The organism is Campylobacterota bacterium (assembly GCA_040752835.1).
Classification (GTDB): Bacteria; Campylobacterota; Campylobacteria; order Campylobacterales; family Sulfurimonadaceae; genus Sulfuricurvum.
Genome location: JBFMGG010000001.1, coordinates 1 through 47405, shown reverse-complemented (window position 1 = coordinate 47405; position 47405 = coordinate 1). Strand labels below are relative to the sequence as shown.

Genomic DNA, 47405 nt, shown 5'->3' with positions numbered 1-47405 from the left:
CTCATGTTATGTCCTTATTGTGAATTATTAAATTATACTCTTTTTATATAAAAATATCAACCATATAATAAAGATAGTGCATATTAAACTTAATCAATATCTACCACTTATTTAGGAGACCCAAAAATACAAAGAGGTACTTGAACTCGAAAATGAACTTCACCGCCTTGACTCCGAAGAGTTTCCCAAAACGAACGCGCTGATTACCCAAAGCGCGATCGGCCTGGAACAGCAGTATCTTAAAGAGGGGAAATGTTCCGAGGCGATGGCGATCCAGAAAATGTACAAAACGAAACTGCAACCGCAATGGGACGGTCTTTTGTTCGACTGCGCCGTCAAAACGACCCAGTATGCCGTCGCCAAAAAAATCGCCGAGCCGCACCTCAAAAGCAAATCGCTCGCCGAACGCCAAACCTGGCTTTTACGCATGGCCAAGACCCAGTTTGGCCTCGGGGAATACAAGCAGGCGCTCAAGGCCGGAAGCGAACTCGTCAAGCTCCTCGAAGCCGAGCCGAATCCGGCACTGAACGAGGTCTATCGGATACTCTACGACGCTTCGCAGCGGCTCGGGAATGCCGAGGGGATGATCCGTCATATCAAAGCGGTCGAAACGGCGTTTCCCAACGATTTCAAGGACATCGAGCGTTACACGCAGATGGTGAGCCTGGGGCTCAAACAAAAGAACGAAGCGCTGCTCCAGACGTATGCGCGCAAGGTGATGGCGCTCCAAAACCGGACCAAAACGTACACCCAAACCCCCTACATCGAGTTTACGCTGGCACAGTCGCTCCAAAACGTCGAGAAAGATGCCGAAGCGCTGCAGGTGCTCAAGACGTTGAACGCCCGAAAACTGAATGCCGAGAAGCGTTCGCGCCAGCAATATCTCATCGGGGCGATCGCCCAGAAACTCGGTCGCGGAGCCGAAGCGCGCGCGGCGTTCAATGCGAGCATCAAAGCCGATAAAAATTCGGCATGGGGAAAACTGGCCAAAGACGCGCTGGCCCTGTTATAAAATACCCGCGGGAAGAAGTTCGGACAGAGGCTTCAGCCTTTCAAAAATGCTTGTGCGGCACCGTAAAGCGTTTCCGCGCTTCCGCTGGCATGGAGCGTGAACTGGTGGGCGTTGAAGGTCTGCTGCCGCTTGGCCAGCTGGGCCGTATGGGTTGTTATCCGTTCGCGCAGTTCGTTTAAATCGGACTCGCCGTCGAGGTATTCGAGCACTTCGATGATACCGATCGCTTTCATACTGTTGGGGCTTCTGCCGTAGAGGCGTTCAAGCTCGGCCACCTCGTCGACGAGACCGGCCCGGATCATCTTCTCTGTCCGAAGCGCAATTCTCTCCCGTAAGACGTTTCGATCGATTCGCAGCTCAAATACCGGGCACCCGGTGAGAACCGGACGCGGCGGGTGCAGGGCGAACCACTCCGAAGGGGGAAGGCCGGTTTGGAGGTGAATCAACACCATCTTTTCGGTCCGATACGCATCGGCGGGGGCGATTTTTGCCATCGAATCGGGATCGATACGCTGCATCATGGCGTACGCTCCCTCCTGGTCACTTAGGAGTTCTTTTGCCCTGTTCAGCGTTTCGGGGGTAAAAGAGGGAAGCTCGGAGAGTCCCTCAATCATACTTTTAAGATAAAAGCTGCTGCCGCCGACGATAACAAGGTGTTTTTCCTCGCGCTGAGCATACTCGCGTGCACGGGCGTATTCGTCGATAAAGGTTATAACGTTCGCGTTATGATCCGGTGCAAGGCGGTCTATTCCGAAATGGGGAACGCGAGAGAGCTCGGATGGGGAAGGCTTGGCCGAAGCGATGTCGATTTCGCGGTAGATGCTTAACGAATCGATGGAGAGGATGATGGCATTGTATTCTTCCGCGAGGGAAAGTGCGAGGTCACTTTTGCCGGATGCGGTAGAACCGATGATTGCGAGTTGTTTCATGACGAAATTATACCCGATGGCGCAGAAGAAGAGATCGCCTCCTCTCAAAGAGAATTTACGATAAAATAAATCCCATAGTTACCGAAGAAAAGGCAATACGTGAAGCGACTGGCGAAAAAACTGCAGGATTTCAACGAACTGGTGATGTTTCAGCACACCGTTTTTTCGCTTCCGTTCATCTTTATCGCGATGATCGTTGCGGCGGAGGGGTGGTTCGGATCCTCACTGCTCCTCCTCGGCGCGTTGGCCGCGATCAGTGCGCGCAACGCGGCGATGGGGTTCAACCGTTACGTCGACCGTGTTTACGACGCACACAATCCTCGTACGGCCGGGCGTCCGAGTGTCGACGGCCGGCTCAAACCCGCTTCCATCGCAATCTTTACGGCGGTGAATGCGGTTGCCTTTATGGCGGTTGCCTATTTTATCAACGACCTGGCATTCGCGCTGAGCGGTCCGATCCTTCTGGTACTGCTGAGTTATTCGTATTTCAAACGCTTCAGCGCGCTGGCCCATATCGTTTTGGGGATATCGCTCGGACTGGCTCCCATTGCGGGGGCGGTCGCGGTGCTGGGGAGTGTTCCGGTATGGTCGGTATGGCTGAGCGTCGGGGTCGTTTTCTGGGTTGCGGGATTCGATCTGCTCTACTCGCTGCAGGATATGGAATTCGACCGCGAACGGGGACTGCACTCCATCCCCTCGAAATTCGGCAGTGCCGCCACGCTCAAAATTTCGGCCCTGTTTCACATTCTCGCCGTCGTGTTCTGGGCGTTTTTCGTCCAGGAAGCGGCGCTGGGGTATTTTGCGATCGCGGCGGTCCTGTTTTCGGCCGCAATGCTGGGCTACGAACACTACCTCGTGCGGCGTGATTTTACCCAGATCGACCGCGCGTTTTTTACGGTCAACGGGTATTTGGGGTTCGTATTTATCGGACTGATCATCTTGGATAAGGTTGCAGCATGAACGACGTACGTTTGATAGAAGCTCCGCTGGAGATTGTTTTTGACAAAGTTTCGGCCAATGAAGGTGAATTCGAAAGGGAATACGCGCGTCTGAGCGAGACCGACGACGATGCCATCGGTCAATGGCTCCGAACCGCAAAAGCCAAAGGAGAGACAAGCGAGAGCGATCCGGTCGTTATTCACCTGCTGGTCGAGCTGTACCGCAAAATGGACCGGCTCGAACACCTGATCCTGAACAACGTGCCGCAACGCCTAGCGCTCTCGGTCAACGCGGCGATTTCCCAAATCGGGTTCGAGCATTTCGAACTGCTCGAACCCCTGCTTGAGCCGGGTGAAATCTACTACGGTCGGCTGGAACTTCCGGTCCATCCCAAAAGGGAGACCGCTCTTTATTTCGAAGCGCTGACCCCTTCTCTGGCACGGATCAGCCGGATCCATCCCAGAGACGAGAGTGAATGGGGAGCATACATGATGGCACGCGAACGGGCGATGATCCGCCACCTGAAAGGGCACGAATGAGTTACGGGATCGAGATCGCGCTGATTGCCCTTGCCGTCATGGTCGTAGGGCTGATCTATTACGTCGTGACCAAAGAGGGGGAAACGGCGTCACAGATTCGTGCCGTCGCCAAAGCGGTCGAGGAGTTGCACCGCGAACTTTTTATGATAGACAAACGTCTCAAGCAGGAGCTTGAGATCATCGCATCGTTGCAAGAGAGCGTTCCGCGGTCGCAGGATTCGCTGCATGCCGAAGTAGGGCGTGAAGTGAATGAAATATCCGTACCGATCATGGAATCGCTGGGCGCGATCGAGGGGACCCTTTCCGCATACAAAGAAAAGACCGAAACCCGCCTGCGTTATCTCGAAGAGCGGATCCGGAACCTGTCGCTTCCCACCTCCATCAGCGGCCTGGATGACGAGAAAGTAATCAGCCGCTACAATGAAGGGATGGAAGTCGATGCGATCGCCAAAGAGTTGCGATTGTCGAAAGCCGAAGTCGAATTTGTGCTGAAAATCAACCAACTCAGATAGTTATAAGGTTTGTCAGCTATAATTTCGGTCTCTTTTAAATGCGTCCGTAGCTCAGCTGGATAGAGCACCGGTTTGCGGTACCGGCGGTCAGGGATTCGAATTCCTTCGGGCGCACCACTTACAAACACCGTAATACAATCAAAACACTTCTCCGTTTAACAATCAGTCCGATTATTTTTTAGCATGGTTTCGAGTCATCGGCCCTGGCGCAATTTTAGCCAAGAATACTGCATCAAGCGGTTTAAATCAGTCCGCGCAGTTTCCCCCATGCGAGGCCAAGATACTCGTGAAATGCCGACTCGGAACGCTGGAGCCCTTCGGCTGAAGGGAATTCCCATACGTCATTGCGCTTTTTGACCTGGAAATCGGTCGGAGCGGGGAGCACGTTGACCCCCGCTTTGCTAAAAAGGGCCACGGCTCTTGGCATATGCGATGCGGAGGTGACCAGAACCAGCGGTTGGCCGCCCACGATCGATTTCGCCGCCATAGCCTCTTCGGCAGTATCTTTGGGCGTTTCGAGAAGAACGATGTCGCTGGAAGGCACCCCCAGAACCATTGCCATTTCGGCGTTTTTCCGGGCGTTGGAGACGGCATCGGTATAGCCGAATCCGCTGAAGATCAGTTTCATTCCCGGCCGGCTTTTGTAGAGGGCCACCCCTTCGTTGATGCGGACCAGCGATGCGGTACCCAGTTGCGAGGAGAGGGGAATGTCCGGGTTGCTCACGTGACCGCTTCCGAGCACATGAATATAACGCACGCCTTCAAGCGCCGTGGGGTTCAGCCGGGGGTGACGCTCTTCAAGAGGGGCAATCAACAGGGACGAAAAGGGGGCGTAGGAGAGGAGGGTTATCCAGACGAGGGAGGCAAGGATGACCCTCTTGGACCACTTGAGGTATCCGCGATGCCACAGGAAAAGCCCGATCCCGAACAGGACCAAAAAGAGGGGAAAGGGCATCAGCAGCGAGCCGAGGGCTTTTTTCAGAAAAAACATTTAGGCTTTGGCTTTGCGCGCCGCAATCTCGCTCAAAAAAGTTTCCAGATCGTATTTGCTGCGGTACTGGGGGGTAAGGATATGGATCAGGATGTCCCCCAGATCGACCGCGATCCAGTCGCCGCTCTCATCGACTCCGAGAAACTGTTCGTCGGGTTTGAGCCCTTTTTTGAGGTAGTCAAGCAGCGCGAAGGTATGGCGCTCATTCAGAGACGATGCGATCACGACGTAATCGGCGAAATAATCGCCTCCCCGCAGATCGAAGACTTCGATCGCCTCGGCTTTGTTTTGGTCCAGAATCTGGCTGATTTTTTCAATTCTTGCGTTCATTGCGTTCCTTGTAGTAGGTGATAATTTCATTTTCGATATCGGGTGAAAGGCCCAGCGGGGCGAAACGGGTCCGAAAATCGGTTGAGCTGACCGGTACGTCGACGCGTAGCTCGATCATGTTTTCGGGGACGGGTATACCCCCCCGTGAAGCGACGACCCATCGTACCGAAGCGTCGAGTTCTTCGAAACAGTGCCATTGGCGCAGCGATTCAAGATTGTCCGCGCCGATGATAAGGTAGAGCTCATCGCACGACGGGGCGAAATGACGGACCGTTTCGATCGTGTAAACGCTCCGTTTCTGGGCAATCTCGAAATCGCTGATTTCGACTTTGGAACAACCCCCGAAAATCTCGCGCAGCCAACGCAGCCGTCTTTCGCCATCGGCACGTACGGAGGGCTTAAAGGGATTACGTTCGGCCGGAACGATGATAAGTTTGTCCACCGGAAGGGTTTTAAGCGCTTCGGTGACGACACCCACATGACCGGCGTGCGGCGGATCGAAACTTCCGCCGTAAAGTGCAAGCTTCATGAACCCCGTCTTTTTTAATCCAAATTATAACCGAATTTTGGTAAAATCACCCCCTATTAAGAGCTTAGGATAAGGTGATGGCACTGAAGATTGCTATTAACGGCTTCGGCCGGATCGGCCGATCGGTCACCCGCGTCATCGCCGGGCGCGAGGATGTTGAACTTGTCGCCATCAACGATATGGCGTCGATCGAAATGATGCTGTACCTGCTGCAAAACGATTCGGTACACGGACCGTTTCACGCCGACGCGGCCATCGCCGACGCGGATCATCTGCTCGTCGGCGGCAAGCGGGTCAGGATTTTCGGGGAAAAAGATCCCGAACAACTTGATTTCGCCGCACTGGGGGCAGAGGTCGTACTCGAATGCAGCGGATTGTTCCTGACGGGGGCATCGACGCGCCATCATCTGGGCAAAGGGGTGAAGAAGGTGATCCTTTCGGCCCCGACGCAAGACGATGCGATTCCCACCTACGTGCTGGGGGTGAACGAGCATCTCTACCGGGGAGAGGCGATCATTTCGAACGCGTCGTGTACGACGAATTGTCTGGGGCCGATCGCCAAAATCCTCGAAGAGACGTTCGGGATCGAAAAAGGGTTGATGACGACGATCCATGCCTACACCAACGGGCAGGCGATCATCGACAGCGCGCACGGAACCGACATGCGCCGTTCGCGTGCGGCGGGGGTGAACATGGTTCCGACCACGACGGGTGCGGCCAAAGCCATCAGCCTCGTACTCCCGAGCCTTGAAGGGAAGCTCCACGGTCAAAGCGTCCGGGTTCCGACTCCGGACGTTTCGATGGTCGACTTGAACGTTTTGGTCCAAGGCCAAACGACGAAAGAAGAGCTCGGAGCCCTGTTCAAATCGTATGCTCTTAATCAGCTCAAAGGGATTTTGGAAGTCGACGAACGCTATCGCGTCTCCCAGGATTTTGTGGGGTCTTCGTTCAGTGCCACAGTGGCGGAGGACCTGATTCAGGTCATCGACGGAAATCTGGTCAAAATCATGGCATGGTACGATAACGAATGGGGATATTCCAACCGCCTTGTCGAGATGGCGTTGTTTATCAGTAAAAACTAAATTCATCAATCTTACAGTAAGAAGGAAATGTATGCAGCTGCTCAGCATCAAAGAGTGTGACATCAAAGGCAAAAAAGTATTTATCCGGTGTGATTTCAACGTTCCGATGGACGATTACGGCAACATCACGGACGATCGTCGTATCCGCTCGGCGCTTGCAACCGTGAACTACTGCCTGGATCAGGGGTGTGCGATCATCCTCGGTTCCCACTTCGGCCGCCCGAAAGGGGAACCTGACGAAAAATATTCTCTGGCCCCGATCGCCAGACGTTTGCATCAACTTCTTAAAATCGACATCAAAATGGCGGCCGACGTGGTCGGGGAGAGTGCGATGAAACTTGCCTCCGAACTTCAAAACGGCGAAGTGTTGTTGCTGGAAAACCTCCGTTTCGAAAAAGGGGAGACGAAGAACGATCCCGAACTCAGCCGCGCGATGGCCTCGATGGCGGAAGTGTACATCAATGACGCGTTCGGGGTGAGCCACCGTGCACACGCTTCCGTTGAAGGGATCACGCAGTATTTCGATGCCCAGCACAAAGCCGCCGGTTTCCTGCTGCAAAAAGAGATCCAGTTTTTCGGCACGCTGCTCGACCGTCCGGTACGTCCGTTCGCCGCGATCGTCGGCGGCAGTAAAGTCTCCGGTAAGCTCGAGGCGCTGATCAACCTGCTGCCCAAAGTCGACAAAATGCTGATCGGCGGCGGGATGGCGTTTACGTTTCTCAAAGCGCTCGGGCACGACGTCGGAAATTCGCTGGTCGAAGACGATCTGATCCCCGAAGCACTGAAAATCATGGAAGAAGCGAAAAAGCTCGGCGTTAAATTCTATCTCCCCGTCGACGTGGTGGCGGCCGAAAAATTCGCACCCGACGCGATGAGCCGCCTGGTGAGCATCCAGGAGATTCCATCGGGATGGATGGGACTGGACATCGGGCCGGCGACGGTACGGCTGTACCGCCAGGTCCTAGCCGACGTCCAAACCATCCTGTGGAACGGGCCGATGGGCGTATACGAGATGGATCGTTTTGCGCGCGGATCGAACAAAATCGCCCATTTCGTCGCGGATTCGTACGCGACAACGGTTGTAGGCGGCGGTGATACCGCCGATTTGGTCCAGCGCGTGGGTTTGGACGAGGAGATCACGTTTATTTCTACGGGCGGCGGGGCTTCGCTGGAATTGTTGGAAGGTAAAATCCTTCCCGGTGTCAAACCGCTGATGAAATAAGACCTCAGGTGCAGAAAGGTGCGCGGGTTTTGTCCTGTGTGAGTATTCCGAAGGAAGCGAGGAAAAGAAAATGATAGTGTGTGCCAACTTTAAAGCGAACAAAACGCGTCAGGAGACGCATGCCTACATGGCCGTCGTCGAATCGTTCGTCAGTGCGAACGATATTTCCGATACCGTGATCGTGTTCCCGCCCTTTACCGCATTGGGACACGAACAGCGCAATATCCTCATCGGGGCGCAAAACGGTTATCCGGCACGTAACGGAGCGTTTACGGGAGAAATCGCCCTCGAACAGCTCGAAGAGTTCGGCATTGAAACGATTTTGATCGGGCACAGCGAACGGCGTCACGTGTTGGGCGAAAGCCAGGAATTCATCGCCGAAAAATTCCGCTTTTTCGCTGAAAAAGGGTTTGCGATCGTCTACTGCGTCGGCGAGCCGCTCGAAGTACGGGAAGAAGGGAATGAAGCCCTGATGGCCTACATCGAAAAACAGTTCGAGGGGATCGATTTGGATTATGCGGATCTCGTGATCGCGTATGAACCGGTATGGGCGATCGGAACGGGACTTACCCCCTCGTTGCGCGACATTGAGCTCATCCACGGCGCGCTGCGGGCCAAAACCTCCGCCCCGCTGCTTTACGGCGGAAGCGTCAAAGTCGACAACGCCCGCGACATCATGGCGCTGGAGAACGTCGACGGGGTGCTTGTCGGTTCGGCGGCACTCAGTGCGAACGATTTCTGCGAAATGATCGCTCAGGCCGCGGAGCTTGGTGCCCAGGGGCGCTGAGGGTTCAATTCATTACAATACAAAAGGAGACTTATCATCAATGTTAATGCAAGGTAAAAAAGGGCTGATCGTCGGATTGGCGAACGATAAATCGATTGCGTACGGCATCGCCGAAGCGCTTCACGCGCAAGGCGCCAAAATGGCGTTCACCTATCTGAACGAAGCTCTCCAGAAACGGGTAGAACCCATCGCCGCATCTTTCGATAACTCTCCGGTGTATAAACTGGATGTTTCCGACGAAACCGACATGGCAACCATCGCCGATAAAATCGCCGCCGATTTCGGACAGATCGATTTCCTCGTCCACTCGGTCGCGTTTGCCCCCAAAGAGGCACTGAGCGAAGGGTTCATGAAAACCTCGAAAGAAGCGTTTCAGATTGCGATGGACATTTCGGTCTATTCGCTCATCGACCTGACAAATCGCCTTGAAGGGGTACTGGCACCGGGTGCCTCGGTGATTACCCTCAGCTATCTCGGCGGACCGAAATACGTTCCGAACTACAACGTTATGGGCGTAGCGAAAGCGGCCCTTGAAGCGACGGTTCGTTACATGGCCGTTGAACTTGGGGCGAAAGGCCAGCGGGTCAATGCGATCAGTGCCGGCCCGATCCGTACGCTGGCCGCCAGCGGCATCGGCGATTTCAAACAGATCCTCAACTGGAACGAGGCGAATGCCCCGCTTCGCAAAAACGTCACGATTGAAGAGGTCGGTAATTCCGCCATGTACCTCCTGAGCGATCTTGCTTCGGGTGTAACGGGCGAAGTACATTATGTTGATGCCGGATACAATATCATGGGGATGGCTGCGGTGGAGAAAAACGCCGAAGGCAAAACCGTTTTCATCTGGGACGAGCAAAAATAATCGGATTTATTTGATCCTTCGGCCGGGGATTTTGCCCGTCCGGATCCAAAATCGTATAGCCGCAGTTTATCTTACGGATAAGAAAAAGCGGCTAATTGTTACGAAACGTTACTTTCCTACAACCGGAAGAGTATTCACCATTTCCGTATGAGAAGGCTCTTTGGGTTTCCCCTCGTTCATCTTCGCTTTGTTGTCGTGGTAGACTTTCCACTTGTCCGCATATTTTTGGAGCGTAAACGGAGTAGTATCCTCCGGTTCGGGTTCGGGTTCGGCGGGAGCGGTGGTCGTGGTGACCTGACCGTCCGGCGTTTTGGTCGTCGTTACGACCTGTTTGGAATCCTTGGTGACCGTCTTGACCGTCCCGTCCGATGCCGTGGAAGTGGTGGTGACGGGCGCAGACTGCGTCATCGGAGTCCACTCTTCTTTCAGCCATGCGTCCAGCGAACGCTGCATGACGCCCGGTTCGGCTGCCGCCGTGGAACTTGGAGAGACGGCTTGAAGGGTGGGATTTTTGGAAGGGGAAACTCCTTCGCGATTGGCACAACCGACAAGGGTGAGGGCGCATGCCGCGGCGGTGATGACGAAAGATGCTTTCATTTTCGTTTTCCTTTGAATTATTTGATAATTTGATACTAAATACATACTATACCATAAACCCTCCGATAAACGCTTCGACGATGAAAAAAATTATTGTGACATTTTTGTCACATTCCCTAAAATAGGGATTTATAGGCGGTAAACAAAAAGTAAATGAAATTTTTTTTTCACAGCTATGTTTAAGATTGGCAGAGTTACAATTAATCCCGACGAAACAAAAACATAAGGTCAAACTTAACTTAAGGAGAATCAATGAAGTTAGTTAAAATGTCTCTTGCCGCGGCAGTAATGCTGGGTGCAAGCGCGTTCGCTATCGATAACGTAAAGGTGAGCGGTGACGCGAAACTTTTCTACGGAACGGATAATAAGACTCAAGCCGCAGGTGTCAGTGATGATCTGTTCGATCAGGCCAACAGCTATGCGGATACCGCGCTTCGTTTGAGCGTAACGGCGGATCTGACGAAAAACGTCTCTATGGGTGCGACGGCGTATGCCATCAGCACGCTGGGGCTTGAAAACAACCTCGTTGCAAACACTTGGACGGGTGGACACGATGCATCTGTTGAGGACAACTCATGGATGGGCGAACTCTGGCTGGCCGGAACAATGGGGAAAACAACCCTCAAAGTCGGTCGCATGGAACTCGACACTCCGATGGCTTTCTCTGAAAAATGGTCGATCGTTCCCAATACGTTCGATGCGGCGGTCGTGATCAATCAGGATATCCCCGATACGACACTGGTCGGTGCGTGGGTTGGCAAAAGTAATGGTGCCGATGCATTGCATACAGGTAATGCCGATGCAGACAGAGATGGTCTGCTTGTTAACGCAGGAAAATTTACAACATTCATGAAGCAGGGCGCATATGCAGCTGGTTTTGTGAACAACTCATTCAAACCGCTTGTTGCACAGGCATGGTACTATGACATCGGTATGGTAGCGGATGCGTACTGGCTACAAGCCGATATCGACTGCCAGTTGGTTAAAGGGGTTAAAATCGGTGCTCAGTATGCGAACATCGATCCCAAAGAAAACGGTGTGTTGGGAAGTGGCGCTGAAACTTCATCAGCGTATGCATTCAAACTTGCATATCAAGGGATCGAAGGGTTGAACGTTTCGGCAGCTTATTCTAAAGCGGATGAAAAAGGTGCAATCCAGATTCAAAACGTTGCAACTGGTAGAGATGCGTCAACTTCTGCAAATTCAGGACAGTCAAAACTCTATACGGAAGCATGGTGGAACTACGGTTACGTAGGTTCAAAAGATGCGGAAGCTCTTAACCTGACGGCTGAGTACGATATGAAAGACATCGCAAAATTCGGTGTTTACTACACAACCGTCAGCAACGATATCGCGGCCAGCACGCACGAAATGGATGAAGTAGCCGTTACCGCTACAAAATCTTTCGGTGCTCTGGATACAACATTGGCGTACATTTCAACAAATGCCGATGATGCCAACAGCGGGAAACAATACGATACCGTACAGGCTTACCTGACACTCAAATTCTAAGCGCCATTCGACGCTTCACCCCCTCGGGGGTGAGATTCTCTCCCTTTTTTTCTTCTTTCTTCCGCTATAATCATTGCATGAAATATCTTTTCCGTTCTCTTGCCTATACCGTACTGATGCTGCTGCTGATTTCACTTATCTCGTTCGGAGCGATCCATATGGCGCCGAACAGTTTTGTGGGAGGGGAACTCAATCCCAACATGACCCAGGAGACGATTGCCCAGCTTAAAGCGGTGTACGGGTTGGACAAACCGCTGTGGAAGCAGTATGCCGATTGGGTTTACAACCTTTCAAGGCTCAATTTCGGCGTTTCGTTCGTAAGCGGGGAAGAGGTGAGCGAAGTCGTAGCGCAAAGGCTGCCTGTGACGCTGTGGATAAATCTCGCCGCAATGGCACTGACTTTTATCGTTTCATTGTGGCTGGGGATCAAAGCGGCAATGAATTACGGCAATGCGAAAGACACCGCACTGATTCAATTCTCTCTCGTCAGCTTCGCGATGCCCTCGTATTATCTGGCACTGGTTTTGATGCTGGTCTTGGGATTTACACTGGAATGGTTTCCGCTGAGCGGGCTTCATTCCCTCGAACCGCCCGAGGGGATCGGATACTACCTCGATATGGCATGGCACCTGACGCTTCCGGTTTCGGTCATGGTCTTTGTCGGGGTGGGCAGCCTGACGCTCTATGTCCGCTCGCTCGTCGTCGAAATTCTCAAAAGCGATTATATCTATTTTGCCCGAGCGCGCGGAATCGACGAAAGAAGGATCGTCCGCTACTACATTCTTCCCAATCTCCTACCGCCGATCGTGACGATGCTGGGGCTTTCCGTCCCCGGGCTTATCGGCGGATCGGTCATACTGGAGTCGATTTTCGGGATCGAGGGGATGGGACAGCTTTTTTATCTCTCGGCAATGAGCCGGGATTATCCGGTGATTATGGGGATTTTGATGATGAGCGCGTTTTTGACGCTGATAGGGAACCAGATCGCCGATGCGATCTTGCTCAAATTAAATCCGTTTGTGAAAAGAGGATGACGCTTTTCTTTTTCGTGAGAAAAGCGGAAGAAATTTTTAATTGCCGAACAGCGCTTCGAGAGAGCTGATCCCCTCTTTTTTCTCTTCGGCCGCTTTTTCGCCTGCGGCTGTTCCGCCCTGTTCGTTCAGTTCGATCGTGTATCCCGTCAGCATCGATGCGAGGCGGATGTTGATCCCGCTTTTTCCGATCGCTTTGGATTTTTGGTCGCTGGGGAGGGTGACGATGGCCTTTTTCTCCCCCTCTTCGGTCTCTTCGATGGCGACTGCCGAGATAATCGCCGGGCTCATGGCGCGGGAGATGAACAGCTCGGGCTGGGGAGTGTACTCGACGCAGTCGATGTTTTCACCGCAAAGTTCTTCGCTCACCGCATTGATCCGTACACCCCGTACGCCGACGGTCGCCCCGATCGGATCGATTTGAGGGCGGTTGGTGTAAAGGGCGATTTTGGCCCGTTCACCGGGGATACGGGCACATTTTTCGATCACGACGATGCCGTCTTTGATCTCGGGGACTTCGAGGGCGAGAAGCTCTTCGAGGAATTTCGGCGAAGTGCGCGAGAGTTCCATCGAGATTCCGTTGATTTTGTCGACATGGACCCGACGCACGATCGCGCTGACCATATCGCCTACCTTGAATTTTTCACCTTTGATCCGGTTTTTCATCGGGAGAACGGCGCGGATCTCGTCGATTTCGATCGTCGTGTTCTGCTGTTCGTCGACGCGGGTAACGCGCCCGGAGACGATCTGGTTGATTTTGCTTTTGTATTTGTCGTACAACTCGTTTTCGACGAGGCGCTGGATGTGGAACTCGATTTCGCGGTGCAGTGTCGCGAACGCGCTGCGTCCGTAGCTTTCGATGTCATGCTCCATCTGAAGCTGATCGCCGATTTCGGCATCTTCGTCGATTTCGAGGGCGTTCGAAAGGCTCATGTACGCCCCCGCTTCCTCCCCCTCAAGTTCCGGGGCATCGTCCGGGACGACGGTAATGATCTGGCGGAGTTTGACCTGCTTGGTCCGTTCATCAATGTCGGCTTCGAATGCAAACGTCGGGTTGATGATCCGTTTGGCCGTTTGGATGAACGAAGTTTTGATCGCCTCTTTGACGTTTTCGCGGCTGAGCCCTTTTTCGTTGGCGATCGAATCGATAATGTCTAAAATATTTTCCATAGAAATATCCTTTTTCGGTAGTCGAAACTCATAAAAAAATCGGTTTGGTTTGGGAAAGCTTTTTTATGAAGGAAAAGTATTATACATAATTTTCTCTTAATACGATATTTATCGAAACACCGATATAATCCCGATAATATCAAGAACTCTATCCAAAGAAGGGAATCACCGCATGGAACTTAAAATTGCCCGCAGCGAACACGACGCAAAACCCAAAAAAATCGACCTCAAAAAAATCACCGAGATGGTGGAAAAAAGCAATTCGGTTATCCTTTATTTCGACCGTGAGAACTCGCACAAAGACCTTTTGTCGCTTCAAGACCATTTCGAAGGCGAAGGGAAAAGTTTTTACATGCGCGAGGTGCGTTACGGTCTTTCGACAAACGAATACATGTACGAGGTCCACATCCTCTAATGTCTAAAAAACTCTTTATCGAGACGCTCGGATGCGCGATGAACGTACGCGATTCGGAGCATATGATCGCCGAACTCAATGCACGCGAAGGGTATGAACTCACCGACAACGCGCGGGACGCCGATCTGATCCTCATCAACACCTGCTCCGTTCGCGAAAAGCCCGTGCACAAGCTTTTTTCCGAACTGGGCGGATTCAACAAGATCAAAAAAGAAGGGGCCAAAATCGGCGTATGCGGCTGCACCGCGTCCCACTTGGGCAAAGAGATCATTAAAAAAGCCCCTTACGTCAATTTTGTCCTCGGCGCGCGCAACGTCTCCAAAATCGGCGAGGTGATCCACCGCGAGAAGGCAGTCGAGATCGACATCGATTTCGACGAATCGCAGTTCGCGTTCAAGGATTTCCGCTCAAGCCCTTACAAAGCCTACATCAACATTTCGATCGGCTGCGACAAGCAGTGTACGTTTTGCATCGTTCCCAAAACGCGCGGAGACGAGATTTCCATACCGTCCGACCTGATCGTTGCCGAAGCGCGCAAGGCCGCGGAATCGGGAGCAAAAGAAGTTTTTTTGCTCGGGCAGAACGTCAACAATTACGGCAGACGCTTTTCGGGAGAACACGAGAAGATCAATTTCACCGAGCTGCTCCGCCGCGTCAGCGCGGTCGAAGGGATCGAGAGAATCCGCTTCACGTCGCCCCATCCGCTTCACATGGACGATGAGTTTATCGAGGAGTTCGCCCGCAATCCGAAGATCTGCAAATCGATGCACATGCCGCTTCAGAGCGGTTCGACCGAGGTCCTCAAAGCGATGAAGCGCGGGTACGGCAAAGAATGGTTCTTGAACCGCGCCGCCAAACTCCGGGCCATGGTTCCCGACGTCAGCATCAGCACCGATATCATCGTCGCGTTTCCCGGCGAGAGCGATGCGGATTTCGACGAGACGCTCGACGTCATGCGGCAGGTCCGTTTCGAGCAGATTTTCAGCTTCAAATACTCTCCGCGCCCCCTTACGGAAGCGGAGGGAATGACCAATACCGTCGATCCCGAAACCGGTTCGGAACGCCTCAGCCGTCTGCAGGCGTATCAGGACACGATTCTTGATGAGATTACCGCCGGTTATCTCGGAAAAGAGTTCGACGTCTATTTCGAAGAGCTCCGGAGTGAGGGCTACGTCGCCGGGCGGACGGACAACAATATCGTTGTCAAGGTCAAAGGCTCCGAGGAGTGGCTGGGCAGGATCGCCCGCGTCAGAATTACGGAGGTTTCCCGTCTCGTCCAATACGGAGAGATCGTTGCGTAAAAAAATCGTACGCACGCTCGCGTTGTGGCTGATCCCACCCATCGGGGCGTTGCTGATACGTTTGATTTATGCGACGAGCAAAAAACGGTTTCATCTCCCATCGCTCGTCCCTTCCGAGCCTGTCATTTTCGCGTTCTGGCACGGCGATTTGCTGCTTCAGCCCTATCTCTATTACCGTTTCCGCAAAGTCCCCAAAGCCAACGTTCTGATTTCGGACCATTTCGACGGGCAGATTATCGCGCGGATCATGCGTTATTTCCGTCTGGGGACGATCCACGGTTCGACGACACGCGGCGGTGCGAAAGTGCTGATTCAGGGGATGAAATCGCTCTCCGAAGGGTACGACATCGGCATTACCCCCGACGGACCCAAGGGCCCCCGCCATGAAATGAGCGACGGCGCAGTCGTCATGGCCCAGAAGCGTAACGCCAAAGTCATCGTTTTCCAGTGCGTTCCCTCCTCGTACTGGCAGCTGGGAAGCTGGGACCGTTTTACGATTCCCAAACCGTTCGGGACGCTCGATTTTTATGCTTCCGAGCCGATCGATCTGGCGGGAATGGAGTTCGAAGCGGCCAAAGCGCTGGTCCGGGAAAAACTGATGGAACGCGCTTTTTAGGTTTGTCTTTATGGAAAGACTCTATCGTTCCAAAGAAGAGTTTTTGCAATACCTGGATGCGATGCGCGGGTACTCGGCATTGACGATACGCAGCTACGACGATGCCCTCGACGAGATGCTCGAATACGCCGAGATCGGTTTCGGATCCGATTCTCTGACGATCAACCTGATGCCCTTGCGTGTCAGGATCGCGCCTTTAAAGCCCAAAACCATTTCCGCGAAGCTCAGTGCGGTGCGCAGTTTCGTCAAATACCTCCGGAGCCGGGGATTTAGCGTCGAAATGAGCGGAGATGAAAGCGTGCGGGTTCCCAAAACGCTTCCGAAGCCCGTAGCGCACGAACATATCCACAGCGCGATCGAAGATGCCGAACCGGCCGCAGGGCTGGCTATTTTACTGCTCTATTCGATGGGACTGCGAATATCCGAACTCTGCGGGCTGAAAATCGGCGATGTAACGCCGCAGTGGTGCAGGGTCCGGGGTAAAGGCGCGAAAGAGCGCGACATTCCGGTTCCCGCAGCGGCATGGGAAGCCCTGGAGCGTTACCGTGTCTCCTTTGCGCCCAAAGAGTATGTTTTTGAGGCCGAGGGTAGAAAATTAAGCGAAAATAGTCTAAGATATATGATTACCAAGCGATTTGCCGAGATAGGAATTAAGGTGACTCCTCATCAACTCCGTCATGCTTATGCCACGGAACTGCTAAACAACGGCGCGCGGATTGCCGATGTTAGCGAACTATTAGGCCACGCGAGTATGGCGACGACGCAGATATACACTAAACTGGGGAATGCTTTGAAAATGGATCACTACCTCAAATCGCACCCGTTATGCCAGCACCGTGAGGACAGCGAGTGATCGGCTGGCTTTACCAAAAAATTTTCATCACCATCATCCCCTACGGCGAAAAATACGAAGTCGGCGTCGCTTTTTACAAAAAGAAAAAACGCCTTTCGCGCGAGACCAGACGCTACGAAGGGGTTTTGGCCATCGAGGAAATGGCCCGCTACATCCGCAGGATTGTCGAAGAATCGCCGCTGCATTACGTCGCGCTTCTCAATCCCGACCCGAATCAGGGGGCGTTGGAAGGGTGCACGATCCACGAGATCAACGACAGCGAAGAGATGAGCGGAACAAAGACCATCTGCCGTAATCAAAAATGGATGCTCTACGCTTCGGCCCGGGAACTGGAACTACTGAAAAAGAAGTATGCGGCGATCGGGCTGGATTTCGTTTTTTCCCCTTTTTCGGTCATCGAGCGTTTTTTCGCCGATAAAACAGGCGGAAAGCTCGGACTTTTCGTACTGGCTCAAAAAGAGTCGATGAGCATCGCTTTTTTCGAAGACGGGAAGCTCGAATATGCTCACCACTATCCGCTGCATGCGGAAGAAGGCTCGATCGGAATCGACGAAGGGAGCGGCATTGGGATCGGTTTTTCGGTCGGGGTCGAAGAAGAAGAGCCCAGCCGCGGGATCAATCTCGATCAGATCGAATCCCTCGACGACCTGGAAATCATTGACGAGCTCGATGACCTGAGCGACATCGAGGACCTCGACACGCTGGAAGAGATTGCCGAATTCAGCGAAGAGGAACCGGTGTTCGAGGAAAAACTTCCTTCGCTGACGCCAAGCGGCGATGTCAAAGAAGAGGGCGAACGTTTCAGCGACGACTTCTACCGTTTTGAACTGATCGAAAAGACTCTGGCGCGTTTCTACGCCGGGGAACACTGCCGAAACCGCTTTGTCGAAACGGTCTGGATAGCCGACGGATACGGAAACGGGAACGAGCTCAAGCGTTACCTTGAGGAGGAGCTGTTTTTAAACGTCATGGTCCGTAAAATCGACCTCGGCGAAGAGGTGCTTTCACTCTCGCTGGAAGAGGTATCGCAGTGAAACACAGTTTTATCGCGCCCCGTCCCAAAAAGATCGTCAGCACCGAGTTGAAGCTCGTCTTGTTTTTCTTCGCGATCACCATTGCAATGCTCTCGGGCACCTACTCTTTCCTGGGATACAAAACGTACGATTTCGTCCGCGAACACAAAGAGGTCGCGGTCAAAGAGAAAGCGCTGGAACGTTCCATTGCGCGGATGGACGAGCGGATCCGGCTGATCGAAGCGGAAGTCAAAATGGCCGAACAGATTACAACCGACAACACCGTGATGAAAGAGAGTATCCGCAATCTTTTCGATTTGGTTCCGGATGGCATTACCCTCTCCCGGGCCGATCTGGAAGCCAGATCGCTGATCCTGTACGGGACAACGCCGAACAAAGAGACCTACCAGTACATGCTCGAAGCCCCTTTGCGCTCGATTTTTCACCGTACCTACACGAGTTTTTACCCGATTGAAAACGGATGGTACCGTTTCGTATCGACCAACCATCTAGACGATGAACAAAGCGAGGAGCTGCAATGAACCGGCAGACCGTTACCCTTTTGGTGCTATCCCTCGTATTAATGGTCGGCGTCGTCGGATTTTCGTTCGCGCTGCTTATCCCCAAAGGAAAAGAGTACCGCACGCTGCGCCTGGAAAGCAAAAAAGAGTTTCAGGAGCTCGATTTTGCGCAACAGCGCCACGACCAGATCGAAAGCAGGCTGAAAGAGCTGGAGACCCAAAACGCCCGGATGATCAAGGCGTTTAATACCCCGTTTGATCCGATGCGGTTTGAAAAACAGTACGGCAAGGAGTTCAGCGATCTGTATCTGACCGAGGTAACGTCGTTTGAAAGCAACGGCACGTTCCGGACCTACGAAGTCAACGCGACTTCCAAAATCACGTCGCCGCAGAGCTTTTACCATTTTCTTGAAAACGTCAACAAAAGCGAATGGATCATCAAGGTCAATTTCCCGATTCATTTCGAACGTGACGGCGACAAAATCCGTTCATCGTTCACGATGCGCGTTTACAACAACGAATCGAAGCAAAAAGAGAAAGAGGGTGAGAAAGAAGGAAAACCTCTTCATTAAGAAGAGGTGTAAGGCGCTTATTTGAGCGCTTTGGCTTTTTCGTGCGCGGCGCGGACGGCCTCCATGCAGCCGTTGCGCACCCCGCCTGATTCAAGGGCGCCGTAACCGGCTGCCGTGGTGCCGCCGGGGCTCATCACGCCGTCTTTGAGAATCGCGGGATGGGTTGTCTGCAACAGTCCGGCAAACCCGCTGAACAAACCTTTGACCAGGGTTGCCGCGTCATCGCGTCTGAGCCCTTCGCGTACCGCTCCGTCCGCAAGCGCTTCGGCGATGAGGGCCAGATAGGCGGGACCGCTTCCCGCCAGTGCCGTTGCAATGTCCAGCTCTTTTTCGCTTGAGAGCCACAGCGCGGAACCGATGGTACCGAAAAGGGCCAGTGCCTCGTCCCGGGTTTCGGGGTCTCCGACCAGCGATGTCATCGAGAGGGCGACTTCGGCGGCAAGATTGGGCATGGCGCGGCAATAGTTCCGTGCGCAGATCGCGCTAAGAGCGGCTAGGGGGGTGCCGGCAAGGACCGAATAGACGGTTCGTGCCGTCCCCTTGAGATACGGGGCGATTTCGGCGAGATTGGCCGGTTTGACGCACAGAATAACGGTTTTTTCCTCAATGAGGGCATCGGCGTAAAGCGTTTTTTGTACGGGACGGCCAAGCGCTTTTTCGAACTGCTCCAGCGCGTCCGAACTTCGTCCGACCACTTCAAGGGCATAGATGCCGCACAGCCCTTTGGCGAGGGCAAGGGCCATTTTCCCGTTGCCGACGAGGGTAAGCGATTTAACCATTTTCGGAACCTTTGAGGTAGGTTTTGATCGGTTCGGCAATACTGAAGTCGTTGCGGTTGTCGATGATGATTTGCGCCATGGTCTGATTGTCGGTATTGAAAATAATCGGGGCGACGAAATTGACGGTCGAATTTTCGATCGGGGACTGGATGATCATGATATTGTAGATCAGCAGGTTGCTTTCGGGATTGATCTCCATCAGTGCCTGCAAAGACGAGGGGATGTCAAAGGAGTATTCGCGTAAAACGAAGGGGTTCACGAGCGTAAACGACGGGCCTTCACCCACGCTTTCAAGGCGCATGAAAATATCGTCGATTTTTTTCAGCTCCATTTGCTTGACCGATTCGAACCCGAGTAGCGGGAGTTTTAACGCAAACTGCATGAATACCTCTTTTGAACAGAATAGACCGATTCTAACATATCAAGCTAAAAAGTTTCGACAGATTGCGGGACCGTTTAATCTCTTTTTGGTAAAATGGTTTGAAAATTGAAATAGACAGGTTTAAAATGCTGAGAAGTTCGCTGATGGCAGTAGCACTGCTGGTTTTGTTGACCGGGTGCGGCAAAGATATCGAAGAGTACAATAAGCCGGCCGAATACTGGTACGAAAAAATGGTTAATGCCGTCGGTGACGCGAACCTTGAAAAGGCGGACAGCTATTTCAGTTCGCTTCAAAGCGAGCACATCAGCTCGCCGTTTCTTTCCGAGGCGACGATGATCATGGCCCAGGCGCACATGGCGCAGGAAGAATACCTGTTGGCGGAACATTTCCTGAACGAGTACATTCGCCGTTACGCAACTCCCGAAGGGCGCGAATACGCCGAATTTTTGAAAATCAAGGCAAAATTCCTGGCCCTTCCCAACCCCGGCCGCGATCAGGGGCTGATCGACGAAACGCTCAAAGGGGTGGAAACGTTCAAAACGTCTTACCCTTCTTCGGCTTATCTTCCGCTGGTCAATACCATGGAAACCCAGCTCCAGCTTGCCCGGGGCGATCTGAACGAAAAGATCGCCCAGCTTTACGACCGCCTGGGCAAACCCAAAGGGGCGGAGTTTTACCGCGCGATCGCTCCCGTGACGTGGGTAAAATCCGAGGAGATCGTCCATGCCGACATCCCCTGGTACCGTGAAATGTTCGAAGGCGACGGCAGCAGCAGCTGGTACGACTTTCTCATACCGCAAACGCGCAGCGTCGTATCGATGGACATCAACGAGAGTAAATAAGTACGTTTAAGGACAGTTTTCCGATGCAACTCAGCAATTACAGCTCTTTTCCGACCGTCCTTCCCGTCATCGCGGAGGATGAACTTTTTTTATACCCTTTTATGATCTCCCCGCTTTTCTTGAGCGATGAAAAAAACATCGCCGCCGCGGCCGAAGCGATCGAGAGCAATTCGCTCGTCATCGTCTGCCCCGTCAAACCCGAACACGAAGGGGAACGCGAAAGCGACTCGATTTACGACGCGGGCGTCATCGGATCGATCATGCGTAAAGTCGTTCTTCCCGACGGACGGATCAAGGTCCTGTTCCAGGGACTGGCACGCGGTCATGTGATGGACCTGATCCCCGGAGACCATCTGCGGGCCCATGTCGATCTGATCCAGTCGACGAGCGTGAACGAACTGAAAATGGACGCGATTCTCGAAGTGCTCCGCGAAAAGGTGCGTGCCCTTTCGCAGGTGAGCAACTATTTCCCGCCCGATTTGCTCCGCACGATCGAGGAGAACCACGAGTACAACCGGATCGTCGATCTGATCTGCAGCTCGATCAAAATCAAAAAAGAGAACGCCTATAAGCTGTTTATCGAACGCGATCCCGAAAAGCGGTTTTTGATGCTGATCGACGAACTGATCGAAGAGACCGAAGCCAACAAACTTCAAAAAGAGATCCGTTCGAAAGTTCACACGCGTATCGAGAAAGTGAACAAAGAGTATTTTCTCAAAGAGCAGCTCAAACAGATCCAAAAAGAGCTCGGAACCGATACCCATCGGGACGAAGAGATCGAAGAATTTCGCAAAAAGCTCGAAGTCAAAAAAGATAAAATGCACGCGGACGCGTACAAAGAGATCAACAAGCAGCTGGAACGTTTTGCCCGTATGCATCCGGATAGCGCCGACGCAGGGGTGATCCAGACGTACCTCGAATGGGTTCTTGAAATCCCCTTCGGCGAGCAGGCGAAAAAAGCGCTGAACATCCGTGACGTTGAAAACCAGCTCAACAAAGACCATTTTTCGCTCAAAAAACCCAAAGAGCGTATCCTGGAGTATTTTTCGGTTAAAGAGCTTCTTGAGCTCCGCGGGCAGGGGGAGAAAGAGGGGCGCGGCGCGATTTTGTGTTTTGCCGGTCCTCCGGGAGTGGGGAAAACATCGCTGGCCAATTCAATCGCCGAGGCACTGAAGCGTCCGCTCGTGCGGATTGCCCTCGGAGGGCTCGAAGACGTCAATGAACTGCGCGGACACCGCCGAACCTACATCGGTGCGATGCCGGGACGGATCGTACAGGGGGTGATCGAAGCCAAAAAGATGAATCCCGTCATCGTCCTCGATGAGATCGACAAAGTGGCCAAGTCCCATCGCGGAGACCCGACGGCGGTGCTGTTGGAGATTCTCGACCCCGAGCAAAATACCCATTTTCGGGATTATTACCTCAATTTCAATCTCGACCTCTCCAAAGCGATTTTCATCGCGACCGCCAATGACGTCGGTCAGATTCCGGGGCCGCTGCGGGACCGGATGGAGTTTATTTCGGTCAGTTCGTATACGCCGCAGGAGAAGTTCCAGATCGCCAAACAGTATCTGATTCCGCAGGAACTGAAAAAACACGGTCTCAAACCGGCGGAACTGTCGATTTCGAAAACGGCGCTGCAAGAGGTGATCGAAAAATACACCCGGGAAGCGGGAGTGCGGAACCTTCGCCGCCGCGTGGCCGACATCGTACGCAAAGCGGCCAAAAAGATCCTGGAAGAGCCCTCCACGCAAAAGGTGAACGTCAGCCTCAAAAACATCAAGGAGTTTTTGGACAAAACGGTGTTTGAGATCGACCGTACCGACCACGTCGACCGCATCGGCGTCGTCAACGGTCTGGCCTGGACCGCGGTCGGCGGAGACGTCCTCAAAATCGAGGCCATCCGGATCAACGGCAAAGGGAACCTTCAGCTTACCGGAAGTTTGGGGGATGTGATGAAAGAATCGGCGCGAATCGCCCTTTCGGTTGTGAAGACGCTCATTGACGACGGAAAAATCGGGGTCGATCACTCGATCATTCCGCTGACCTCTGCCGAACGCGAAAGCGATACGGTGCCCGATGCGAGCGAAGTCTATAAACGTCTTGATCTCCATATCCACGTTCCCGACGGGGCAACTCCCAAAGACGGACCGAGTGCGGGGATTGCCATGAGCACCGTCATCGCGTCGATTCTGACGAACAAAAAAGTACGGGCCGATATCGCGATGACCGGAGAGGTGTCGCTGACGGGGAACGTATTGCCGATCGGCGGCTTGAAAGAAAAACTCATCGCGGCGCATCGCGCGGGGATGAAGCTCGCCCTGATCCCGCAGAAAAACTACGATCGCGACATGAGCGACATTCCCGACGAAGTGAAAGCGTCGCTCGAGATCGTCGGCGTCAGTCGGATTGAAGAGGTGCTGGAGCGCCTTTTAACCGACGCATAGTCTCCCACGCGGCGGTTTCGCCGTACAGGTAGCCGCGAAGTTTCGGCTCGATCCCAAGTGAGCGGCATTCCTCTTTGAATCCTTTGTCCAGGACTACCCCCCGACAGTAGGGTGCGATAAAGGTGTATGAATCGTCCGTACATACGACGTAACGCCTTCCGATCACGTTGACTCTCCGTTTTTTCAGATTCTCTTTTTCCCCGGTTTTCATGACGTATCCGAGCGATTTGAGGCATGCATCGATCCCCGATACCAAAGAACGGGTGTGCAGCGGGGTTGAAGCGTACAAAAGGAGTCCGCTCCTCTCGAACGTCATCGGTTCGATCAGATCGTTCGTGTCCTCTTCGAGGTAGCGGAAACTACGGCGGATTGCATCGCGGTATTCGCGCATGAGCGGAGCGCTGAAGCGGTGGCGGAAAACGTTTCGGGTATAGCGCTCATCGGCGTTGCTCTCATCAAGGCAATGGGGGATGTTGCGCTCTTGCAGATAAGACTCGATGCTTGCCCGGTCCCATTCAAGCAGGGGGCGGATGAACTGAAGCTCTCCACGCCGTTCGCGGGAACGGATGCCCAGGAGTTCGGGCAGCCCAGCTCCCCGGCACAGCTGCATCATAAGCCATTCCAGACGGTCGTTGAGCTGATGGGCGGTGAGGAGATACCGATAACCGTGTTTGTCCGCCAGATGGGTAAAAAAACGGTAACGTTCTTCGCGCGCTCGGTGTTCGAAATTGGTCCCTTCCAAAGGGCAGGAGAGAGTATAACAGTGTTTGTTATGGCGTTTGGCCAGAGCGATGGCATTTTGCTCTTCGGCATCGCTGGCGGGACGGGTATGGTAGTTGACGTGGGCGATATCGAAATCGATTCCCGAGTCGATCAGCAGGTGAAACAGGGCGGTTGAATCGACGCCGCCGCTAAAGGCAAGGAGGGATTTCCCCTCTTTGAGGAGGTCGAGGTGGAGCAGATCACGCATGACCCGTCACGGTCGCGAGCGGGTTGCGCCCCGCGATCTCCGTGATGCGTGCACGGTAGATGACGCCAAAAGCGAGTTCCCCGTCGATTTCGCGGTCGTTCACGTAAATTTCGCCGTCGACGTCCGGTGCCCAGATCAATGCGCGGGCGCTGAGAAGGTATTCGTGTTCGTCACTCTCCCCGTCGATGACGAGGAGGATTTCCTCTCCTGCGAGTTTTGCAAGACTGGCTTCTTCGACTGCGGAAGCAACCGCCCCCAGTTTTTTGGCCCGGGCGTTGATCGTTTTGGAAGGAATTTTTTCGCTCATCGCGTACGCGCCCGTCCCTTCTTCGTCCGAGTAGCTGAAAACGTTGATCCGGTCAAATCCGAAGGTCTGCGCAAATTTCGCCATCTCCTCGAACATCGCTTCGGACTCGCCGGGGTGGCCGACGATGAAGCTGGTACGGACGAAGGAACCCGGGAGCGCTTTCATCGCCTTGAGCAGTTCGAGGGTTTTTTCTTTGCCGAAGCCGCGTTTCATGATGCGCAGCATCTCATCGTTGATGTGCTGGATCGGCATATCGAAATAGTTGTGAAATACCTTGGAATCGCCGATGGTTTTGATGAGCTTCAGCGTCGTCGTGGAAGGGTAAAGATACAGAATCCGCGCACTTTTGACGCCCTCGATGAGCTCGATCCGTTTGATCAGGTGGATCAGCCCGTCGCTGATGTTCTGGTCGCGGAGGTAGGAACTCGAATCCTGCGATACGAAGCTGAAATCGTAGTATCCCTTCGCCACGAGGTTTTCCACCTCTTTGGCGATGCTCTCCAGGTCGCGGGAATGGAGTTTCCCTTTGAAGGAGGGGATGGCGCAGAAGCTGCATTGCTGGTTGCACCCCTCGCTGAGTTTCACGTAGGCATGGTAGGTCGATCCGGTGACCACCCGCTCGGCTCCGTCGATCAGATAGACTTCGGGGGTGAAGCGGCTTTGCTTCGCGGCAAGGAGCTCGTCAATTTTGTCGTAGTCCCCGACGCCGGTAAAGATGTCCACTTCGCTGAGTTCTTTGGAAAGCTCCTCTTTGTAGCGCTCGCTCAAACACCCCGCCATGACGAGAAGGGAGTCTTTCTTCCGCCCCGCGTCGAGGTTGAAGATCGTATTGAGCGATTCTTGTTTGGCGGCGTCGATGAATCCGCAGGTATTGACGATGATGACGTCGGCTTCACCGCTCTCGTCGGTCATTTCAAAATCCTTCAAACGCCCCAGCATCACTTCGGTGTCGACGAGGTTTTTGGTGCAGCCCAGAGAGACGATGTGAAGTTTTTTGGACATAAAGGACCTTTGCAATAATGAAATGTCTTATTATATCCAAGCGCAGATTTGGATACACTTTCAGAATGCGTATAGTTATGATTATTTTAGCGTTGATTCCCCTGCTGGCGATGGGGGCCGTATTGGTCGACGGGATGGGTACGGAGTGGTTCAAGCCTATCCGCAGCGGGATCGAAGCGACGTTCGGGATCGTTTTTCCTTCCCCGCAGAACCGGCTGTATTACCTCTCCGGGATGGCCGGTGCGAGTGCGCTGTGGATTCTGATCGCGGCGTTCTGGGTCAATCCGCTCCGTACTTACGTGCGGTTTGACCTGGTCGAGTTTAAAAAACTCCTCGGGGCATCGGCGATCGGGTACGCCTTGTTGCACTTTGCGCTGTTTCTCGCCGCGTACGATTTTGCGGCAGGGCGGATTGCCGGGCTGTTCGGAACGCAGATGGCGCTGAGTGCGGGGTTGGCCGCGTTGCTCGTGATCGCGGTGGTTCCCCATGTGCGGGCATGGTACAAACTGCTTTACATCGGCGTCGTACTGGTGATCGTTCATCTGCTGCTGGTAGAGCGTGAATTGACGACGCCCCATATCGCGGCCGTAACACTGCTCAGTCTGGGACTGGCGCTTCGGCTGATCAAGCGCTGATGCGGCATTACGACGTCATTGTTCTCGGCGCCGGAGCGGGGGGGCTGATGTGCGCGGCATGGTTGCGCGAGCATACCGCTCTTTCGGTGGCGGTCGTCGAGGGAAACGGCCGTCCGGCACTCAAGCTCAAAGCCAGCGGCGGCGGCAAGTGCAATCTCACCAACGTCGATGTCGACGAAACCCATTATCTGGGGGAGGAGGAGTTGGTGCGTCATGTCCTCGAAGCCTTCCCCCAAACAGCGCTTCTGGAGTATTTCCGCAGCGGGGGGCTCCGTCCCGTGATTCGAAAAGAGCGGTATTATTTTTGTCCGAAGAGTTCCGATGAAGTGATCTCGATCCTCTTGGGAAGAGGACGCGGATCCGATCTGCTCACCTCCCGCAAGATTCTCGAAGTGACCGGAGAGGGGCCTTTTTGCGTTGTGACCGACAAAGGAAAACTGAGCGGCACGGTAGTGGTGGTCTCAACCGGAGGGGCGAGCTACAAAGAGATCGGCGCCAGCGACATCGGCCTCAAAATCGCCCGGAGCTACGGTCTGGAAACGGTAGGATTCGCTCCGGCTTTGGTGGGGCTGACGCTGCAGCCCAAAGAGTTCTGGATGAAGGAACTCAGCGGGATCAGTTTCCCGGCCCGGATACGGGTTGCGGGCAAAACGCTTGACGAAGACCTTCTTTTCGCGCACAAAGGGATCAGCGGTCCGGTCGTCCTCTCCGCTTCGCTTTACTGGCATCGCGGCGATATCGAGATCGATTTTCTCCCCGATTTCGACCTTGAGCGGGTTCGGAAGGAGAAAAAGCTCCTCAGCACGGCCCTGCCGCTTCCGAAACGGTTCATGAAAAGTTTTCTGGGCGCGGTGGGCCTCGAAGACAGGCCCTGCAACGCTCTTCGACCCGACGAATGGGACAAACTGTTGCGCATCCGGTCGTATGCGATGGCCCCATCGGGGACATTCGGGCTGTCGAAAGCCGAAGCGTGCCGAGGCGGTGTGGCATGCAGCGAGCTGAACCCAAAAACGATGGAGAGCCATAAGGTCAAAGGGCTCTATTTCATCGGCGAAACGGTCGACGTGACCGGAGAGCTTGGGGGGTACAATTTCCAATGGGCGTTCAGCAGCGCCGTCGTCGCGGCTAAGGCGATCGGCTCAATGGGATTTAAACCAAAGTCGGTACAATAGCAGACTATTCTGAGCAAAGGATTGGATACCGTGATACTGCTAGCCGGACCCTGCGTCATCGAGAGCGAGGAGTCGATTTTTAAAATCGCCCGATCGCTCGAACGCTACCATAACGACGACCGTTTCGATTTTTATTTCAAATCGAGTTTCGACAAAGCCAACCGCACCTCTTTGGAGAGCTACCGCGGACCGGGCCTCGAAGAGGGGCTTCGGATTCTCCAGAAGGTCAAGGACGATTTCGGGTACAAAATCGTTACCGACGTGCACGAGAGCTACCAGGTACCCGTATGTGCCGAAGTGGTCGATATGATCCAGATTCCCGCTTTTTTGTGCCGGCAGACCGACCTTCTGGTGGCTGCGGGAAAAACCGACAAGATCGTCAACATCAAAAAAGGGCAGTTCATGACCCCCGGCGACATGCAGTTTTCGGTCAAAAAAGTGCTCAAAACGCGCGGGTGCGACGAAGTGAGCTATGAAGCCGCCCGAAAACACGGCGTTTTGCTGTGCGAAAGGGGTTCATCGTTCGGATACGGCAATCTCGTCGTCGATATGCGCTCACTGGTCATTATGCGTCAGTTCGCCCCCGTCGTTTTCGACGCCACCCATTCGGTCCAGATGCCCGGGACGGGTACCGGTAAAACGGGCGGAGACAGCTCGATGGTTCCCCATCTTGCGCGTGCCGCAGCCGCCGTCGGCGTCGACGGATTCTTTTTCGAGACCCACTTCGACCCCGTCTGTGCTTTGAGTGACGGCCCGAATATGCTAAAATTAGAACAGCTTGAAGCGCTTACCGAGACGCTTTTAAAACTTGATGCAGTAAAAGGACAGTAAAAATGAATTTGATTGAAGGCAAATTGAGAGTTATTCCCGGCAAAAAAATCGCGATCGTCAGCACCCGCTGGAACCATTTTGTCGTTGACCGTCTGGTCGAAGGAGCCAAAGATGCGTTTGCACGTCACGGCGGAAACGACGAGGATCTGACCCATGTCCTCGCTCCCGGAGCGTTCGAATTGCCGATGGTCATCGAACAGCTGCTCTCCAGCGGAAAATACGATGCCGTGTGCGCGCTCGGCGCGGTGATCCGTGGATCGACTCCCCATTTCGACTACGTTTCGGCCGAATCGACCAAAGGGATTGCGACCGTTAGCCTCAAACACAAAAAACCGGTCTCTTTCGGTTTGCTCACGACCGATACCATCGAACAGGCGATCGAACGCGCCGGTACCAAAGCCGGTAACAAAGGCTTCGAAGCGATGACCGTCGTTATCGAAATGCTGGATCTTTACAAAGCGATCGGCGAATAATGGCGACGCGACATCAAGCCCGCATGGCGGTAGTCAGCCTGCTTTACGCCTACGATCTGGGGAACCAGAGCATTGCCGATTTCAGTGACGAGATTCTCGAAGAGAAAAAAATCCGGAACAAACAGCGCGATTTTGCGCTCGACCTGTTCAAAGGGGTCACTGAGCATCTGGGCGAAGTGGACGAAGCAATCGTCAAGCATCTGACCAAAGACTGGGATTTTGAACGTCTGGGTTCCATCGAGCGGGCGACGCTTCGGTTGGGCGCCTATGAGATCATGTTCGGAGAACTCGATTCGGCCGTCGTTATCAACGAAGCGATCGAGATCACCAAAGCGTTCGGCACCGAACAGTCCCCCAAATTCATCAACGGCGTCCTCGACGCGATCGCCAAAGACAAGTAATCCCGATGCGTCTTTCCAAAGAACAGGCCCTCGAACTGATTCGCCACGGCGATCTCAAAGAGCTCGGGAAAATGGCGACGGCACGCAAACGTGAGCTTCATCCGGACGGTATCACGACGTTTGTCGTCGATCGTAATATCAACTACACCAACGTTTGCTGGGTCGACTGCAAGTTCTGCGCGTTTTACCGCCACGGCAAAGACGAAGACGCCTACGTCCTCAGTTTCGAGGAGATTGACCAAAAGATCGAGGAACTACTCGAAATCGGCGGGACGCAGATTCTGTTTCAAGGCGGGGTCCATCCGAAGCTGAAAATCGAGTGGTACGAAGAGCTGGTCGAACACATCCATACCAAATATCCGCAGATCACGATTCACGGTTTTTCGGCGATCGAGCTCGATTTCATCGCTAAGGTATCGCATATCTCGATTCAGGAATGTCTCTCCCGTCTCAAAGCCAAAGGGCTCGCGTCGATTCCCGGCGCGGGGGCGGAGATCCTGAGCGACAGGGTTCGCGACATAATCGCCCCGAAAAAAATCGACAGCGAGGTGTGGCTCGGCGTTCACCGCGAAGCGCACAAACTCGGGATCAAGTCAACCGCGACGATGATGTACGGTACGGTAGAGACGGACGAAGAGATCATCGAACATTGGGATATGATCCGCCGGTTGCAGGATGAAACGGGCGGTTTCCGCGCCTTTATCATGTGGTCGTTCCAGGGGCAAAACACCCAGCTCATGGAAGAACACCCCGAAATCGAAAAACAATCCTCCAACCGCTACCTGCGCCTTTTGGCAGTGTCGCGGCTGTTTCTGGACAATTTTCCGAACATTCAAAGCTCTTGGGTGACGCAGGGGCCTTACATCGGGCAGATGGCGCTGTTGTTCGGCGCCAACGACCTGGGATCGACGATGATGGAAGAAAACGTCGTCCGCAGCGCGGGTGCGGGGTTCCGGATGGCCAAGGATGAAATGGTCCGCCTGATCCGCGATGTCGGAGAAACCCCGGCGATCCGCAATACGGCGTACGAAATACTTGAAACATTCGAATGAACAGATTTTGCGTCGCGATTTTATTTTTTGGACAGATACTGATGGCAAGCACACTGGATTTTATAGAGGTTAAGGGGACAAAAATCCCGTTCATCTACGAAGAGGACAAACGTCTGCCGATCGTATCGATGCAACTGGTGTTCACTCACAGCGGGAGCGTCGACGAAGGGAAAAAAGCCGGGCTGGCCCGCCTCAGCGCCAAGATGCTCAACGAGGGGAGCCTCAAACGCGGTTCGGTCGGATTTGCGGACGCACTGGATGCCCGTGCCATCGGACTGAGTGCGACGGCAGGCAACGAAACGTTCGTGATCGAGCTTGGGAGCCTGAAAGAAGAGCTTGATACGGGGCTCTCATTACTGGCCGAACAGCTTGCCGAACCCAACTTTACCCCCAAAGCGCTCGAGAAAGTCAAGACGATGACCCTGAGCGAGATTGCCCGAAAAGAGGCCGATTTCGACAACGTCGCTTCGAACGAACTCAAAGCGGTGCTGTTTGAAGGGACCCCGATGGCGCTTCCCAACATCGGTACCAAAGAGAGTATCGACGCGGTCACCCTCGAAGACGTCAAGGGATTCGTTGCAGATCATCTTGTCCTCTCCAACGCTCTGATCGTTTTTGGAGGGGATGTCGGAATGGACGACGCCAAAGCCAAAGTGGTCAAGCTGCTGGGTGGACTCGAAAAAGGGAAAGGGGGGAAAGTACGCTATTATCCCCCCCGAAACGAACCCAAAGAATCGATCCTCAAACGCCCCCAGACCGAACAGGCCTACGTCTATTTCGGTTCCCCTTTCGCGATGCGCGAAGGAGACGAGGAATTTTACAAAGCCCGCGTCGCGATGTTTATCCTGGGGAGCAGCGGATTCGGAAGCCGGCTGATGGAAGAGGTACGGGTGAAGCGGGGGTTGGCGTATTCGGCGTATTCACGCCTCTCGGTGGCCAAAACCCACACTTATTTCAGCGGTTATCTTCAGACGAAGATCGAATCGCAGTCCGAAGCGATCCAGACGGTTGAAACCCTTATTGATACATTCGTGCGCGAAGGGGTAACCCAAAACGAACTCGATCAGGCACGGAAATTTCTTCTGGGTTCCGAACCGCTTCGGGTCGAGACCCTTTCGCAGCGACTGGGACGTACGTTCAGCGAATACTATGCGGGAAAACCCCTCGGGTCAAGCGTTGAGGAACTTGAGCGGATCCGCTCACTGAGTCTCGAAGACCTCAATGATTTCATCAAACGCCATAGCGAGATCAAGCATCTAAGTTATGCCATTGTCACCCAATAGCGAGGACGCCGATAAATTCCGTCGGCTCGGTGTCGGCAACATCACCGAGCTGGCATTGCTCATCCCCTCGTCGTTCGAAGACCGGCGAATCAGTTCCGAACTCCTCCACAATGCCCCCTGCGTGATCGATGCGACCGTCGAGCGCGTTATCCGGACCCCCAAGACCCTCCGCATCGTTTTTTTCGCCCATAATCTGGATGAAGTGATCGAGGGGGTCGTTTTTCATCCCAAACCGTACATGATCCACGCCTTCGTACAGGGAAACCGTGGATTTTACGGCGGAAAGGCATCGTGGGAGAAGGGAAAATGGGAACTCATCCACCCCCTCAAGCTCTCCCAGACGGGAGCCATCGTCCCGGTGTACAAAACACCGCTGCGTGCGGACGTGATGCGCCGCCTCGCGGCACGTTATCTCAGTGTCGAAAACCTGCTCGACGACGGCCTTCCCAGAGACGTTGCCGAAACCCTTTATCGGCTCCATTTCCCCGACGTACCCCTTCCGCTTTCGGAAAAAGAACTACAGGCGCTGAAGTTTGCGGAACTCTATAATTACCTGCGGCGGCTGCGCAAAAAGCGGCGTTACCATCCGACCCGTTATCGCGGGGAGGGTGACGCGGCCGGGTGGATGAAGACCCTTCCGTTTGAACTGACCGACGATCAGAAAGGGGCGATCGAGGCGATTCGCCGCGATCTGAAAGGAGAAAATGCGGCGCGGCGGATGGTTGTCGGCGACGTCGGATCGGGGAAAACGATGGTGATCCTCGCCTCGGCGGTTCTGATGCGTCCTTATCGCTCCATTCTGATGGCTCCTACGACGATCCTTGCCGCACAGCTTTACGAAGAGGCGTGCAAATTTCTACCCGATCTTAAGATTGCGCTGGTGACCAATAAAACCGGGAAAATGTCGCTGGAGGGGTATGATTTCATCATCGGAACGCACGCACTGCTGTACCGGGAGCTCCCCGAAGCGGGGCTTGTGATGGTGGACGAGCAACACCGTTTCGGTACCGCGCAGCGTCACGCCCTCTCCCGCTTGAGTGACAACGATGCGCCCCCCCATTATCTGCAGTTTTCGGCTACGCCGATCCCGAGGACACAGGCCATGATCGAGTCGGCCCACATCGACGTGAGCCTCATCCGCCAGACTCCGTTTACCAAAAATATCGCAACGCGTGTCATCGGGAAAAGCGGATTTACGGCATTGCTGGAGCATATCCGATCCGAGATCGCGCAGGAACGTCAGGTATTGATTATTTATCCGCTGGTGGAACAAAGCGAGGCGATCAATTACCAGAGCATCGAGGAAGCACGGGGGTATTGGGAGAAAAATTTCGAAAACGTTTACGTGACCCACGGCCGGGATAAAGAAAAAGAGGCGGTACTGCTCGAATTTCGGGAAAAAGGATCGATTCTCCTTGCGACGACCGTGGTCGAAGTGGGCATTTCGCTTCCCCGCCTCTCTACGGTTGTCATCGTGGGGGCGGAGAGGTTGGGACTTTCGACGCTGCACCAGCTCCGGGGGCGTGTCAGCCGGACGGGATTGGCGGGGTATTGCTATCTCTACACCAACACTTCGGGGAAAAACGAACGGCTCGAAGCGTTTTCGGGGTGCCTGAGCGGGTTCGAGATCGCCGCGCTCGATTTGAGGTACCGCCAAAGCGGCGATTTACTTGACGGGAACGTTCAAAGCGGCAGGGCGTTCAAATGGGTCGATATGGGAAGCGATGAGGAGATCGTTAAAGAAGTCGTGGCATATCTGAAACACAAGGATTGAAAAACGGTTCGCACGGCAAAGGCGTGCGAACGGGGATAGGTATCAATACAGGCCGTAGCGCCCGTCGTTGCGTTTGAAGAGGACCCGCATTTTCCCTTCGTTGTCGTAAAAGACTTCGAACTGTTTGCCGCTCTCTTTGAGTTTTTCCAATACTTCGCCTACTTCCTGCGGTTTGTAGAGTTCAAGTTCCATCGGAACGATTTCATCTTCCATCGCTTCGCCCAGCGCGTGGAGGTCGACGTTGCCCGACGCGGCGTTCTTGGCTTCGTTCATCCCTTCGTTACGGTGGTCGCTCAGACGGTCGTGGAGGCGGCGCAGCGCTTTTTGGGCACGGTCGATCGCGATGTCGATGGCAGCGTAGAGATCGTTGTCGCGTTGGGTAATGACGATGGTGTTTTTGCCGGCGACGTTGATCGTAAATTCGATCATCACCCCTTTTTTCCGTTCGTTCATGCTGGCGACGGCGTTGACGCTGATGAGATCGAGATGGTACTTGCCGAGGGTATCAATCGAGTGCATAAGGTGCTCTTTGATGGAGTCGCTGAGGTCGATATGGCGTCCGACGAGTGAAATGTTCATGATGTCCACCTTGTATATGGGTTGAAATTTGATTATAACACTAAAAAGTAATCGCTACAAATAAAAACCCGATCAACCGATTCGGTAACATAAAGCAAATAAATATTAACAGATATTAATCGATATTTAATCTAGTAGTGACTAGAATCGAAAATAGCGTGTTTTCTCCCTTTAGAGAGAACGGAAATAGACCGATAATACCGGATTGCAGAAAAAGAGCTGGGAACAAGACGATGAAAGTAAACGACACGATCCGTTCGATGATCCGATTGGTTGTGCTAATGTTGATGGGCGGATGGACGGTGCTTCAGGCCGCGATCGTATTGGAAAGCGACAATTTCAACAACAACGTCGAGGGATGGGCCGGCGGAACCCGTACGAGTAATATGTACAAGATCGAAAACGGTACTTCCGCCTCCAAGCTGTACAATTTCAACGGAAACGACTACGCCCTCAAAAACGTCATCATCAGCTTCGACGTATCGATCGCGAACGGCTGGGAGACCACCGACGCGTTGCGGGTGATCGCCAACGGCGCGACGACGACGTTTACCCAAACCGACGGCGTCTACCACTATACCGTCAACGCGGTGCTCGATACGGGGGGCGATCTGAACCTCCGGATCCATACCGATTCGAGCTACAGCAGCGAAGACGCCTGGATCGACAATATCGTCATCACCTTTATCACTGCCGATGCCGCAAACGATACGTTCACGATGGTCAAAAATACCACCCACAGCGGTAATCTCCTCTCCAACGACGTGGGCCCTTCGCTCAGTGTCATTTCCAATACCTCTCCGGCTCACGGAAGCGTGACGGTTGCCTCGAACGGCAGCTTCACCTATACCCCAACGGCCGAATACATGGGGAGCGATACGTTTACCTATACCATCCGCGATACCAACGGATATGAGGATACGGCGACCGTGACGGTGACGGTCACCGATGTCATCACCGCCGGATACCGCGATTTTACGCTGCGCAAACAGCTCTATACGAAAGGGGACATGAAAACCATCGGGAACACGGTCCTCGTTCCCCCCACGACGCAGAACTCCTCGATCTGCTCGACCTATACCAACGGCTCGTACATCACCGATGCGACCGATGCGAACAATTACTATTACCTGTGCGGGTATCATGCCGATACGACAACGGGCGGATTGAGCAATTCGACCACATCCGAACTCAAACTTCCCGCAGGCGCCGAAGTAATCTGGGCCGGGTTGTACTGGCAGGCGATCGTCGCCAATGCCGCGTTCAGTACCAACATGACGATCAAGCTCCGGCAGGAAGAGGGGGCCAACACTTACGTCGACATCACACCCGACCGTCTGGATTACGGGGTGAATGAAGGGTACGGCGGGTTTACCAGCTATTCGGCTTTTGCGGACGTGACCGAACATTTCGGTGCGGGAAAATGGAACGAGGGGAACTATACCGTCGCCAATATCCCGGTATATGAGGGAAAAATCGATTCGCTCGGATCGTACGGGGCATGGACGCTGGTGGTGGTTTATTCGAATCTGGCGGACCAAAACGAGAAATTCCGGAGTTTCAGCATCTTCGACGGGTGGAAGGTGGTCAGCCAGGACGTGCCGAACGTCAATATCGACGTAACCGGTTTCTACACCCCGGACAAAAACGATATCACCGCCGAGGTTTCGGTCTTCGCCGCCGAAGGGGACAAACACATCAGCGGCGACGTACTGCGGACAACCGATTACAATACGGGGGGAACGGTTACCCTCGCAACGACGGCCAATAATACGTTTAACTCCAGTATTACCGGCGGGGACGACCGGGTTCCCGAACTGGTCAACAACAACGGTATCGATATCCAGACGTTTGACATCGGCAATTATCTCAAACCCAAACAGGCGACCATGCGCTTTACGTTTACCTCGACTCAGGACAAATACTGGCCGTCGATGATTGCGTTTGCGACTGAGCTGTACGTTCCGCAGTTTTGTTACGACTACGGGTATGAGCAAAACGGCCTTCCGTTCACCGAAGAGAACAACGGGACGGCGATGCCTTACGTGAGCGGCTATCTCCCCAATACCGAAGACATCAACGTCAGTCTCTACATTCGTAACCAGGAAGCCTCCGACGTGATGGCCAACAACGTGCAGCTGAGCATTACCGAGATCGACGATACGCAGGCGATCTACAAGCGCAATTCCGTAGCGGTGACCTATCCGGGTGAATATTCGCCCACCTACAAAAACGACGGGGCATGGCCGCTGAGTGTCAGCGATACCTACATCAAAAACATCCCGCTGGGGAACATGGGGGGAGAGCAGCACGCGTACGCCTATTACCTGCTGACCCCCAAAAATATCGGCGACATACGGATACCGATCGTCGGGACGTTTACTTACGACCTGGCGATTCCGCTGCCGGATGGTACGACGCTCAGTCTTCCGTACTCCTCGACCATCGGGGGGGAACGTCTCCCGATGTGTACCGCGGACAATTTCAGCTACACTCCCGAATGGGGGATTTTCAGTGTCGTAGATGCGGGGTTGTACGATTCTTCCACCGCCACCCGCTATTACGATCTTACCACCCAGGTGACGAAACGTCCGGGCAACCTGCGGGTAGCGTCGTTCAACCCCGAAGCCCTCGACACGCCGCAGCCGGTCAGCACCATCGTGGCGGTCGAGCTGATCGACGCCAGCCAGTTTCACGACGTCGACGCGGCATGCCGCGAACCCTCCAGCTCTATCAGCCCCCGCGTTTGGGTGGCGTTTGAAAACAACGTCTCGCAGATCAATTTCAATGCCGGAACGATCCAGGCGGCGATCGCAAAAGGGATGGTCTCCGATACCATTACCGGGGAACCTTCCCCCATTACGCAGGCGGAGGAGTTTTACAAAAAAGCGACGCCGAATGCGGCGTTTCGGGTCACCTACAATACTCTCAACGACGCCGACGGTTCGCTCATCACGATCGTTCCGACGAACAACGGGATACGGATCGACAACTTTTCGGATATCCACAAAATCTATCCTCACTGCCGCCAGTTCGTCAAAATGCCCAATGACCAGATGACCGATCAAACCTCGGTCGCCTGCTTTAATAACGGGAACAGCAGCACCTACAAGGACGTTGCGATCTGTATGGAGTGCCTCTATGGGGCACGGACGGAAGTGCTCTGTTCGCGGGACAATTTCGCGATCCGCCCCGAAAGCTACACGGTGGCGCTCAAAGACATGAACCAGACCAACCGTGCGGTGACGCAGCTCTTCGCGCCCGGATACACCGGTATGACAACTCCGCTCACCGGACGGATCAAGGTGGCGAGCGGATACGACTACCGCTACGATATCAATGCCACCAACCATCTGGATAATGCCGCCTCGCCCGGGTATACCCGCTATTTCGGAACCGGGGGAAGCGATTACAACATCACCCTTGTATGGGATCCCGCCACCCCCAAAGTCGGGTGCAACGATACGGCGCACAAACCCCAGAGTTTTAATCTCCTTGACGGGACCGTTTCGGCCGAGGGGAACCTCTCCCAGATCGGGGAGTACCGCCTCAATATCATCGACAAGACCTGGACGGCGGTCGACTGGGACAGCGAGAAGCAGACCCACCAGACGGGTCCCCATTTCCTGAGCGCCGTCGAATGCGCGCCGGACACTACTTACGTACCGGCCCAGGCGACTACGGTGAGCCTCAGCGGCGGGACGCTGAACAACCTTGTCGGCTGTCAGATCAACAGCACCCACGACAATGTCGAAAACGGGCTGAAATACCGTGATTACCAGCTGACGTTCCTGCCGTACAAGTTCGATCTGAACGTTTCGTTCGGGATCGGGACCCGTCCGAACAACGTTGCCGCGAACAATTTCATTTACACTGCCGATATGAGCCGGTCCGATTCGATGGACATGTCAGTCCGGGCAACCGGAAAAATCAAGGCGATGGGGTACAACAACGTTGTCAATACGAACTTCGTCACGGGGTGTTACGCAAACGATCTGAACCTCTCCCTGCGGTCCAACAACAACCTGACGGTTGCGGGGAACGCTTACCAGGTCCGTTTCCAGGATTTCAACGCTACGGGGGCGCTGATCTACGATTCGAATGCGACCGATGTCAATACCGCGGCGCTGGACATGCGGTTGTTGAGGATCGATGACGGTAACTTTACGAAAGACACCCGCGGCTCGCTCTCGACGATTACCCGTCTCAATTACGAACGCAACGTCACGCGGCCCACCGATCCGAAAGTAGCCGATTTCACCGCGTTGAACATCCGGTGCTCGAGTGTGGCGGAGTGTTTGATGCAGGCCGACCTGAGCCCCATGCACGAAGCGGACGGTGCGCGATCGATGGATTTCAACGTCACCCATGCCTACGGGCGCCTGATCCCGCGAGACGTGAGGGTTTTCGGGGATGTGGCCTTCAGCGCCTCCGCATGGTACGAAGTGTATAATGCACCGATTTTGGCGGGGACGCCTCTGGCCGCAAGCCGGAACACTCCCCTTTGGTACGTCAACCTTCTGCATGCCGACACCAACTACGGCGACGGTAACATTACCCGTTTGCAGAGTGCCGCGGGTTCGTCGGGATCGAATATCGGCCAGGCGGCGGTCAACGGGATCGAAACCTACGCTTTCCCCGCCGTCGGTGCGGCCAATATCCCCTACAGCCGCAAGGCCCATATCGATACGGCACCGTGGCTGTGGTACGGGGTGAATGCGCTCGATTATGCCGATCCATCGGCGACCAATCTCGATTGCGCGACCCACCCGTGTTTCAACATCAACGTCGTTCCCGCGGTCGGCCGATCGGGAAGCGCATCCGATGCGGCGTTGCGGGGAGATAAAACCAACAAACAGACGACGGGGGGAGGGGTAACGTACGACTACACCCCTTCCACCCGCTGACAAAGGAGTTCCATGCGTCGCGCGGTAGCCATGATCGAACTCATCTTCGCGATCGTCGTAATCGCCATCAGTGTCCTCTCCATCCCTTCCATGATGGCGGTGGCGAATAATGCGTCGATGGGATTGATGGTCGATGAGGATATTCTCAAACGTTTAAGCGGCGAGATCGTCAAAGTCTCCCAAGCCCGCTGGGATCAAAATTCCCTTCCTCCCGATTTCCGGCCGTTGCAGGTCGGGGGCGATCTGCCGTGCAATCGTCCCGATCCATTCGGCGGCAGTGCCGTTTTCCGCGCCAATCCCGATTCGAGCATGGCGTGCGCGACGGGGGGAGCGGCGATGGCGGCCAATCCCGCAGCGGGGAATCTGAACCTGAGCCAGGGGATCGAGCAGTTGCACGCCAGGGCGTACAACCTGCAGATCCAGCAAACGGGGGGAGCGGCAGTGTATACCGTTCCGGTCGCTTATGCGGTCAGCTACGTCGATGCGACGATGTCGGCGATCGATGCCGCAGGGGCCGCGACGGCGACTTGGCGGCTCGGCTCGTCGACCTCGATGAGCCCTGCGGCCTCGGGAACGCAGACCCACCTTAAACGGGTGGTCGCCCGGGTTCAGAATGCCGCCAACCCTGACGTCGACATGACCCTGACGTTTTTCAAATCCAACGTAGGTAAATTTGCCGAATGAAATCGTTAGTCCAACGCAGAGCCTTTACGATGATCGAGCTGCTGTTCGTCATTGTCATCCTCGGAATTGTCGGAACGCTGGCGCTTGAAGCGCTGCGACAGTATTACGACGGTATCTACCGGACCGGAGAGTATACGAAGCGCTCCGCACAAGCCGACCAGATCCTCGAACAGGTGGCCCGTTATTTCGAAAACGGCATCTCCGGATCGATCGTTCGTCTCGACCAGAACGATGCGGCACTGGGAAGCGTGTGCAACGGTGTACCGATTTCCGGCGACGACGGGAACGATTACACGATCGCGTTTGTCGGGGTGGACGATGAAGGGTTGCGCGGATACTGGGACGGAACGCGTTTCCGTCCCGGATGGAGCAGCGAGGTGATCAATGTGGGGACGAACCTCTCGGGACCCGATTCGAATTATACGGCGATGCACAACAGCGATTCCTTGTTAGACCCCGCCAACCCCACGGCCATTTTCCGCAGCGACGGTTTGGCCGAGGGGAGCGATTGCGGCCGCTTCGGCTGGATTACCGGGGCGGGGACAAATCAGGCGTACCGGACGGTTACGGCCGTTGTGGGCCCGACCGACCTGACCCTCGATGAGGTGTTGAGCATCAGCGGGCAGTCGAGTCGAGCCTACGTGCTACGCACGGCCTACGCGTTCCGTGCCAGAAACGGGGTCTTTAGCATGTATACGGGGTTCCAGCCCTGGAACGGAGAAGTATACAGCGTCGCCGCTACCCCGCGGATACTGGGAGATAACGTCGCCCATTTCACGATTATGTACGATGCGAGCAATACGACGGTCAATTCCAGCGTCGGGAATGTGTATACTCTCAAAATCTGCATGAACGGGATCGATGCCAATCTCAACGATTCGACGTTGCCGCAGGATCAGATTTGCCGCGAAAGGATGGTGCATGTACGTTACTAAACGCAAAGGATTCGCGATGATCATGGCGATATTCATCGTCGTCATCATAGCCGCGGGCGGAGCATTGATGATGCAGAATGCATCGCTGGGGAGCAAGACCGTATCGAACGCCTATCTTCACACCCAGGCCGAACTGCTGGCGCAAAGCGCTACCGAATACGCCCTGATGCGCGCGCAGGGGGTCGACACGGCGGGCGGAACCTGCCTGAACCGCCTGAACATTATCGTCAATAATGCCGCAGGCAATCCGATGTTTGACGTTACCGCCTCGCTGGCGTATTCTTTCCGAGGGGCTGCTCCGGCCGCCTGCGACACGTTAGCGCGAAATACGGGCAAAGAGACCATGGTGCTGATCGACGTGCGGGTGGATGACCGGAATTTGTCCTCGGAAGATGTCCGCGTTCACAAACGCTCCTGGCAAAAACTCTAGAAAGAAGGTATTCGGGGAAAGGGAAAAGAGCCCTTTGACGCTTAGAGGGCGAGCTGGGAGATTTTGGCGACGACGTCTTTTTCCCGTACCGGTTTCATCAGAAAACCGTTCGCACCGCATTCGAGGGCTTCCCCCTTTTTGGTTTCGTCGGTCGTGAGGACGATGACGGGAAGCTGACGGAGCGACTCGTCGGCACGGATCACTTTAAGCATTTCGATGCCCCCCATGACGGGCATGATGATGTCAAGAAGGATAATGTCGATGTCGAACTGCGATTTGAGGATACCGATGGCATCCGCACCGTTTTTGGCTTCGACGACCTGCGAAACGTTCGGGGTTTTGAGCAGCATGGTTTTGAGCAGCTTGAGGTTGATCATGTCGTCGTCAACCGCAAGCACTTTCAGTTTTTTATCACCCATTTCGAATTTCCCCGTTTGTTAAATAAATTTTTCAAACACCAGACGCAGCAGGTCTTTGTTGATGATGTTGCGGATGATCTCGTGGACGTACATGGCGTCGTCCGCTTCTTCCGATGCATTCGGATCGATCAACATCACAAGCGATATGTCACTGTCGCCGGAACGGATTATATCATACAGATCCTTGAGGTCGAGTCCCGAAAGCGTTTTATCAAACAGTGCGAGTTTGTAACGGCGGTTGGCGATCTCGGCTTTAAGCTCGTCGATGCTCCCGACCGTTTTGTAGGTGTAGCCCAGATCGTCGAGAATACGGGTGAAGAGTTTCATTTCCAGAGCGTTTTGCTTGGCAATGACGATATCGGCATCGTAGGCCGAACGTCTGGGCTCGGCGAGGTCGGGTTCGGTCCCAACGGGTATTTCCACGTCAACCGTCTGGGCTTCCGAAGCCATAGACTCTTCGATTGCACCGGAGGAAGCCGATTCTTCTGCGACTGCCTCGGAAGACGCAGCCATCATTGCGACGTCGGCGATCTCATCCTCTTCTTGGGGAGAAAACGCTTCTTCCTGGGGGATCGTAGCGACTTCGGTGGCCGATTTCGGAACCGATTTGATGTCGACGATTTTGTGCGAGAGAAAGTTGTTGAGCAAGGAGATAATTTCGCTCCGAACCAGCGGTTTGGTCGTGTATTCGTCCATTCCCGCTGCCAGGAAACGCTCGCGGTCCCCTTTGAGGGCGTTGGCGGTGAGGGCGATGATCGGTATGTGGTGCTGGCCGTAGTCTTCTTCGAAGTCGAGAATCTCCTGCGTCGCTTCGATACCGTCGAGAACCGGCATCTGGATATCCATAAAGATGACGTCGAAATCGCCGTTTTTCCGTTTTTCGAACGCTTCGAGCCCGTTGTTTGCGATGGTGATCTCCAACCCCAGGTCTTCGAGGGTACGGCGGATCAGTTTTTGGTTGATGACGTTGTCCTCCGCAACCAGCGCCGTTGCGGCGAAACGGGAGCTTTTTTCGTCAAATTTTTTACGGCGGGTCGCTTTTTGCTTCCGGCTGCTGAACGCTTCAATGTCATACGACTCGAGGGTTGCACGGATCTTGGTACTGTTGAGCGGTTCGTAAAGCACTTTGAAAATATCAATCCCCATCGAATCGATTTTTTTCATGTAATACGATTTGGTCACCAGGACAAGTTGTTCCTGTGACGAAGAATAGGTGATCAGATCCTCTTCGTTCACGTAATCGTTGTCGACGATGAGCAGGTCGTAATTGACCTGCCGTTCGAGCATTTTGAGCTCGTCCACTTCATGGAACGTGGTGTAGCTTACCCCAAAGTAGTCGAGGTACTCTTTGAGATAGGTATTTTGGAGTTTTTTCTTCGAGGTGCTTTCGAGAATCACCGCATTGATGCTTGAGAAAGCCCCTTTGAGCGGTTCGTTGAGGGTTTCGATCTCCTCGAATTCGAGGGTAAAGAAGAACGAAGTTCCGTTGCCCGGTTCGCTTTCGAGTTCAAGTCGGGAACCCATCAATTCGACGAAGCGGCTGGAAATCGTCAGCCCAAGACCCGTACCCCCGTATTTGCGGGTAATCGAAGTGTCGGCTTGCGAGAACGCTTCGAAAATACGCGATTTTTGTTCGCTCGTCACGCCGATCCCGTTGTCTTTGACCTGGAAGCGGACGCGCGCACGGTTCAGAGCGTCGCACTCGACGCGGCGGATGTCGACGCTGATGGCGCCGCCGCTGTTGGTAAATTTGACCGCATTGGAGAGGAGGTTGATGATGACCTCTTTGATCTTGGTCGGATCCCCTTTGAGCGGGCGTTCGAGACTCGGATCGACGTAGCAGGCGAGGTCGATGTGTTTTTCGGAGGCGCGGACGGCGTAGACCTCCACGGCGCTTTCGAATTCGTCAATCGGGTTAAAGACGATCTCTTCGATCTCGAGTTTGTTGCTCTCGATTTTCGAGAGGTCGAGGATGTTGTTGATGATCTCGAGGAGATTTTCTGAACTTTTTTCGATGATGTCGATGAATTCGCGCTGTTCGTCGTGAAGCTCCGTATCCTTGAGCAGTTCGGTGAATCCGACGATGCCGTTGAGCGGCGTCCGGATTTCGTGCGACATGTTGGCCAGGAACATCGATTTGGCTTCGGACGCTTCGAGTGCGTACTGTTTGTCGTGAAGCGTCTGCTCGATGATCCGTTCGAGCAGGGCATATGCCTGCGCCGTCCCTGCGGCGGTGTCGAGGTTGATCGACTGGCTGAGGGTTTCGGCTTCGGTGTCGTTGGTGTCTGCGGCGACCCGTTTGAGTACCGATTCGAGGTTTTTGATGTTTTTGGTGATTTCGCTCGAGAGGAGGACCCCAAGCACTCCGACCAAGACGGCCAGCAGCCATACCCCGACGGCGACGACAAGGAGCTGCACCGCCTGGTTCTGAACGGTGCCGGAGCGTTTGTCCATCGCGTCGATCAACACTTTCTGGGCGTCGTCGATGGCACTGATTTTTTCGGAAATCATTGCAAACCAGATCCCCGACTGGGTGTCGAACGTCCCCGTTGCACTTGCCTGGAGGATGGCTGAGCGTTCCGTCGTGATGTCCTGGAACAGCTCGGTGTTGTCTTCGCTGAACAAGGTGGCCTGCAGCTGCACCTGGATCGTTTTGTCCTTCATCCCCTCGACGGTGAGGGAATCGGCTTTGCTGAGCAGCGTGATCCATCGGTCGAGTTCCTCTTCGCTCAGCGGTGTGGCGCGTGAGAGGAGGTAGGTGATGTAGTCGCGTTCGATGCTGCTGTATTCGTTGGCGCGGACGAGCGAGAGGTACGTCGAGGAGAGGGCGTTGATCTCATCGTCGAAATGAAGCCCGGCGAGCTCCGTGAGCTCGTTGATCAGGCTCTCCTGCGATTTGCCGTATACCTCGGAAAAAATACGCTCGAAACTGGCGTTGCCGACATCGACGAGCGGCCGGGACTGTTTGATCTGGGCGTGGAGTTTCGTGACCAGCGCATCCAGCTGGGACGCTTTTTCCTGCTCGGCGGCATTGTTGAGCATGACGGTCGAGAGGTATTTTTGATAGTCGGCGATTTTGTGATCAACGATCGTGCGCTGGGCATGGAGCGATTTGAGGGTGGTGGGAGAATGGTTCCCCATGTACATCACCGTCATCCCCCGCTCGCGGGAGAGGTTGTTGATCAAATCGGTGAGCTGTTTGTTTCCTTCCAACCGCACCTGTAGCTGTTGGGCCGATTGATAGCTTATATAAGCGTTTCCGACATAGTAGCTTGCCAGGGCGAAAAGAATCAGAATCGGGAGGAGACTGATGAGACGGAGTCGGTTTCTAAGTCCTATTTGCATGGAATTCCTCTGTATTCGTTGATCAAATTTATAGTTGTTCGAGATAACCGTTCAGACGTTTGGAAGCTTTGTTGGCTTCCTGGGCATCGTTGGTTACCGACAGTACGGCCAGTTCTTCGGAAATTTCGGCGAGTCTTAGGTTGTCGCTGATCCCTTTGAGTTCCCTTGCTGCACTCTGCCAAAGGTGGGTGTCGAAAGCGGCGATCGCCGCGGCGATCCGCTCGCCGGAGACAAGGGCGTCGCGTTTGTAATCGTCGATCAGTTCGTCCAGGAAGGCGCGTTCGATCCCCAGCTGTCCGGCGACGGCCGATTTATCGTAGTGCAGCGACCGTATCGGTGCGGCGTCGACCGGCTGAATAGGCTCGGCCGATTCGGTGAAAGGCTCTTCGTCGGGGATGTCGGAGAAGGGTTCCGTTTCGAAGAGCTCTTCTTCCTGGATAATGAGCGGCGAATCTTCATCGTGTTTGAGCCCGAAGCCGTACTCGGGTATCGCTGTTGTTTTGGACGGAACCGAAGGCTCATCGAGCACGCTCTCTTTGATGTCGAAAGCGTAGATGTCCTCTTCGTCCGCAAACGACTCGACGGGTTCGGAGAAATCATGGGGATAGCCATTTTCGGTATCGGTTCGCTCATCGGCGTAAACGCTTGGGACGTCGGCGCTCTCGTCGGCGTAAGAGGTATCGAAATCGTCCGGATACGATGACGCGTCGATACCGTAGTCGTAGGGCGTTTCGGAATACGATGCCGTCTCGGGCTCGGGGGCGGTTTGAAAAGCGGCTCCGTCGCCGTTTTGGGAAGAGGATTTTCCTTCGAGTTTGTCGATGATCGCATAGAAATATTTGAGGTTCGCTTCGATTTCGGCAATATCGTCGGAGGTATTGATCACGCTGAGGCATTCGAAAGCGTCTTCGATCCGCAGATTCGCCGCCACCCCTTTGAGTTTGTGAGAAAGGATTTTGAGATTGTTCATGTCGGCGCGCAGCGCGGCATCGAACAGGTCGTTTTTGAAATCATGGGACTGCTGGATGAAATCGCCGATGAATTCCTGGATCAGATCGACCGGGAGTCCCAGCTCGCTTGCGGCGACGTTGGGGTCGAAGCGGTAGGAACGGTCCACTTTGAGGGCATCGATGTATTTTTGTTCCGTTGCCGTGAAACGTCCTTCGGCGGCAGGATGCGGCGCAGGTTGCGGGCTGGCGGGTTCGGCCGGTTCGACAGCCGTTTCGGCGGCGTAGCTTTCGAATTCGGGAAGGGTGATTTTGTCGTACGCATCGCTGTAGGACTCGCCGAAAGGTTCGTATTCGCTCTCTTCATAGGAGGGGACGTCAAGGACTCCGGGTTCGCTCAGCGGCGTAGGGGTAATGTGCCCGTAATCGGGAAGGATCGACGGGGCAGGTTCGCTGCGGAACGCTTGTTCTTCCGAAACGGCCGGGGTTTCGACGAACGGCTCCGGGGTGCTTTCGGCCGCAATGGGTTTGGAGACAATAATGGGACGCGGGGAGAGCGTATGGGGCTTGAACTCCTCCGCACTCATCGACTGGACGTGAAGCATTTCGACCATGTAGCCCGTTTCCGAAGGAGCTTCGCACAAATAGAGTTTGTGGACATGGAGGGTGCATGAAAAGGTTCGGCCGTTGGCGTGGACGATCGCCGAATTGGATTCGGAATCGGCATGCAGAAGAAAATCGATCCAGCCGAAATTTTTGAAGTTGTGGATGTATCCGGGTTCTTTGGCGAAAAGGTCCGCGACATCCGAACACACCGTCAGAAGTTCTTCGAGCGAGGTGTAGTTAAGCAGTTTCAGGGCGTCTTCGTCCAGCCCGATGAATTCTTGTTTATGGTTGTAAAATAACACAGGGTCCCCTTATCGCTCTTGTTCCAGCATTTTTTCGTACAGAGCGGCCGTTTCTTCGATGTTCTGGCGTGAAGCGGGTTTGCGTGCGGCCATGTATCCTTTTACTTTTCCGTTATCGTCGTAGGTGGGGGTCACTTCGGTATCGACCCAGTAATAGCGTCCGTCTTTACGGAGATTTTTGACCAGGCCGTGCCACATCGTCCCCGACTGGATTGTTTTCCACATCTGGGCGAACGCCGCTTTGGGCATATCGGGATGCCGGATGATGTTGTGCGGCTCACCGACGAGTTCGTCGACGCTGTATCCCGAAATTTCGCAGAACTTGCGGTTTGCGTAGGTGATGATCCCCTTGAGATCGGTTTCGCTGACGATCGCACGCCCTTCGAAAACATATTCTTCGTCGATGGGAACAGGTTTTTCCATCGTTTAACCCCCGTTACAAAAAAACTGCTGAAAACATAATCTGTGGAATATGGCATAAACTCCATAAAAGATTACTTAGACGCGGTTTGGGCGTAATGATTTTGTATCGTACGGGCATCGTTTTCCCCGACCAGATCGCGCAG

46 protein-coding genes and 1 tRNA gene are annotated in these 47405 nt (G+C 54.2%); 32 read left to right on the top strand and 15 right to left on the bottom strand.

The window, feature by feature from the left end; translation table 11 throughout:
* Positions 1-265 precede the first annotated feature (265 nt).
* Positions 266-1012, top strand: coding sequence for a hypothetical protein (locus AB1763_00235; GenBank protein ID MEW5831253.1), 747 nt, complete (start codon positions 266-268; stop codon positions 1010-1012).
* Positions 1013-1044: 32 nt separating this feature from the next.
* Here the strand turns inward: AB1763_00235 and miaA are convergent, their stop codons facing one another.
* Positions 1045-1941 (bottom strand): tRNA (adenosine(37)-N6)-dimethylallyltransferase MiaA, encoded by an 897-nt coding sequence (miaA, locus tag AB1763_00230; protein ID MEW5831252.1) that lies wholly within the window; start codon positions 1939-1941, stop codon positions 1045-1047.
* Between the two features lie 99 nt (positions 1942-2040).
* Here miaA and mqnP point away from each other — a divergent pair, with 99 nt between their 5' ends.
* From mqnP to AB1763_00210, 4 genes are all read left to right on the top strand, one after another.
* The gene (gene mqnP, locus AB1763_00225) at positions 2041-2901 is read left to right on the top strand and encodes a menaquinone biosynthesis prenyltransferase MqnP (protein ID MEW5831251.1); all 861 of its coding nucleotides are present in this window, start codon (positions 2041-2043) and stop codon (positions 2899-2901) included.
* On the top strand, positions 2898-3419 hold the full coding sequence (locus AB1763_00220) for a hypothetical protein (protein MEW5831250.1): 522 nt from the start codon (positions 2898-2900) through the stop codon (positions 3417-3419). The genes mqnP and AB1763_00220 overlap by 4 nt, the downstream gene beginning before the upstream one ends.
* Positions 3416-3931, top strand: a complete 516-nt coding sequence (locus tag AB1763_00215) for a hypothetical protein (protein MEW5831249.1) — start codon at positions 3416-3418, stop codon at positions 3929-3931. Before AB1763_00220 ends, AB1763_00215 begins: the two co-directional genes overlap by 4 nt.
* 40 nt (positions 3932-3971) lie before the next feature.
* Positions 3972-4048, top strand: a tRNA-Arg gene (locus tag AB1763_00210).
* A gap of 124 nt (positions 4049-4172) precedes the next feature.
* On the opposite strand, the gene elyC is transcribed toward AB1763_00210, so the two are convergent.
* The 3 genes from elyC to nadD are packed head-to-tail and all read right to left on the bottom strand — an operon-like array spanning position 4173 to position 5781.
* Positions 4173-4922: an envelope biogenesis factor ElyC gene (elyC, locus tag AB1763_00205; protein MEW5831248.1), complete on the bottom strand. Its 750-nt coding sequence runs from the start codon at positions 4920-4922 to the stop codon at positions 4173-4175.
* Positions 4923-5252, bottom strand: a complete 330-nt coding sequence (gene rsfS / locus AB1763_00200) for a ribosome silencing factor (GenBank protein MEW5831247.1) — start codon at positions 5250-5252, stop codon at positions 4923-4925. It abuts the gene before it with no gap.
* Positions 5236-5781 carry a nicotinate (nicotinamide) nucleotide adenylyltransferase gene (gene nadD / locus AB1763_00195; protein ID MEW5831246.1) on the bottom strand — a complete coding sequence of 182 codons (546 nt, stop codon included), beginning with the start codon at positions 5779-5781 and terminating at the stop codon, positions 5236-5238. The genes rsfS and nadD overlap by 17 nt, the downstream gene beginning before the upstream one ends.
* Positions 5782-5858: 77 nt before the next feature.
* On the opposite strand from nadD, the gene gap reads away from it, so the two are divergent.
* From gap to fabI, 4 genes are all read left to right on the top strand, one after another.
* Positions 5859-6863: a type I glyceraldehyde-3-phosphate dehydrogenase gene (gene gap / locus AB1763_00190; GenBank protein ID MEW5831245.1), complete on the top strand. Its 1005-nt coding sequence runs from the start codon at positions 5859-5861 to the stop codon at positions 6861-6863.
* Between the two features lie 31 nt (positions 6864-6894).
* Positions 6895-8085 carry a phosphoglycerate kinase gene (locus tag AB1763_00185; protein MEW5831244.1) on the top strand — a complete coding sequence of 397 codons (1191 nt, stop codon included), beginning with the start codon at positions 6895-6897 and terminating at the stop codon, positions 8083-8085.
* 70 nt (positions 8086-8155) lie between these two features.
* Complete coding sequence (locus AB1763_00180; GenBank protein MEW5831243.1) at positions 8156-8872, top strand: triose-phosphate isomerase; 717 nt, start codon at positions 8156-8158, stop codon at positions 8870-8872.
* Between the two features lie 40 nt (positions 8873-8912).
* Positions 8913-9734: an enoyl-ACP reductase FabI gene (fabI, locus tag AB1763_00175; GenBank protein MEW5831242.1), complete on the top strand. Its 822-nt coding sequence runs from the start codon at positions 8913-8915 to the stop codon at positions 9732-9734.
* Positions 9735-9842: 108 nt separating this feature from the next.
* Here the strand turns inward: fabI and AB1763_00170 are convergent, their stop codons facing one another.
* Entirely contained in the window at positions 9843-10331 is a 489-nt protein-coding gene (locus AB1763_00170; GenBank protein ID MEW5831241.1) for a hypothetical protein, read from the bottom strand.
* A gap of 252 nt (positions 10332-10583) precedes the next feature.
* On the opposite strand from AB1763_00170, the gene AB1763_00165 reads away from it, so the two are divergent.
* Both AB1763_00165 and AB1763_00160 read left to right on the top strand, forming a co-directional pair.
* The gene (locus AB1763_00165; protein ID MEW5831240.1) at positions 10584-11843 is read left to right on the top strand and encodes an OprD family outer membrane porin; all 1260 of its coding nucleotides are present in this window, start codon (positions 10584-10586) and stop codon (positions 11841-11843) included.
* A gap of 77 nt (positions 11844-11920) precedes the next feature.
* The gene (locus AB1763_00160) at positions 11921-12877 is read left to right on the top strand and encodes an ABC transporter permease (GenBank protein ID MEW5831239.1); all 957 of its coding nucleotides are present in this window, start codon (positions 11921-11923) and stop codon (positions 12875-12877) included.
* A gap of 36 nt (positions 12878-12913) precedes the next feature.
* Here the strand turns inward: AB1763_00160 and nusA are convergent, their stop codons facing one another.
* Positions 12914-14044 (bottom strand): transcription termination factor NusA, encoded by a 1131-nt coding sequence (gene nusA / locus AB1763_00155; protein MEW5831238.1) that lies wholly within the window; start codon positions 14042-14044, stop codon positions 12914-12916.
* Between the two features lie 172 nt (positions 14045-14216).
* Here nusA and AB1763_00150 point away from each other — a divergent pair, with 172 nt between their 5' ends.
* Genes AB1763_00150 through AB1763_00120 form a run of 7 tightly spaced genes read left to right on the top strand, consistent with a single transcriptional unit; the run spans position 14217 to position 19335 of the window.
* Positions 14217-14459 carry an HP0268 family nuclease gene (locus tag AB1763_00150; protein ID MEW5831237.1) on the top strand — a complete coding sequence of 81 codons (243 nt, stop codon included), beginning with the start codon at positions 14217-14219 and terminating at the stop codon, positions 14457-14459.
* Entirely contained in the window at positions 14459-15760 is a 1302-nt protein-coding gene (gene miaB, locus AB1763_00145) for a tRNA (N6-isopentenyl adenosine(37)-C2)-methylthiotransferase MiaB (GenBank protein MEW5831236.1), read from the top strand. The genes AB1763_00150 and miaB overlap by 1 nt, the downstream gene beginning before the upstream one ends.
* Positions 15753-16376 carry a lysophospholipid acyltransferase family protein gene (locus AB1763_00140; GenBank protein ID MEW5831235.1) on the top strand — a complete coding sequence of 208 codons (624 nt, stop codon included), beginning with the start codon at positions 15753-15755 and terminating at the stop codon, positions 16374-16376. Before miaB ends, AB1763_00140 begins: the two co-directional genes overlap by 8 nt.
* Positions 16377-16386: 10 nt before the next feature.
* Complete coding sequence (locus tag AB1763_00135) at positions 16387-17229, top strand: tyrosine-type recombinase/integrase (GenBank protein MEW5831234.1); 843 nt, start codon at positions 16387-16389, stop codon at positions 17227-17229.
* Positions 17226-18263: a hypothetical protein gene (locus AB1763_00130; protein ID MEW5831233.1), complete on the top strand. Its 1038-nt coding sequence runs from the start codon at positions 17226-17228 to the stop codon at positions 18261-18263. The genes AB1763_00135 and AB1763_00130 overlap by 4 nt, the downstream gene beginning before the upstream one ends.
* Entirely contained in the window at positions 18260-18784 is a 525-nt protein-coding gene (locus AB1763_00125; protein MEW5831232.1) for a hypothetical protein, read from the top strand. The genes AB1763_00130 and AB1763_00125 overlap by 4 nt, the downstream gene beginning before the upstream one ends.
* Complete coding sequence (locus AB1763_00120) at positions 18781-19335, top strand: hypothetical protein (protein ID MEW5831231.1); 555 nt, start codon at positions 18781-18783, stop codon at positions 19333-19335. The genes AB1763_00125 and AB1763_00120 overlap by 4 nt, the downstream gene beginning before the upstream one ends.
* Before the next feature lie 17 nt (positions 19336-19352).
* Here the strand turns inward: AB1763_00120 and AB1763_00115 are convergent, their stop codons facing one another.
* Both AB1763_00115 and fliW read right to left on the bottom strand, forming a co-directional pair.
* Positions 19353-20114 (bottom strand): pyrroline-5-carboxylate reductase, encoded by a 762-nt coding sequence (locus AB1763_00115; protein ID MEW5831230.1) that lies wholly within the window; start codon positions 20112-20114, stop codon positions 19353-19355.
* A complete protein-coding gene (gene fliW, locus AB1763_00110; protein MEW5831229.1) occupies positions 20107-20496 on the bottom strand; it encodes a flagellar assembly protein FliW in 390 nt (129 codons plus the stop codon). The genes AB1763_00115 and fliW overlap by 8 nt, the downstream gene beginning before the upstream one ends.
* Positions 20497-20639: 143 nt before the next feature.
* On the opposite strand from fliW, the gene bamD reads away from it, so the two are divergent.
* Positions 20640-21338, top strand: a complete 699-nt coding sequence (gene bamD / locus AB1763_00105) for an outer membrane protein assembly factor BamD (protein ID MEW5831228.1) — start codon at positions 20640-20642, stop codon at positions 21336-21338.
* A gap of 23 nt (positions 21339-21361) precedes the next feature.
* Entirely contained in the window at positions 21362-23785 is a 2424-nt protein-coding gene (gene lon, locus AB1763_00100) for an endopeptidase La (protein ID MEW5831227.1), read from the top strand.
* Here the strand turns inward: lon and tilS are convergent.
* The gene (tilS, locus tag AB1763_00095) at positions 23739-24755 is read right to left on the bottom strand and encodes a tRNA lysidine(34) synthetase TilS (protein ID MEW5831226.1); all 1017 of its coding nucleotides are present in this window, start codon (positions 24753-24755) and stop codon (positions 23739-23741) included. The genes lon and tilS overlap by 47 nt on opposite strands.
* Complete coding sequence (rimO, locus tag AB1763_00090) at positions 24748-26064, bottom strand: 30S ribosomal protein S12 methylthiotransferase RimO (protein ID MEW5831225.1); 1317 nt, start codon at positions 26062-26064, stop codon at positions 24748-24750. The genes tilS and rimO overlap by 8 nt, the downstream gene beginning before the upstream one ends.
* A gap of 65 nt (positions 26065-26129) precedes the next feature.
* On the opposite strand from rimO, the gene AB1763_00085 reads away from it, so the two are divergent.
* Genes AB1763_00085 through recG form a run of 8 tightly spaced genes read left to right on the top strand, consistent with a single transcriptional unit; the run spans position 26130 to position 33685 of the window.
* Entirely contained in the window at positions 26130-26699 is a 570-nt protein-coding gene (locus AB1763_00085) for a hypothetical protein (GenBank protein ID MEW5831224.1), read from the top strand.
* Positions 26699-27871 (top strand): aminoacetone oxidase family FAD-binding enzyme, encoded by a 1173-nt coding sequence (locus AB1763_00080; protein MEW5831223.1) that lies wholly within the window; start codon positions 26699-26701, stop codon positions 27869-27871. Before AB1763_00085 ends, AB1763_00080 begins: the two co-directional genes overlap by 1 nt.
* A gap of 9 nt (positions 27872-27880) precedes the next feature.
* A complete protein-coding gene (gene kdsA, locus AB1763_00075) occupies positions 27881-28702 on the top strand; it encodes a 3-deoxy-8-phosphooctulonate synthase (GenBank protein ID MEW5831222.1) in 822 nt (273 codons plus the stop codon).
* A gap of 2 nt (positions 28703-28704) precedes the next feature.
* Positions 28705-29175 carry a 6,7-dimethyl-8-ribityllumazine synthase gene (gene ribE, locus AB1763_00070; GenBank protein MEW5831221.1) on the top strand — a complete coding sequence of 157 codons (471 nt, stop codon included), beginning with the start codon at positions 28705-28707 and terminating at the stop codon, positions 29173-29175.
* Entirely contained in the window at positions 29175-29576 is a 402-nt protein-coding gene (gene nusB / locus AB1763_00065; protein ID MEW5831220.1) for a transcription antitermination factor NusB, read from the top strand. The genes ribE and nusB overlap by 1 nt, the downstream gene beginning before the upstream one ends.
* Before the next feature lie 5 nt (positions 29577-29581).
* Positions 29582-30628: a dehypoxanthine futalosine cyclase gene (locus AB1763_00060; GenBank protein MEW5831219.1), complete on the top strand. Its 1047-nt coding sequence runs from the start codon at positions 29582-29584 to the stop codon at positions 30626-30628.
* A gap of 41 nt (positions 30629-30669) precedes the next feature.
* Positions 30670-31911, top strand: coding sequence for a pitrilysin family protein (locus tag AB1763_00055; protein MEW5831218.1), 1242 nt, complete (start codon positions 30670-30672; stop codon positions 31909-31911).
* On the top strand, positions 31892-33685 hold the full coding sequence (recG, locus tag AB1763_00050) for an ATP-dependent DNA helicase RecG (GenBank protein MEW5831217.1): 1794 nt from the start codon (positions 31892-31894) through the stop codon (positions 33683-33685). The genes AB1763_00055 and recG overlap by 20 nt, the downstream gene beginning before the upstream one ends.
* Before the next feature lie 42 nt (positions 33686-33727).
* On the opposite strand, the gene raiA is transcribed toward recG, so the two are convergent.
* Positions 33728-34264 carry a ribosome-associated translation inhibitor RaiA gene (raiA, locus tag AB1763_00045; GenBank protein ID MEW5831216.1) on the bottom strand — a complete coding sequence of 179 codons (537 nt, stop codon included), beginning with the start codon at positions 34262-34264 and terminating at the stop codon, positions 33728-33730.
* A gap of 233 nt (positions 34265-34497) precedes the next feature.
* Between raiA and AB1763_00040 the strand changes: the two genes are divergently transcribed.
* From AB1763_00040 to AB1763_00025, 4 genes are read left to right on the top strand one after another with little or no spacing between them, the layout of a single operon-like run.
* A complete protein-coding gene (locus AB1763_00040; protein MEW5831215.1) occupies positions 34498-39171 on the top strand; it encodes an Ig-like domain-containing protein in 4674 nt (1557 codons plus the stop codon).
* Positions 39172-39183: 12 nt separating this feature from the next.
* Positions 39184-39855 carry a hypothetical protein gene (locus AB1763_00035; GenBank protein MEW5831214.1) on the top strand — a complete coding sequence of 224 codons (672 nt, stop codon included), beginning with the start codon at positions 39184-39186 and terminating at the stop codon, positions 39853-39855.
* Entirely contained in the window at positions 39852-40790 is a 939-nt protein-coding gene (locus AB1763_00030; GenBank protein MEW5831213.1) for a prepilin-type N-terminal cleavage/methylation domain-containing protein, read from the top strand. The genes AB1763_00035 and AB1763_00030 overlap by 4 nt, the downstream gene beginning before the upstream one ends.
* On the top strand, positions 40777-41220 hold the full coding sequence (locus tag AB1763_00025) for a hypothetical protein (protein ID MEW5831212.1): 444 nt from the start codon (positions 40777-40779) through the stop codon (positions 41218-41220). Before AB1763_00030 ends, AB1763_00025 begins: the two co-directional genes overlap by 14 nt.
* 41 nt (positions 41221-41261) lie before the next feature.
* Here the strand turns inward: AB1763_00025 and AB1763_00020 are convergent, their stop codons facing one another.
* The 4 genes from AB1763_00020 to AB1763_00005 are packed head-to-tail and all read right to left on the bottom strand — an operon-like array spanning position 41262 to position 47262.
* Entirely contained in the window at positions 41262-41639 is a 378-nt protein-coding gene (locus tag AB1763_00020; protein MEW5831211.1) for a response regulator, read from the bottom strand.
* A gap of 18 nt (positions 41640-41657) precedes the next feature.
* Entirely contained in the window at positions 41658-44984 is a 3327-nt protein-coding gene (locus tag AB1763_00015; protein ID MEW5831210.1) for an ATP-binding protein, read from the bottom strand.
* A 28-nt stretch (positions 44985-45012) separates the two neighbouring features.
* The gene (locus AB1763_00010) at positions 45013-46839 is read right to left on the bottom strand and encodes a hypothetical protein (GenBank protein MEW5831209.1); all 1827 of its coding nucleotides are present in this window, start codon (positions 46837-46839) and stop codon (positions 45013-45015) included.
* 9 nt (positions 46840-46848) lie between these two features.
* Entirely contained in the window at positions 46849-47262 is a 414-nt protein-coding gene (locus AB1763_00005) for a PAS domain-containing protein (GenBank protein MEW5831208.1), read from the bottom strand.
* Between the last annotated feature and the right edge of the window lie 143 nt (positions 47263-47405).

Bases quoted from the DNA above. Each gene is read 5' to 3' on its own strand.
- lon (MEW5831227.1), top strand. From the start codon at position 21,362: ATGCAACTCAGCAATTACAGCTCTTTTCCGACCGTCCTTCCCGTCATC.
- AB1763_00020 (MEW5831211.1), bottom strand. From the start codon at position 41,639: ATGGGTGATAAAAAACTGAAAGTGCTTGCGGTTGACGACGACATGATC.
- rsfS (MEW5831247.1), bottom strand. From the start codon at position 5,252: ATGAACGCAAGAATTGAAAAAATCAGCCAGATTCTGGACCAAAACAAA.
- gap (MEW5831245.1), top strand. From the start codon at position 5,859: ATGGCACTGAAGATTGCTATTAACGGCTTCGGCCGGATCGGCCGATCG.
- AB1763_00135 (MEW5831234.1), top strand. From the start codon at position 16,387: ATGGAAAGACTCTATCGTTCCAAAGAAGAGTTTTTGCAATACCTGGAT.
- AB1763_00160 (MEW5831239.1), top strand. From the start codon at position 11,921: ATGAAATATCTTTTCCGTTCTCTTGCCTATACCGTACTGATGCTGCTG.
- ribE (MEW5831221.1), top strand. From the start codon at position 28,705: ATGAATTTGATTGAAGGCAAATTGAGAGTTATTCCCGGCAAAAAAATC.
- bamD (MEW5831228.1), top strand. From the start codon at position 20,640: ATGGCAGTAGCACTGCTGGTTTTGTTGACCGGGTGCGGCAAAGATATC.
- AB1763_00120 (MEW5831231.1), top strand. From the start codon at position 18,781: ATGAACCGGCAGACCGTTACCCTTTTGGTGCTATCCCTCGTATTAATG.
- nusB (MEW5831220.1), top strand. From the start codon at position 29,175: ATGGCGACGCGACATCAAGCCCGCATGGCGGTAGTCAGCCTGCTTTAC.
- AB1763_00165 (MEW5831240.1), top strand. From the start codon at position 10,584: ATGAAGTTAGTTAAAATGTCTCTTGCCGCGGCAGTAATGCTGGGTGCA.
- recG (MEW5831217.1), top strand. From the start codon at position 31,892: ATGCCATTGTCACCCAATAGCGAGGACGCCGATAAATTCCGTCGGCTC.
- AB1763_00185 (MEW5831244.1), top strand. From the start codon at position 6,895: ATGCAGCTGCTCAGCATCAAAGAGTGTGACATCAAAGGCAAAAAAGTA.
- AB1763_00015 (MEW5831210.1), bottom strand. From the start codon at position 44,984: ATGCAAATAGGACTTAGAAACCGACTCCGTCTCATCAGTCTCCTCCCG.
- AB1763_00150 (MEW5831237.1), top strand. From the start codon at position 14,217: ATGGAACTTAAAATTGCCCGCAGCGAACACGACGCAAAACCCAAAAAA.
- nadD (MEW5831246.1), bottom strand. From the start codon at position 5,781: ATGAAGCTTGCACTTTACGGCGGAAGTTTCGATCCGCCGCACGCCGGT.
- AB1763_00035 (MEW5831214.1), top strand. From the start codon at position 39,184: ATGCGTCGCGCGGTAGCCATGATCGAACTCATCTTCGCGATCGTCGTA.
- AB1763_00040 (MEW5831215.1), top strand. From the start codon at position 34,498: ATGAAAGTAAACGACACGATCCGTTCGATGATCCGATTGGTTGTGCTA.
- AB1763_00005 (MEW5831208.1), bottom strand. From the start codon at position 47,262: ATGGAAAAACCTGTTCCCATCGACGAAGAATATGTTTTCGAAGGGCGT.
- miaB (MEW5831236.1), top strand. From the start codon at position 14,459: ATGTCTAAAAAACTCTTTATCGAGACGCTCGGATGCGCGATGAACGTA.
- nusA (MEW5831238.1), bottom strand. From the start codon at position 14,044: ATGGAAAATATTTTAGACATTATCGATTCGATCGCCAACGAAAAAGGG.
- AB1763_00055 (MEW5831218.1), top strand. From the start codon at position 30,670: ATGGCAAGCACACTGGATTTTATAGAGGTTAAGGGGACAAAAATCCCG.
- AB1763_00215 (MEW5831249.1), top strand. From the start codon at position 3,416: ATGAGTTACGGGATCGAGATCGCGCTGATTGCCCTTGCCGTCATGGTC.
- AB1763_00025 (MEW5831212.1), top strand. From the start codon at position 40,777: ATGTACGTTACTAAACGCAAAGGATTCGCGATGATCATGGCGATATTC.
- AB1763_00030 (MEW5831213.1), top strand. From the start codon at position 39,852: ATGAAATCGTTAGTCCAACGCAGAGCCTTTACGATGATCGAGCTGCTG.
- AB1763_00115 (MEW5831230.1), bottom strand. From the start codon at position 20,114: ATGGTTAAATCGCTTACCCTCGTCGGCAACGGGAAAATGGCCCTTGCC.
- miaA (MEW5831252.1), bottom strand. From the start codon at position 1,941: ATGAAACAACTCGCAATCATCGGTTCTACCGCATCCGGCAAAAGTGAC.
- AB1763_00180 (MEW5831243.1), top strand. From the start codon at position 8,156: ATGATAGTGTGTGCCAACTTTAAAGCGAACAAAACGCGTCAGGAGACG.
- AB1763_00170 (MEW5831241.1), bottom strand. From the start codon at position 10,331: ATGAAAGCATCTTTCGTCATCACCGCCGCGGCATGCGCCCTCACCCTT.
- AB1763_00085 (MEW5831224.1), top strand. From the start codon at position 26,130: ATGCGTATAGTTATGATTATTTTAGCGTTGATTCCCCTGCTGGCGATG.
- tilS (MEW5831226.1), bottom strand. From the start codon at position 24,755: ATGCGTGATCTGCTCCACCTCGACCTCCTCAAAGAGGGGAAATCCCTC.
- AB1763_00235 (MEW5831253.1), top strand. From the start codon at position 266: ATGGCGATCCAGAAAATGTACAAAACGAAACTGCAACCGCAATGGGAC.
- AB1763_00220 (MEW5831250.1), top strand. From the start codon at position 2,898: ATGAACGACGTACGTTTGATAGAAGCTCCGCTGGAGATTGTTTTTGAC.
- elyC (MEW5831248.1), bottom strand. From the start codon at position 4,922: ATGTTTTTTCTGAAAAAAGCCCTCGGCTCGCTGCTGATGCCCTTTCCC.
- AB1763_00080 (MEW5831223.1), top strand. From the start codon at position 26,699: ATGCGGCATTACGACGTCATTGTTCTCGGCGCCGGAGCGGGGGGGCTG.
- fabI (MEW5831242.1), top strand. From the start codon at position 8,913: ATGTTAATGCAAGGTAAAAAAGGGCTGATCGTCGGATTGGCGAACGAT.
- rimO (MEW5831225.1), bottom strand. From the start codon at position 26,064: ATGTCCAAAAAACTTCACATCGTCTCTCTGGGCTGCACCAAAAACCTC.
- raiA (MEW5831216.1), bottom strand. From the start codon at position 34,264: ATGAACATTTCACTCGTCGGACGCCATATCGACCTCAGCGACTCCATC.
- fliW (MEW5831229.1), bottom strand. From the start codon at position 20,496: ATGCAGTTTGCGTTAAAACTCCCGCTACTCGGGTTCGAATCGGTCAAG.
- AB1763_00060 (MEW5831219.1), top strand. From the start codon at position 29,582: ATGCGTCTTTCCAAAGAACAGGCCCTCGAACTGATTCGCCACGGCGAT.